The 57,671-nt window shown below is 74.1% G+C and carries 48 protein-coding genes (2 of these 48 only partly in view); 29 read left to right on the forward strand and 19 right to left on the reverse strand.

All coding sequences use genetic code 11. The annotated features are described in order from the left end of the window. Nucleotides 1-691 carry the 3' end of a hypothetical protein gene (locus tag CFP65_RS07145; RefSeq protein WP_104815288.1) on the forward strand. The gene continues 992 nt to the left of window position 1, outside the view, so the window shows 691 of its 1,683 coding nt (coding positions 993-1,683); its start codon lies off the left edge, out of view; it ends in the stop codon at nucleotides 689-691. A gap of 30 nt (nucleotides 692-721) precedes the next feature. Next, nucleotides 722-1,753 (forward strand): macro domain-containing protein, encoded by a 1,032-nt coding sequence (locus tag CFP65_RS07150; RefSeq protein ID WP_158702072.1) that lies wholly within the window; start codon nucleotides 722-724, stop codon nucleotides 1,751-1,753. 38 nt (nucleotides 1,754-1,791) lie between these two features. Here CFP65_RS07150 and CFP65_RS07155 read toward each other — a convergent pair whose 3' ends face one another. Beyond that, on the reverse strand, nucleotides 1,792-3,384 hold the full coding sequence (locus CFP65_RS07155) for a M4 family metallopeptidase (RefSeq protein ID WP_104815289.1): 1,593 nt from the start codon (nucleotides 3,382-3,384) through the stop codon (nucleotides 1,792-1,794). Between the two features lie 196 nt (nucleotides 3,385-3,580). On the opposite strand from CFP65_RS07155, the gene CFP65_RS07160 reads away from it, so the two are divergent. Further along, entirely contained in the window at nucleotides 3,581-3,898 is a 318-nt protein-coding gene (locus CFP65_RS07160; RefSeq protein ID WP_104815290.1) for a hypothetical protein, read from the forward strand. A gap of 53 nt (nucleotides 3,899-3,951) precedes the next feature. Here CFP65_RS07160 and CFP65_RS07165 read toward each other — a convergent pair whose 3' ends face one another. After that, a complete protein-coding gene (locus CFP65_RS07165; RefSeq protein WP_104815291.1) occupies nucleotides 3,952-5,199 on the reverse strand; it encodes a serine hydrolase in 1,248 nt (415 codons plus the stop codon). A gap of 258 nt (nucleotides 5,200-5,457) precedes the next feature. Here CFP65_RS07165 and CFP65_RS07170 point away from each other — a divergent pair, with 258 nt between their 5' ends. Continuing rightward, nucleotides 5,458-8,016, forward strand: coding sequence for a helix-turn-helix transcriptional regulator (locus tag CFP65_RS07170; RefSeq protein ID WP_104815292.1), 2,559 nt, complete (start codon nucleotides 5,458-5,460; stop codon nucleotides 8,014-8,016). A 124-nt stretch (nucleotides 8,017-8,140) separates the two neighbouring features. After that, nucleotides 8,141-9,274: a serine hydrolase gene (locus tag CFP65_RS07175; RefSeq protein WP_104815293.1), complete on the forward strand. Its 1,134-nt coding sequence runs from the start codon at nucleotides 8,141-8,143 to the stop codon at nucleotides 9,272-9,274. A 75-nt stretch (nucleotides 9,275-9,349) separates the two neighbouring features. Here the strand turns inward: CFP65_RS07175 and pgeF are convergent, their stop codons facing one another. Beyond that, on the reverse strand, nucleotides 9,350-10,075 hold the full coding sequence (pgeF, locus tag CFP65_RS07180) for a peptidoglycan editing factor PgeF (protein ID WP_104815294.1): 726 nt from the start codon (nucleotides 10,073-10,075) through the stop codon (nucleotides 9,350-9,352). Between the two features lie 93 nt (nucleotides 10,076-10,168). Then, a complete protein-coding gene (locus CFP65_RS38750) occupies nucleotides 10,169-10,633 on the reverse strand; it encodes a hypothetical protein (protein ID WP_158702073.1) in 465 nt (154 codons plus the stop codon). A 127-nt stretch (nucleotides 10,634-10,760) separates the two neighbouring features. Here CFP65_RS38750 and CFP65_RS07190 point away from each other — a divergent pair, with 127 nt between their 5' ends. The 8 genes from CFP65_RS07190 (at nucleotide 10,761) to CFP65_RS07220 (ending at nucleotide 16,740) form a co-directional block, all read left to right on the forward strand. Further along, a complete protein-coding gene (locus CFP65_RS07190) occupies nucleotides 10,761-11,276 on the forward strand; it encodes a DUF664 domain-containing protein (protein ID WP_104820707.1) in 516 nt (171 codons plus the stop codon). A 159-nt stretch (nucleotides 11,277-11,435) separates the two neighbouring features. After that, nucleotides 11,436-11,825, forward strand: coding sequence for an SHOCT domain-containing protein (locus tag CFP65_RS07195; protein WP_104815295.1), 390 nt, complete (start codon nucleotides 11,436-11,438; stop codon nucleotides 11,823-11,825). A gap of 70 nt (nucleotides 11,826-11,895) precedes the next feature. After that, a complete protein-coding gene (locus CFP65_RS39640) occupies nucleotides 11,896-12,063 on the forward strand; it encodes a hypothetical protein (RefSeq protein WP_168219576.1) in 168 nt (55 codons plus the stop codon). Nucleotides 12,064-12,213: 150 nt separating this feature from the next. Then, on the forward strand, nucleotides 12,214-12,609 hold the full coding sequence (locus CFP65_RS07200; RefSeq protein ID WP_104815296.1) for a DUF302 domain-containing protein: 396 nt from the start codon (nucleotides 12,214-12,216) through the stop codon (nucleotides 12,607-12,609). Further along, nucleotides 12,606-14,999 (forward strand): MMPL family transporter, encoded by a 2,394-nt coding sequence (locus tag CFP65_RS07205; protein WP_104815297.1) that lies wholly within the window; start codon nucleotides 12,606-12,608, stop codon nucleotides 14,997-14,999. The genes CFP65_RS07200 and CFP65_RS07205 overlap by 4 nt, the downstream gene beginning before the upstream one ends. Further along, nucleotides 14,996-15,262 carry a metal-sensitive transcriptional regulator gene (locus CFP65_RS07210; protein ID WP_104815298.1) on the forward strand — a complete coding sequence of 89 codons (267 nt, stop codon included), beginning with the start codon at nucleotides 14,996-14,998 and terminating at the stop codon, nucleotides 15,260-15,262. Before CFP65_RS07205 ends, CFP65_RS07210 begins: the two co-directional genes overlap by 4 nt. Nucleotides 15,263-15,474: 212 nt before the next feature. Beyond that, nucleotides 15,475-16,302 (forward strand): maleylpyruvate isomerase family mycothiol-dependent enzyme, encoded by an 828-nt coding sequence (locus tag CFP65_RS07215; RefSeq protein ID WP_104815299.1) that lies wholly within the window; start codon nucleotides 15,475-15,477, stop codon nucleotides 16,300-16,302. 66 nt (nucleotides 16,303-16,368) lie between these two features. Then, the gene (locus CFP65_RS07220) at nucleotides 16,369-16,740 is read left to right on the forward strand and encodes a DUF488 domain-containing protein (RefSeq protein WP_104815300.1); all 372 of its coding nucleotides are present in this window, start codon (nucleotides 16,369-16,371) and stop codon (nucleotides 16,738-16,740) included. A 13-nt stretch (nucleotides 16,741-16,753) separates the two neighbouring features. Here CFP65_RS07220 and CFP65_RS07225 read toward each other — a convergent pair whose 3' ends face one another. Continuing rightward, nucleotides 16,754-17,104: a DoxX family protein gene (locus CFP65_RS07225; RefSeq protein WP_104815301.1), complete on the reverse strand. Its 351-nt coding sequence runs from the start codon at nucleotides 17,102-17,104 to the stop codon at nucleotides 16,754-16,756. A gap of 123 nt (nucleotides 17,105-17,227) precedes the next feature. Between CFP65_RS07225 and CFP65_RS07230 the strand changes: the two genes are divergently transcribed. Beyond that, on the forward strand, nucleotides 17,228-17,635 hold the full coding sequence (locus CFP65_RS07230) for a helix-turn-helix domain-containing protein (protein WP_254552271.1): 408 nt from the start codon (nucleotides 17,228-17,230) through the stop codon (nucleotides 17,633-17,635). Nucleotides 17,636-17,651: 16 nt separating this feature from the next. Here CFP65_RS07230 and CFP65_RS07235 read toward each other — a convergent pair whose 3' ends face one another. Continuing rightward, nucleotides 17,652-18,713 carry a LysR family transcriptional regulator gene (locus CFP65_RS07235; RefSeq protein WP_174805512.1) on the reverse strand — a complete coding sequence of 354 codons (1,062 nt, stop codon included), beginning with the start codon at nucleotides 18,711-18,713 and terminating at the stop codon, nucleotides 17,652-17,654. A gap of 114 nt (nucleotides 18,714-18,827) precedes the next feature. Here CFP65_RS07235 and CFP65_RS07240 point away from each other — a divergent pair, with 114 nt between their 5' ends. Both CFP65_RS07240 and CFP65_RS07245 read left to right on the forward strand, forming a co-directional pair. Further along, nucleotides 18,828-19,277, forward strand: a complete 450-nt coding sequence (locus CFP65_RS07240; RefSeq protein ID WP_104815304.1) for a nuclear transport factor 2 family protein — start codon at nucleotides 18,828-18,830, stop codon at nucleotides 19,275-19,277. A 132-nt stretch (nucleotides 19,278-19,409) separates the two neighbouring features. After that, nucleotides 19,410-20,186, forward strand: a complete 777-nt coding sequence (locus tag CFP65_RS07245; protein WP_104815305.1) for a VOC family protein — start codon at nucleotides 19,410-19,412, stop codon at nucleotides 20,184-20,186. A gap of 21 nt (nucleotides 20,187-20,207) precedes the next feature. Here the strand turns inward: CFP65_RS07245 and CFP65_RS07250 are convergent, their stop codons facing one another. Then, entirely contained in the window at nucleotides 20,208-23,294 is a 3,087-nt protein-coding gene (locus tag CFP65_RS07250; RefSeq protein WP_104815306.1) for a LuxR family transcriptional regulator, read from the reverse strand. 599 nt (nucleotides 23,295-23,893) lie between these two features. Here CFP65_RS07250 and CFP65_RS07255 point away from each other — a divergent pair. Beyond that, complete coding sequence (locus CFP65_RS07255) at nucleotides 23,894-24,790, forward strand: helix-turn-helix domain-containing protein (protein ID WP_254552272.1); 897 nt, start codon at nucleotides 23,894-23,896, stop codon at nucleotides 24,788-24,790. Between the two features lie 579 nt (nucleotides 24,791-25,369). Here the strand turns inward: CFP65_RS07255 and CFP65_RS07260 are convergent. Both CFP65_RS07260 and CFP65_RS42035 read right to left on the reverse strand, forming a co-directional pair. After that, a complete protein-coding gene (locus CFP65_RS07260) occupies nucleotides 25,370-25,708 on the reverse strand; it encodes a hypothetical protein (protein ID WP_104815308.1) in 339 nt (112 codons plus the stop codon). A 27-nt stretch (nucleotides 25,709-25,735) separates the two neighbouring features. Beyond that, entirely contained in the window at nucleotides 25,736-29,392 is a 3,657-nt protein-coding gene (locus CFP65_RS42035) for a type 2 lanthipeptide synthetase LanM family protein (RefSeq protein WP_158702074.1), read from the reverse strand. A gap of 552 nt (nucleotides 29,393-29,944) precedes the next feature. Here CFP65_RS42035 and lanL point away from each other — a divergent pair. The 5 genes from lanL to CFP65_RS07290 all read left to right on the forward strand — a co-directional run bounded on the left by lanL (nucleotide 29,945) and on the right by CFP65_RS07290 (nucleotide 36,053). Beyond that, nucleotides 29,945-32,722 (forward strand): class IV lanthionine synthetase LanL, encoded by a 2,778-nt coding sequence (gene lanL, locus CFP65_RS07270; RefSeq protein WP_104815310.1) that lies wholly within the window; start codon nucleotides 29,945-29,947, stop codon nucleotides 32,720-32,722. Nucleotides 32,723-32,730: 8 nt separating this feature from the next. Further along, the gene (locus CFP65_RS07275) at nucleotides 32,731-32,967 is read left to right on the forward strand and encodes a hypothetical protein (protein ID WP_158702075.1); all 237 of its coding nucleotides are present in this window, start codon (nucleotides 32,731-32,733) and stop codon (nucleotides 32,965-32,967) included. 245 nt (nucleotides 32,968-33,212) lie between these two features. Next, nucleotides 33,213-33,995 (forward strand): putative protein N(5)-glutamine methyltransferase, encoded by a 783-nt coding sequence (locus tag CFP65_RS07280; RefSeq protein WP_104815312.1) that lies wholly within the window; start codon nucleotides 33,213-33,215, stop codon nucleotides 33,993-33,995. Between the two features lie 107 nt (nucleotides 33,996-34,102). Beyond that, nucleotides 34,103-34,696, forward strand: a complete 594-nt coding sequence (locus CFP65_RS07285; RefSeq protein ID WP_254552273.1) for an AAA family ATPase — start codon at nucleotides 34,103-34,105, stop codon at nucleotides 34,694-34,696. 244 nt (nucleotides 34,697-34,940) lie between these two features. Beyond that, nucleotides 34,941-36,053, forward strand: coding sequence for a glycosyltransferase (locus CFP65_RS07290; RefSeq protein WP_104815313.1), 1,113 nt, complete (start codon nucleotides 34,941-34,943; stop codon nucleotides 36,051-36,053). 136 nt (nucleotides 36,054-36,189) lie between these two features. Here the strand turns inward: CFP65_RS07290 and CFP65_RS07295 are convergent, their stop codons facing one another. Further along, nucleotides 36,190-37,485, reverse strand: a complete 1,296-nt coding sequence (locus tag CFP65_RS07295; RefSeq protein WP_104815314.1) for an aspartate aminotransferase family protein — start codon at nucleotides 37,483-37,485, stop codon at nucleotides 36,190-36,192. A 284-nt stretch (nucleotides 37,486-37,769) separates the two neighbouring features. Continuing rightward, nucleotides 37,770-38,684, reverse strand: coding sequence for a hypothetical protein (locus tag CFP65_RS07305; protein WP_104815316.1), 915 nt, complete (start codon nucleotides 38,682-38,684; stop codon nucleotides 37,770-37,772). Between the two features lie 97 nt (nucleotides 38,685-38,781). On the opposite strand from CFP65_RS07305, the gene CFP65_RS07310 reads away from it, so the two are divergent. The 3 genes from CFP65_RS07310 (at nucleotide 38,782) to CFP65_RS07320 (ending at nucleotide 42,670) form a co-directional block, all read left to right on the forward strand. Then, on the forward strand, nucleotides 38,782-39,288 hold the full coding sequence (locus tag CFP65_RS07310; RefSeq protein ID WP_104815317.1) for an NUDIX hydrolase: 507 nt from the start codon (nucleotides 38,782-38,784) through the stop codon (nucleotides 39,286-39,288). Between the two features lie 196 nt (nucleotides 39,289-39,484). Continuing rightward, the gene (locus CFP65_RS07315; protein ID WP_217368146.1) at nucleotides 39,485-40,738 is read left to right on the forward strand and encodes a glycosyltransferase; all 1,254 of its coding nucleotides are present in this window, start codon (nucleotides 39,485-39,487) and stop codon (nucleotides 40,736-40,738) included. Nucleotides 40,739-40,831: 93 nt separating this feature from the next. Continuing rightward, nucleotides 40,832-42,670 (forward strand): DUF4082 domain-containing protein, encoded by a 1,839-nt coding sequence (locus tag CFP65_RS07320; protein WP_104815318.1) that lies wholly within the window; start codon nucleotides 40,832-40,834, stop codon nucleotides 42,668-42,670. 61 nt (nucleotides 42,671-42,731) lie between these two features. Here the strand turns inward: CFP65_RS07320 and CFP65_RS07325 are convergent, their stop codons facing one another. Next, complete coding sequence (locus CFP65_RS07325; protein ID WP_158702076.1) at nucleotides 42,732-43,655, reverse strand: WecB/TagA/CpsF family glycosyltransferase; 924 nt, start codon at nucleotides 43,653-43,655, stop codon at nucleotides 42,732-42,734. Continuing rightward, nucleotides 43,652-44,335 (reverse strand): hypothetical protein, encoded by a 684-nt coding sequence (locus CFP65_RS07330; protein ID WP_158702077.1) that lies wholly within the window; start codon nucleotides 44,333-44,335, stop codon nucleotides 43,652-43,654. The genes CFP65_RS07325 and CFP65_RS07330 overlap by 4 nt, the downstream gene beginning before the upstream one ends. Nucleotides 44,336-44,573: 238 nt before the next feature. On the opposite strand from CFP65_RS07330, the gene CFP65_RS07335 reads away from it, so the two are divergent. From CFP65_RS07335 to CFP65_RS07350, 4 genes are read left to right on the forward strand one after another with little or no spacing between them, the layout of a single operon-like run. Then, nucleotides 44,574-45,254: a chain length determinant protein gene (locus CFP65_RS07335; protein ID WP_104815321.1), complete on the forward strand. Its 681-nt coding sequence runs from the start codon at nucleotides 44,574-44,576 to the stop codon at nucleotides 45,252-45,254. A gap of 6 nt (nucleotides 45,255-45,260) precedes the next feature. Then, nucleotides 45,261-46,667 carry an O-antigen ligase gene (locus CFP65_RS07340; protein ID WP_104815322.1) on the forward strand — a complete coding sequence of 469 codons (1,407 nt, stop codon included), beginning with the start codon at nucleotides 45,261-45,263 and terminating at the stop codon, nucleotides 46,665-46,667. Then, nucleotides 46,664-48,133: an oligosaccharide flippase family protein gene (locus CFP65_RS07345; RefSeq protein WP_254552274.1), complete on the forward strand. Its 1,470-nt coding sequence runs from the start codon at nucleotides 46,664-46,666 to the stop codon at nucleotides 48,131-48,133. Before CFP65_RS07340 ends, CFP65_RS07345 begins: the two co-directional genes overlap by 4 nt. Then, nucleotides 48,130-48,915 carry a glycosyltransferase family A protein gene (locus tag CFP65_RS07350; protein ID WP_254552275.1) on the forward strand — a complete coding sequence of 262 codons (786 nt, stop codon included), beginning with the start codon at nucleotides 48,130-48,132 and terminating at the stop codon, nucleotides 48,913-48,915. Before CFP65_RS07345 ends, CFP65_RS07350 begins: the two co-directional genes overlap by 4 nt. Nucleotides 48,916-48,922: 7 nt before the next feature. Here CFP65_RS07350 and CFP65_RS07355 read toward each other — a convergent pair whose 3' ends face one another. From CFP65_RS07355 to CFP65_RS07380, 6 genes are all read right to left on the reverse strand, one after another. Next, complete coding sequence (locus CFP65_RS07355) at nucleotides 48,923-49,897, reverse strand: cyclopropane-fatty-acyl-phospholipid synthase family protein (protein ID WP_158702078.1); 975 nt, start codon at nucleotides 49,895-49,897, stop codon at nucleotides 48,923-48,925. A 35-nt stretch (nucleotides 49,898-49,932) separates the two neighbouring features. Then, nucleotides 49,933-50,979, reverse strand: coding sequence for a glycosyltransferase family 2 protein (locus CFP65_RS07360; RefSeq protein WP_104815325.1), 1,047 nt, complete (start codon nucleotides 50,977-50,979; stop codon nucleotides 49,933-49,935). 105 nt (nucleotides 50,980-51,084) lie between these two features. Further along, nucleotides 51,085-54,510 (reverse strand): DUF4082 domain-containing protein, encoded by a 3,426-nt coding sequence (locus CFP65_RS07365; RefSeq protein ID WP_104815326.1) that lies wholly within the window; start codon nucleotides 54,508-54,510, stop codon nucleotides 51,085-51,087. A gap of 27 nt (nucleotides 54,511-54,537) precedes the next feature. Then, on the reverse strand, nucleotides 54,538-55,236 hold the full coding sequence (locus tag CFP65_RS07370; protein ID WP_254552276.1) for an acetyltransferase: 699 nt from the start codon (nucleotides 55,234-55,236) through the stop codon (nucleotides 54,538-54,540). Then, nucleotides 55,230-56,279 (reverse strand): Gfo/Idh/MocA family protein, encoded by a 1,050-nt coding sequence (locus CFP65_RS07375; RefSeq protein WP_254552277.1) that lies wholly within the window; start codon nucleotides 56,277-56,279, stop codon nucleotides 55,230-55,232. The genes CFP65_RS07370 and CFP65_RS07375 overlap by 7 nt, the downstream gene beginning before the upstream one ends. A 38-nt stretch (nucleotides 56,280-56,317) precedes the next feature. Further along, nucleotides 56,318-57,671 carry the 3' portion of a sugar transferase gene (locus tag CFP65_RS07380; RefSeq protein ID WP_158702079.1) on the reverse strand. The gene runs 77 nt beyond the window's last position, so only the last 1,354 of its 1,431 coding nucleotides appear in the window; the start codon falls outside the window, past its right edge; it ends in the stop codon at nucleotides 56,318-56,320.

Below are 57,671 nucleotides of genomic sequence, written 5' to 3' on the forward strand. Positions count from 1 at the left end.
GCGCGAGATCCGCCGGGCCCACTCCGTCCTACTCGACCACGACAGCCCGCCGCGCCTGCTGCACCTGTTCGACACCGCCGGCGAGCGGTTCGGCAACCGGGCGGACACCGACGTGCTGCGCTACGCCCGGGCGGCCCGCACCTTCCTCTTCGTGCTCGACCCGCTCGCGGTGTCCACCTTCACCGCCGGCCTGCACCCCTCCCAGCGCGCGCAGTTGGACCTCGGGCTGGCCTCCGACATGCCGCCCCAGCAGGTCTTCGACCAGGCGGTGGAGGCGATCCGGGCGATGGCGGTGCCGCTGCGCCGCTGCCGGCTCGCGGTGGCGATCAGCAAGACCGACCTGCTGGCCCCGGCGCTCGGCTGGCGCACCGACTGGGCCCGGCAGCAGGACAGCGCGGTGGCGGCGGCCTGGCTGGAGCAGGAGCTGGGGCAGGGCAACCTGGTGCGGGCCATGCGGCTGACCTTCGGCGAGGTGCGGTTCTTCTTCACCGCCGCCCGGCTGGCCGAGGGCGGGCGGGCCGAGGACGCCGGGGTGCACGAGAGCGTGGCTCCGCTGGTCGACTGGTGCCTGGCCGGCCGCCAGCGCCGCCGGCTGCGGGCCCCGGCCCGGCGCGCGAGCGGGCCGGGCACCGGCCCGAAGGTCGCCTTCCCGGGCGCCCAACCACTCGAGGAGGAGCCGATGAGCTTGTGAACGACCTTTCCTGGTGCGATCGTTGGGCACATGCTTGGGGGACCTGACCGTGAGACCGTGCTGGACGAGCTGCGCACCGTGCGGCGGGCCGGTCCGCTGCGGCTGCACGAGCTCGACCTGCCGGGCCTGGCCGCGCTGGCCGGCCGGGCCGGCGGCATCGAGGCGCTGCTGCGCCGCGCGGTGAGCCGGCTGGAGGAGGGCAAACTGCGGGAGGCGGCAGCGCACTCGCTCGGGCTCTCCCCGGGCACCAGCGACGCGCCGCCCGCCGACCGGCGCAAGCGCGCGGCCGAGGTCTACTCGGTGAGCGTGGAGCGCTTCCGGCGCCACCAGGAGCTGCTGCTGCTCGGCCGGCTCGCCGACCAACTGACCGATCCGGCCGAGCCGTTCACGCCCTTCGAGGAGGAGTCGCCGTCCTCGCACCGGCTGCTGCAGGTGCCGCACCAGCGCGGCCCGGTCCAGGTGCAGGTGCACGCCCACCCGGTCGACCTGCTCCGGGACGTGGACGTGGTGGTCTCCCCCAGCAACGTCTACCTGGCGCTGGCCGAGCCGTACAAGGCCTCCGTCTCGGCCGCGCTGCGCCGTTCGGGGGCGCTGCGCGGGCCCACCGGGGACGTGATCGAGGACCGGCTCGCGGTGGAGCTCCGGCGCTGGCTGGACGAGCACGGGGCGGCCGGCCGGGCCGTGCCGCCCGGCACCGTGGCCCCCACCTCGGCCGGGGCGCTGGTGGAGCAGGGGGTGCGCCGGGTCTACCACGCGGCGCTGGCCGTGCCCCGGGCCGGCACCAACGACTACGACGTGCACCCGGCCGACGTCACCCGCTGCGCCGCCCGGGCCCTGGCCCTGCTGGCCGAGGAGCACGCGGCGCACCGACCGCCGCTGCGCTCGGTCTGCTTCCCGCTGCTCGGCGCCGGCCGAGGCGGGCTCCAGCCCGAGCTGAGCCTGCGGGCGCTCTGGGCCGCCGTGGAGGCCGAGCTCTCCCGCGGCGCCCCCTGGGAGCTGCACCTGCTGGTCCGGCACCCGCACCAACTGCGGCTGGTCGGCGCGGTGTTGGGGGCACGCTGAGGGTGGTGCGGCCCGGGGCCGGGCCGCACCACGGAGTGTCAGGAGACGCTGACCGCGCTCCAGGCGGCGGCCACCGCGTTGTACTCGGCGCTGCCCGCGCCGTACAGGTCGGTGGCGGCGCTCAGCGAGGCGGTGCGGGCCCCCTTGTAGGTGGTGGTGGAGGTCATGTAGACGGTGAGGGCGCGGTACCAGATCTTGGCCACCTTCTGGTTCCCGATCCCGCTGACGGTCGAGCCGTTGCAGGTCGGGCTGTTGTAGGCGTAGCCGTTGATGGTCTTGCTGCCGCTGCCCTCGCTGGCCAGGTAGAACCAGTGGTTGCCCACGCCCGAGGAGTTGTGCACGTCGAGCCGGCCGACGGTCTTGCTCCAGCAGTCGGCCGAGGCGCCGTCCAGCGAGGGCTTGTCGAAGCGCCGCAGCCACGGCGGGGTCGACTGGTCGCTGAACAGGTAGTCGGGGGTGTCCACCGCGTTGTTGGCGTACCACTCGACCATGGTGCCGAAGATGTCGCTGGTCGACTCGTTGAGGCCGCCGGATTCACCGCTGTACCGGAGGTTGGCGGTGGCGCTGGTGACGCCGTGGGTCATCTCGTGGCCCATGGTGTCGAGGTCGACCTGCTCGGGGTCGGTGGTGCCGTTGCCGTCGCCGGTCATCATGCAGAAGCAGGCGTCCGACCACTGGGCGTTGTCCCAGTTGGTGCCCACGTGCACGAAGACGGTGGCGCCCTTGCCGTCGTTCTTGATGCCGTTCCGGCCGAAGGTGTTCTTGTAGTAGTCGTACGTCCAGGCCGTGTTGGCGTGGGCGTCCACGGCCGCGGTGGTGCGGTCGGTGGAGAACTTCCGGCCGTCGCCCCAGACGTTGTCGGCGTCGGTGACCAGGGTGCCCGAGGTGGCCTTGACCGAGCTGGAGGAGAGGTTGTGCGCGTCCCGGGTGCGGTGGCCGCGCACCGGGTCGATCAGCGCGTAACTGCCGTCGGCCTGCTGGGTGGTGGCGATCGATATGTCGCCGGTGTACTCGGAGTGGCCGGTGCCGGTGGCCTGCTCGTCGGCCGAGTAGGACTCGATCTGCGCACCGGTGGCGGCGTCGGTGACCACCACCTGGCCGGCGGGCTGGCCGTGCGGACCGGTGCCGGTCACCGTGGTGCGCCAGGCCAGGCGCGGGGTGCCGTCGGCGGCCCAGACCACCAGCTCGGGGGTGCTGGTGGCGGCGCTGATCTGGGGGGCGGCCTGGAGCGCGTGGCCCGCACTCTGCTGGGCGGCCACCACGGGGACGGTGCTCTTGACGGCCGGGTCGTGGGCGGCGGCCTTCGAGGAGGTCTTGAAACGGCCCTTGGCGTCCTGGTGCACCACCAGGTCGCCGCCGACCACGGGCAGGCCGCGGAAGGTGCGGTCGAAGCGGACGTGCTGGCTGCCGTCGGCGTCGATGATGACGTCCTTGACCACCAGGCCCTGGTCGGCGCCGAAGCCGAAGTCGGCGGCGTGGCGGGCCACGTTGGCCTGGGCCCTGGCTATCGCGGCGTCGCGGGTGCTGACGGCGGAGGCCGTCCCGGCGGGCACGGTGACGGTGACGAGGGCGGCGGCGACCAGCGCGGCACCGGCCGCGAGTTGACGACGCCGAGAGGAGGAGGGGCTCACTCTGACTCCAGTGGGGTGGCTCAAGCGAACAAGTGGTCAGAGCTTGTCGGCGCACAGCCAACCCCGCCATCCCCCGGGCAAAATCTTCACCAACTCGTAGCCAATTCCGATCATCGGACTGACCCCGGTATGGTCGACGCATTACCTGCCATTGGGACCAACCACCCGATACCGCTCGACCGGAGGACGGATCACCATGGGGCCACGGGCCTGGTCGGCCACCGTGGCCGTGAACCTGCTGCTCGGCGTGCCGGCGGTGGTGCCGCTCTGGCTGCTCTGGTACTTCGCCGCGAACTGGCCGCTGGCCGAGCTCGGTTGGACCCAGCGCGAGCCCACCGAGAACGACGGCCCGCTCCCCTGGCTGGTGCTCGGCCTGCCGATCGTGCTCGGCTCCGCCCTCCTCTGGTGGCTGGCCAACCGCCCCCTGCGCCGCCGCCACCCCACCCGCGCCCACTGGCCGGTGGCCGCGCTGGCCACCCTCACCCCGACCCTCGCGCTGGCCCTGCACACCTGAGCCCCTCAGGCGTGCAGGGCCACCTACCCCCTGCATCGACTACCGGAATCCCCCTACTTCTCGGCCGGCAGCTGGTAGACGTGATCGGGCGTGAGGATCGAGGTGACCGCCTCGGCGAAGACGGTGCTGGGCTCGTTGCCCTGGTACGTGATGTCGGAGTTGATCAGGATCACCATGGTGGCGTCCTGCTCCGGCAGGTACATCGTCACGCTCTCGTACCCGGGCAGCGAGCCGTTGTGGCCCACCCAGCCGTGGGTGCGGAACAGCCCGAGGCCGTAACCCGCGTCGGTGAAGCCGGGCACCGGGACGAACTGCTCCCGCTGCCGCTGGGTCTCCGGCGAGAGCAGCTCCCCGGTGGCCACCACCTTGGCCCAGCGGCGCAGGTCGTGCAGGTCGGAGACCTCCGCCCCGGCCGTCCAGGCCCAACTCGGGTTCCAGTGCGTGGTGTCGGCCTCCGCACCGCTGAGCGTCTGCTCGGTGTAGCCGTGCGCGTGCGGGTCGGGGAAGGCCGCGTCGGTGGCCAGGAAGGTGTGGTGCAGGTGCGCCGGGCCGGTGACCCGCTCGCGCAGGAACACGTCGGCCGGCTTCTGCCCGAGCTTCTCCACCAGCAGCCCGAGCAGCACGTAGTTGGTGTTCGAGTACTGGAACTGCGTGCCCGGGGCGAACACGTTGCAGTGCTTGAACGCGTAGGCCAGCAGCTGCTCCGGGGTGAACGGCCGGTTCGGGTCGCCCAGGAAGTCCTGCACGAAGTCCGGGTCGAAGGTGTACGAGTACAGGCCGCTGCGCATCTCCAGGATCTGACGCACCGTGATGTGCTCGCCGTCCGGCACGCCGTCCAGGTAGGTGGCGATCGGCGCGTCCAGCTCCACCAGCCCGTCGTCGACCAGTTCGAGCACGGCGGTGGCGGTGAAGGTCTTGGTCTCGCTGCCGATCCGCATGTTGAGGTCCGGCCTCATCGGCGCCCCGGTCGCCTTGTCGGCCACCCCGGTCGACTTCACGTACGCGCCCCGGCCCGGGAACCAGAGCCCGACCGTGACGCCCGGCGTGCCGGTCTCCTGCCGGACCCGCTCGATCGCCTGGTCGAGCTGCGCGGTGACAGCGGGGTCGAAGCCGGGCTCGCCGTGCTCGGGGTGGCCGGGCTCGGGGTGATCGGGCTCGGGGTGCCCGGCCGCGACGGCCGTCGGGCGGTGCTGGGCGCCGGGCGGCGCGGCCTGGGCGGCGGGGGCGGCGAGGGCCACGGGGAGGAGGGTGCCGAGAGCCACCAGGGCGGTGGCGAGTCGGCGGCCGGAGACACGGCGCACGGCGGGTACTTCCCTTCCGGGGGACGGGGCTGCTTGTCAGGCCAAGGTCACCCCGCACCCCGGTCACGCCCGCGCGCCCGCCGGGCCACCCCGGCGAGTCCACCCGTACGGACCCGTACCGGCCCTTACCGGCCCTTACCCACCCGTACGACCACGGACGGCCCGCCGCCCGCCGCAGCCCGGACGCCCTCCCCGGGGGGGCTCCTGATCACGGTAGGCTCGCCGCCGAATGGTACTGGCGAGTAGGGAGGCTCCCCGGTGACAGATCAGCTCGGCACGCTGCTCCGGCAGTTGCGCCGTCGGGCGGGGCTGACCCAGGAACAGGTGGCGGAACGTTCGGGCGTCAGCGTCCGCACCATCCGCCGTCTGGAGACCGGCAAGTCCGCCGACCACCGCCTCGGCACGGTGCACCTGCTCGCCGACGCCCTCCAGGTGACCCCCGAGGACCGCCAACGCCTCGCCGCCACCCTGGCCAGCACCCGCGCCGCCGCAGCCGACCAGTCGGCCACGGCCGAGGAAGCGGCACCGGCAGCGGCACCGGAGGCGCAGCCGCTGGCGGTGGAGCCGCAGTCGGTGGCCACGGAAGCGGTAGACGCCGCACCCGGCCCCCCGGACGAGCAGCCACCGCCGGCGGCCCCGGCGCCGCCCGAGGCGCCGGCTCCCTACGCCGTGCCCGAGCCGTTCCTGGCGCCCGGGCCCGTGGCCGGGGAGCTGGGGGAGGCGGCGCGGGTGCTGGCCTCGGAGATCCGGCGGCGGTGGCGGCGGGAGGAGGAGCAGCGGCAGGTGCACGATCCGTACCCGCTGCCAGTGCGGTGGGAGCCGGCGCCGGCCGGGCTGACGGACCGTCCGGAGAACGTGCAGCGGCTGGGGCCGGGGGCCTCGGCGGCGGAGCTGGACCTGAGCGGTGACCTGCGCGGGGTGGCCGAGGTGTACCGGCGGATCTCCTCCGGGCGGCTGGTGGTGCTCGGCCGGGCCGGCTCGGGCAAGTCGATCCTGACCATCCGCTTCGTGCTGGACCTGCTGGAGAGCACCCCGGTCGGGCCGGGCGGCACCGCCCGGGTCCCGGTGATCTTCAGTCTGGGCGCCTGGGACCCGACCACCACCGCGCTGAGCGACTGGCTGACCGAGCGGTTGCTGCGCGACCACCCGCACCTGGCCCGCCGCGGCCCCGGCGGCACCACCCTGGCCGCCGCGCTGATCGACGCCGACCTGGTGCTCCCGGTGCTGGACGGCTTCGACGAGCTCGCCGAGGGCCTGCGCCGGGACGCCCTGGCGGCGCTCAACGCGACCTCGATGCCGCTGGTGTTGACCAGCCGTCGGCCGGAGTACGCGGCGGCCGTCCGCGCCGCCCACTCCCCGCTAGTCTGGGCGGCCGGCATCGAGCTGACCGACCTCACCCTGGACACCCTGGCCGGCTACCTGCCCCGCACCGCCCGCGCGGTGGCCCCTGAGCCGGGGGCCACCGGCCGCACCTCGGTCTGGGACGGCGTGCTGGCCGAGCTCCGGGCCGGCGGCACGCCGGCCCGCGCGCACCTGGCCGCCGTGCTGACCACCCCGCTGATGGTGATCCTGGCCCGCACCCTGTACAGCGACGCCCCCGACCGCGATCCGGCCGAGCTGCTCGACCTCGACCGCTTCCCCACCGCCCGGGCGGTGGAGGAGCACCTGCTGGCCGGTTTCGTGCCGACCGTCTACCGGCCGCGCCCGGCCGGTCCGCCGGCGGGCGGCGGCGCGGCCCGCAGCTGGGCGCCGGACCGGGCCCAGCACTGGCTGGGCCACCTCGCCGACCACCTGGTGCGGCTGGACCGCGAGCGGCAGGACCTGGCCTGGTGGCAGATCGGCGACTCGCTGCGGCTCTCCACCCGGGTGCTGGCGGTGGTGCTGGGCACCGCGCTCTGCGTGGCGGTGGCCGACTGGCTGATCGCCCCGGTGCTCTACCGGGTCGGGGCGGGCGAGGTCTTCCTGCAGGGCGCCATGATGGGCCCGGTGGCCGGGCTGGCCTTCGGCGCGGTGTACGCGGTGCTGTCGGCCTACGGTGGCCGGACGCTCTTCGAACCGGCCCGGGTGCAGCTCCGCCTGCCACGCACCCTGCCGGGGGAGAACGGCGGCGGCTTCGGCCGCCACATCGGGCGCGTCTTCCTGCGACGGTTCGTCAGCGGGCTGCTCGGCGGCGCGGTGATGGGCACGGGCTGCGCCTGCGCGCTGCTGCTGGAGCGGTGGGTCTACCTGGGGGTGCCGATCACCAACCCGGCGGTGCTCAAGGGCACCGCGATCAACATGGTCTGCTTCGGGCTGGTCTTCGGCCTCTCCGCCGGTCTGATCTTCGGTCTGGTCGCCGCCCTGGAGACCCCGGTGGACACCGCCTCCGCCGCGACCCCGACCAGCCTGCTGGCGGCCAACCGCGCGACCGTCGGCCGCCAGCTCCTGGTGATGGCCCCACTGTTCACCCTGACCATCGCCTTCGGCGGCCGGCTGCTGATCGACCTGCTGCAGGGCCCGCTCGGGCCGCTCTTCTGGACCGTCCCGGACGGGCTCTTCATCGGCGTGGTGGCCGGTCTGGGCGGCGGGGCCGCGTACGTGCTGACCTTCACCGCCTGGGGCCAGTGGCTGCTGTTCGGCCGGTTCTGGCTGCCGTTGACCGGTCGACTGCCGTGGGCCGCGGTGGCCTTCCTGGACGACGCCTACCGGCGCGGGGTGCTGCGGCGCACCGGCGCGGTCTACCAGTTCCGCCACATCCGGCTCCAGCACCACCTCGGCCAGCACTACCGCACCCGCCGCCGCAACTACCGCCCGGCCACCTTCGACCCCGGTCACTGATGACCGGTCGGATGTCCTGTCCCCGGACGGCTCCCCGCACCAGCATCGGAAGGGCCGAGCTCCGGCACCCCGGCTGTCATGACCGTGACCAGCGGCCGTGACCACCCCCTCAGGAGACCCCCGCATGAAGACCCTGCGCACCACCGTCGCCGCCGCGACCCTGGCCCTGACCGCCCTGGTCACCGCCGCCCCAGCCCAGGCCGACGTGCCGGGCGCCCAGGCCCTGCTCCAGGCGGGCGCCGCCAAGGGCGTCGCCGACGGCTACCCCGCCGTGATCGGCCTGGTCCGCAGCGGCGACACCACCCGGTACGCGGTGGCCGGGGTCAAGGACGTCACCACCCGCACCCCCGCCGACCCGAAGGCCAAGTTCCGGATCGGCAGCAACACCAAGGCCTTCACCTCCACCGTGCTGCTCCAGCTGGAGGCCGAGGGCCGGCTCTCGCTGGACGACACCGTGGCCAAGTGGCTGCCCGGCTCCGTCAACGCCAACGGCTACGACGGCACCAGGATCACCGTCCGCGAGCTGCTCAACCAGACCTCCGGCCTACCCGAGTACGCCGTCGGCAACTTCACCACCCAGTACGCACTCAACACCCAGCCCAACCAGCCCTGGGCCCCGCAGACCCTGGTCAACCTCGCACTCGCCAGCCGCGCGCCCGTCTCGGCCCCGGGCCAGACCTGGGCCTACGCCAACACCAACTACGTGCTGGCGGGCATGGTGATCACCGCCGTCACCGGCCGCACCCCTGCCGCCGAGATCACCGACCGGATCATCACCCCGCTCGGGCTGACCGACACCAGCTTCCCGACCAGCGACCCCAACATCTACGGCAACTTCCTGCACGGCTACCAGTACCCGATCGGCACCCCGTTCCTGATCCTCGACGAGACCGTCTCGGACGTGCAGACCTACGGCGCCGCCGGGGCGATGATCTCCACCCTGGACGACCTGGCCACCTTCCAGCGGGCCCTGCTCGGCGGCACGCTGCTGCCGGCCGCCCAGGAGACCGAGCTCAAGACCACCGCCCCGATCAGCGCCACCGCCGGCTACGGCCTCGGCATCTTCCACACCCAGCTGGCCTGCGGCTGGGCCTGGACCCACGCCGGCGCCGTGCTCGGCTACTTCAGCAACTGGTACAGCAACGAGGACGGCAGCAAGCAGAGCGTCATCGCCGACTCCGAGTTCCACATGGCCACCCCTACCCGGGGGCAGACCGACACCTCGAACGCCCAGGTCAACGCCTTCTGCGCGCTCTGATCCAGCCGCCGCACGCGGTGCCGCCGACACACGGGGGTCGGCGGCACCGCCATGCCCGGTCAAGACCGACCGGTCTCAGTCGGTCAGCCAGACGTAGGCGGCGAAGCGGCCGGTGGTGCGGTCGCGGCGGTAGGAGAAGAAGTCCCGGTCCTCGATCGTGCAGCGCTCGTCCTGGCGGACCTCGCCGACCCCGGCCCGGGCGAGCTGGGCGGTGATGCCGGCCCGGACGTCCAGCGAGGGGGTGCCCTGCCGGGTGGTGGCGTACAGCTCGGGGAGGGCGGCCGCGCCCTCGGCCCGCAGCTCCTCGGAGACCTCGTAGCAGAGCCCGCAGGCCAGCGGGCCGACCAGCGCGACCATCCGGGCCGGTTCGGCCCCGCGTGCGGCCATCGCCTCGACCAGCGCGGGCACCACGCCCGAGACGGTGCCGACCCGCCCGGAGTGGGCGGCGCCGACCAGCCGGGCCACCGGGTCGGCCAGCAGCACCGGGGCGCAGTCGGCCGAGAGCGCGGCCAGCCCCAGCCCGGGCCGGTCGGTGAACACCGCGTCCAGCGGCGGAGCCTCGGCCCCGAACGGCTCGGTCACGTAGGTCACGTCCCGGCTGTGCACCTGCCGCATCAGCACCACCCGGTCGGGCGCCAGCCCGAGCTCCCGGGCCGTCAGCTCCCGGTTGCGCCGCACCGTCTCGGGGTCGTCGCCCACCGCGCCGCTGAGGTTGCGGCTGTCGTACGGGGCCGTGCCGACCCCGCCGTGCCGGGTCGCGACGGCGTAGCGGATGCCGGGGCCGAGCTCCTGGGTGTCCATACCGTGCTCCACTGCCTCTCGCGGCGGGCCGCCCCCGGCGGGCCCTGGTGACCGGGGTCAGCCTATGCGCTCCGCCGCGGCCCCGGCCGCCGGTCACTCCTCGGGTATGTCCAGCGGAATTCCGAGCGCCTCCAGCAGCTCGAAGAACAGCTCCTCCACCCCCTCGTCGGCGGCCGCCCCCAGCACCTCCGCCAGGTGCTCCCCGTCCGGCGCGAGCCCGAGCCCGCCCGCCCAGGCGGCGGCCTTGGCGGCCACCGCCGCGGGCTCCTGGAGCCGCTCCTCGGGGAAGCCGTAGTCGAGCGCCAGGTCCTGGTCGAGCACGCAGCTCCAGGCCCCGGCCACCGGGCCGAGCACCTCGACCACGGCCACGTCACCGTCGATCACGTGCACCAGCAGCGCCGGACCGTCCGTCACCCCGGCGCCCTCGAACTCGCCTTGGGCCAACTGCCAGCCGCCCTCCCCCTCCCAGACCCGCTCGACCCGGCCGCCGGACGCGGCCGAGTGCTCCACCAGCGCCCGCTCGGAGCGCACCACCAGGAAGTCACCGGAGAAACCCATGGCCCGGAGACTAGGACAGCCGACTGACACCGTCTCAGCCCGCTGTGTCGCTGCCCGGAGGGCCCGGGCGGGCGCGGGAGAATCCGGTGGTCCGCCGACCGGCGGCGGACCTGGGATGGGAGCCGCCGTGAAGTGTGCCGCGCTGCTGACCGATGCGTTCGGACGCGTCCGGGAGACCGTCCACGACGTCCTGGAGGGGCTGACCGCGGAGGAGCTCGCGGCCCGGCTCGACCCGGCGGCGAACTCGATCGCCTGGCTGGTCTGGCACCTGACCCGGGTGCAGGACGACCACCTGGCCGACGCGGCGGGCACCGAGCAGGTCTGGACCACCGACGGCTGGTACGAGCGCTTCGCCCTCCCCTTCCCGGCCCGGGCCACCGGCTACGGCCACCGCTCGGCCGAGGTGGCGGCCGTCCGCCCGGACGGCCCGCAGCTGCTGGCCGGCTACCACGACGCCGTCCACGAGCGCACCCTCGCCTTCGTCCAGGGCCTCACCGGCAGCTCGCTCGACCGGGTGGTGGACGAGAGCTGGACCCCCTCCGTCACCCTCGGCGTCCGCCTGGTCAGCGTGGTCTCCGAGGGCCTCCAGCACGTCGGCCAGGCCGCCTTCCTCCGCGGCGTGCTCCGCCGCCAGGCCGGCTGACCCCGCCCACCCGGGCACCGTCGACCGACCCCGCTCACCCACCCGGCGGTGCCCACCCGGCGGGGCGCCCGGAGCGCTGGTAGGACTCGGACCAGTACGACCAGTACCAGCGGCACGACGGGCGCGAGGTCCGCGCCGATCGCGACGGGAGCCACCGCCATGGACAACTACCCCCTGCTCAACCTGTTCTGGACGATGCTGGAGTTCTTCCTCTGGATCCTCTGGTTCTTCCTGCTCTTCAAGGTGATCAGCGACATCTTCCGCAGCCACGACATGAGTGGTTGGGGCAAGGCCGGCTGGATGGTGCTGGTCATCCTGCTGCCGCTGCTCGGCGTGCTGGTCTACGTGATCGTCCGGGGCAAGTCGATGGGCGAACGCGACCTGGCGCAGGCCCGGCGGAGCGAGGAGGCCTTCCAGAGCTACGTCCGGCAGGCGGCGGGCACCGGGCCGAGCCACGCGGACGAGCTGGCCAAGCTCGGCGAGCTGCGCAGCAAGGGCGTGCTGAGCGAGGAGGAGTTCCAGAAGGCCAAGGAGAAGCTGCTCGCCTGAGCGGATTCTCCGTCTCGATACCCCCGGGGGTACCATCGGACGGACCGTCCCCCACCCCGAGGAGCCCCCGATGTGCCGACGCGTGACCTGCCGCACCTGTGGCAAGGCCGGCTACGCCGGCTGCGGCCAGCACGTGGACCAGGTGCTGGCCGGCGTGCCCAAGGCCGACCGGTGCAGCTGCGAGCGCGGCGCCGGCGGCGGCCGGCTGAGCCTGCGCCGCCTGCTCGGCCTGGGCTGACCGAGCGGCGACCGAGCCCGTCCGCACCCCGCTGCGGACGGGCCTTTCACTGCCCCGAGAAACACCCCCGGGGGTATTTGGCGAGCGAGCCGGCCCGTTGCTACGCTCGCCGACATACCTAGGGGGGTATCCGAGAACTGGAGAACCACCGTGGACTACGCCCTCACCACCCGGCTCGACCTGCCCTTCGCCGAGGCCGTCGAACGCGTCCGGGCCGCCCTGGCCGAGCAGGGCTTCGGCGTGCTGACCGAGATCGACGTCAGGCAGACCCTGCACACCAAGATCGGCGCCGAGGTCGAGGACTACCTGATCCTGGGCGCCTGCAACCCGCCGCTGGCCCACCGCGCGCTGAACGCCGACCGGCACATCGGGCTGCTGCTGCCCTGCAACGTGGTGGTCCGCGCGGTCGAGGGCGCCACCCTGGTGGAGGCGATCGACCCGCAGGTCATGGTGCGGCTCAGCCCCTCCGCCGAGCTGGCCGCCGTGGCCGACGAGGCCACCGGCCGGCTGCGCGCCGCCCTGGCCGCCCTGGGCGGTGCGCAGTGACCACCGCCGCTCCCCCGATAGCCCGCCGGGCCGCGCCGGGCGGAGCCCCCGGTCCGCTCGGACGGCTCGGCGACTGGTCCGTCCGCCACCTGCGGGTGGTGCTGGTCGGCTGGCTGGTGGTGGTCGCCGGGCTCGGCGCCTTCGCCCCGCAGGTCACCTCGGCGCTCTCCGGCGCCGGGTGGCAGGCCAACGGCTCGGATTCGGTGCGGGTCCGCGAGCTGGCCGAGGCGCACTTCGGCGGCAACGCCTCCTCCGCCGTCCAGATCGTGATCGCCGCCGACCGGCCGGTGACCGACCCCGCCGTCGGCCGGGTGGTCGAACGGGCCACCGCGCTGGCCGCCGCCGACCCCCGGATCGCCGGCGTCCTCCCGCCCAGGCCCGGCGCCACCCTCAGCCCGGACGGCCGCACCGCCGTGCTGCTCGCCGGGGCCAAGGCCTCCCCGGACGACATGGTCCGCGCCGCCGACGAGCTCAAGGGCCCGCTGGCCGCCCTCTCCGGCGACGGCGTCCGGGTCAGCGCCACCGGCGCCTCGGTGCTGTGGAGCGACTTCAACGCCGCCAACCACGACGCGATGATGAAGTCCGAGCTGCTCTCCTGGCCGGTCACCCTGGCCATCCTGGTGCTCGCCTTCGGCTCCCTGGTCGCGGCCGGGCTGCCGCTGCTGCTCACCATGGCGGGGCTGGCCGCCTCGGCCGGCTCGCTGGTGCTGATCAGCCACCTCTTCCCGATCTCGGTCTGGGCGATGAACTTCGCCATGATGTTCGCCCTCGCCCTCGGCATCGACTACGCGCTCTTCGTGGTGGTCCGCCACCGGGCCGCCCTGGCCCGGCACGGCGACCGCCGCCGGGCCGTGGCCGAGACCATGGACACCGCCGGCAAGGCCGTGCTGCTCTCCGGCGCCACCGTGCTGGTCAGCCTCTCGGCCGTCATGCTGGTGCCCTCCCCGGCCTTCCGCTCGATGGCGGGCGGCATCATGCTGGCCGTCCTCTTCGTGCTCGCCGCCACCCTGACCCTGCTGCCCGCCGTCCTCGGCCGCCTCGGCCACCGGATCGACGCGCTCGCCCTCCCCTCGGCCCGCCGCAACCCGGCCGCCGCCGGGCGTTCAGCCGCCGCCGGTGGTTCAGCCGCCGATGGTCCAGCTGCCGCCGATGGGTCTGCCGATACTGCGGGTTCGCCGCGCTTCGCCGCCTGGGGCGAGCGGCTCTGGCGGCATCCCGTCCGGTACGGCGCCGCCGCCCTGGTCGCGCTGCTCGCGCTCACCGCGCCGGTGCTCGGGCTGCGCACCGCGATGCCCTCGATCACCGTGCTGCCGGAGGAGGCCGGCGCGCGGACCGGCTACACCGCCGTCCAGCAGGCCTTCGGCCCCGGCGCGCCGGGCACGCTCCAACTGCTCGCCCCGAGCGGCCAGGCCGAGCAGGCCGCCGCGCGGGCGGCCGCCACGCCCGGCATCGGGGGCGTGCTGCCGGCCCAGGCCGCCGCCGACGGCTCCGGCTGGTCGCTGATCCAGGCCGTACCGACCGTCGACCCCTCCGACCCGGCGCTCGGCGACACCGTCCGCACGCTCCGGGCCGAGCTGCCCGCCGGCACCCTGGTCGGCGGCGCGGCGGTGGAGAACCTCGACCTCCAGCACCTGCTGACCGAGAAGACCCCGCTGGTCATCGGCGTGGTGCTGACGCTCGGCTTCCTCCTGCTGCTGCTCGCGCTGCGCGCCCCGCTGATCGCGGCGCTCGGCACCCTTGCCAGCCTGCTCTCCACCGGCGCCGCCTTCGGCACCGCCCGGCTGGTCTTCCAGGACGGCCACGGCGCCGGCCTGCTCGGCTTCAAGTCCCAGGGGTTCCTGGACGGTTGGGCACCGGTGTTCTTCTTCGCGATGATCTTCGCGATCGCGATGGACTACACCGTCTTCCTGCTCGCCTCCGCCAAGGAGCACTACGAGCGCACCGGCGACCCGCGCCGGGCGATGGTCGGCGCGCTGGCCCACTCCGGCCGGGTGGTCTTCGCGGCGGCAGCCGTGATGGTCGCGGTCTTCTTCACCTTCGCGCTCTCCGGGCCGCTGCCGCCCAAGGAGATGGGCATCGTGCTCGGGGTGGCCGTGCTGCTGGACGCCGCACTGGTGCGGCTGGTGCTGCTCCCGGTGCTGCTCCGGCTGACCGGCCGGGCCGCCTGGCACACGCCCCGCCGGCTGGACCGGGTGCTCCCCCGGATCTCGTTCTCGCACGACTGGCCACGGCGGGGGCCGTCGCCCGGGTCCGCCGGGGTCCACGCTGCCCGCTTGCATACCCCTGGGGGTACTATGGCCTCGGCCGGGCTTCCACCCGGGCCGGGGCCCGCACACCAGCCGGGGCCCGTGAATCCGGCTGGGCCCGCGAAAGGAGAGACCGCACCATGAAGGTGGACGACGAGGCGGTCGGCGCCGTGCTCAACCGGCTCCGCCGGGCCCAGGGCCAGTTGGCCGGGGTGATCGCGATGATCGAGGCCGGCCGCGACTGCAAGGACGTGGTCACCCAGCTCGCCGCCGTCAGCCGCGCCCTCGACCGGGCCGGCTTCAAGATTGTGGCCAGCGGCATGCGGCAGTGCATGGCGGCGGCCGACGAGGACACCCCGCCGATGACCGAGGCCGAGCTGGAGAAGCTCTTCCTCGCCCTCGCCTGACGCCGGGTCCCTACTGACTCCGGGTCTTCGCTGACGCCAGGTACTTCGTGACGCCGGGTTCTTACCGACTCCGGGTCTTCGCTGACGCCGGGTCTTCGCTGACGCCGGCTCCTTCCTGACGCCGGGTCTCTACTGCCGCCAGGTCATTGCCACTGGGTCTTACCGCCGCCGGGTCTTTACAGGCGCGCGGAGGTGGTCCAGGCTACGGCCCCATGACCGCACCCCCTGCCCCCGCCGAGCCCGCCGAGCCCGTGGCCGCCCGGCTGCTCGAGGCCAACCTCGAGACCGCCGAGGCGATCGCCGCGCTGCTGCGGGAGCGGCCCGGGGCGGCGGCCACCCCGATCCCCGGGGCCACCTGGACGGTCGGCGAAGCCGCCGCCCACCTGGTGCTCGCCAACCGCCTGATGGCCGAACTCGCCGACGGGCTCGACCGCCCGTACGGCGACGGCACCCCCGGCTCGCTCGCCGCCGCCAACGAGGAGAGCCTGGCCGCGTACCCCGAACGCGACCCGCTCGTCCTGGGCGCCGAACTCGTCCGCCACGCCCGGGCCTTCGCCGACGCCTGCGCGGGCCGCCCGGCCGACCAGCCGGCGCGCACCCCGCTCGGCCCGATGGACCTGGGCACCCTCGCCTCGTACCTGCTGACCCACCAGCTCGGCCACGGCTGGGACCTGGCCCGGGCACTGCGCCGCCCGCACATGGTGAGCCGCGAGCGGGTCGAGCTCTCGCTCCCGTTCCTGCTGCTCGCCATGCCGCGGGTGGTCGACCCGGCCCGGGCGGCCGGCCTCCGGGCCACCTTCGCGGTCGGCCTGCGCGGCGGGCCCCGCTACGGCGTGAGCTTCGACGGCGGCGCCGTCGCCGTCAGCCACCGCGCACCGGAGCGGCCCGACTGCACCATCGTCTGCGAGCACCTGACCTTCTTCCTGCTCGCCCTCGGCCGCCGCACCCCCGCCCAGGCCCTCGCCCGGGCCGGCACCTTCGCCTGGGGCCGCCGCCCGTGGCTCGCCCCGCGCTTCCCCACCTACTTCGCCGCCCCCTGAGCCCGGTCTACGCTGATCGGCCCCACCCGGGCCGCCGGGCCCGCGGTGCCCGGCCCAAGATGGGGCATGCCCACCGCGCAGCACCACGTCCCCCGCCTCCGGCGGGTCTACGAACCGCCAGAGCCGGCCGACGGCACCCGGATCCTGGTCGACCGCCTCTGGCCGCGCGGCCTGGCCAAGGCCGTGGCCGGGGTGGACGAGTGGCCCAGGGAGCTCACCCCCTCCAACGAGCTGCGCCGCTGGTACCACGGCCCGGAGGGCGAGTGGTCGGAGTTCCGCCGCCGGTACGAGGCCGAGCTGGCCGCCCCGGCCGCCGCCGAGGCGCTGGACCGGCTCCGCGGACTGACCGCCGCCGGGCCGGTCACCCTGCTCACAGCCGTCAAGGAACCCGAGCGGAGCCACGCCTCGATCCTGCGCGACCAGCTCGGATCGGGCTGAGGGCGGGCCGACCTCAGAGGGTCGCGATCCCGAGCACCAGCGGCGCCACCGCGACCAGCAGCAGCACGCCCGCCGGCGGGGCGCCCTTGGCATCGCCCGCGCGCAGGTGGGCGATCACGGCGCCGAGGAAGTACAGGATCACCCCGACCGCCGCCGCCACCCCGAGCGGCCGCACCGCTATCCCGACCAGCAGGCCGACCGCCCCGGCGAACTCCAGCGCCGCCAGCCGGGGCAGCCAGGCGCCGGGCACGCCGATCGCGGTCATCCCGGCGACGATCTTCTCGTCCTTCACCAGCTTGGCCCGGCCGGAGGCCCCGAGCACCAAGGCCAGCAGAACGGCGAGCACGACATAGGCGACGGACATGAGTACCTCTTCGCGAGTTGGTTACCAAAGGAGGGCTGGTTACTTCTTGTGCCCTGGGTGATTGTGGGCGATCCTGCCGGGGTGAGAGAAGACCGCACTTCAACCATCCCTACGCACACCGGTGTGACCACCCCCGCCCCCGAGGCCCCGCTGGCGGTGATCCCCGGCGGGCACCGGCCCGAATCCTGCCACCTGCGCGAGGTGCTCGACCGGGTCGGCGACAAGTGGAGCGTGCTGGTGATGGCCATGCTCGGCAGCGGGCCGCTCCGCTACTCCGAGCTGCGCCGCGCGATCGAGGGCATCTCGCCCCGCATGCTCACCCTCACCCTGCGCAGCCTGGAGCGCGACGGCCTGGTCACCCGGACGGTCACCCCCACCACCCCGCCCCGGGTCGACTACGCCCTGACCCCGGTCGGCCAGACCCTCTCGGTCGAGGTGCGCGGCCTGATCGACTGGGCCGAGGCGCACCGCGCCTACATCGCCGACTCCCGCACCGCCTTCGACCAGGCCGCCACCCCGGACCCCGCCTGACCGGCGTCCACCGGCCTCAGGAGTCGAGCAGCTCGGCCAGGTCCGCCGCCGGCAGCCAGTCCCGGTCCGGCCGGTACTCCAGCCAGCGGCGCTCACGCCCGGCGGCAGCGAACCCGGCCACCAGCGCCGCCGTCTCCCGCTGCCCGGTCGGCCCCCGTAGCCCCGCCGGCCCGGAGCCGGCCGGCTCCGCCGTACGCCAGATCAACGACCAGGCGTACAGCGGGGTCGGCTCCACCAGCGGCCGGACCACCACCGTTGGGCGGCCGGCCCTCGCCTCGGCCCGGTACGGCAGTTCGGCCGGCAGCAGGGTGAAGCCGCCCGGCGTGGCCCGGACCCGCTCGACCAGGTGCTCCAGGCCCAGGTTGGCCTCGCCCGGCACCGGCACGGCCCCGAACCGCTCGGCGAACTCCCGTAGGAAGTCCAGCCGTTCGGCCGCCGCCGGGAAGAGCAGCGGCAGCCCGGCCAGCTCGTCCGGCCGCACCGCGTCCCGCCCGGCCAACGGGTGGTCGGCCCCGAACAGCACGTCCACCGGCTCCAGCCGCACCAACCGGTGCGCGATCGCCGTGCCCGCCGTCCCCGGCATGGTCGCCGTGCCCGCCGCGGTCATGCCTCCGGCCGGAGCGCGGTAGCGGCCGAAGCCGGCCTCCGCCTCTCCACGCACCAGGGCCGCCGCCACCCCGTCGAGGTCCCGCCCGGAACCGACCTCCACCTGCACCCCGGCGGTGGCCGCGAGCGCCACCCGCACCGTGCGCAGCGGTTCGAAGAGGTGCCCCCAGACGTCCAGCCGCACCGGGCCGGCTCCCGCCCGCGCCGCCGCGACGGCTGCCACGGCCCGCTCTCCGGCGGCCAGCGCGGCCCGGGCGGGTTCGAGGAACGCCCCTCCGGCCTCGGTGAGTTCGACCCCGCCGGGCTCCCGGTCGAACAGTCGCGCCCCCAACTCCCCCTCCAGCCGGGCGATCCGCTTGGAGAGGCCCTGCTGGGTGAGCGCCAACCCCTCGGCGGCGCGCCGGAAGTGCCGCCACTCGGCCACCGCGACGAAGGCCCTCACCTGGGCGAGATCGAGATCCACACCCGCCATCCTGGCCGACAACCATCGGCTGTCAACCCCGCCCTCCGGTTGTTGGACCGCCCCCGCCCCACGGCGGTTGGCTGTCCTCACCGACCTCCCACCAGCACCGCCGAGGAGCCCCCGATGACCACCGAGACCGTCACCCAGGCCGCCGCGTCCACCACCCCCGTCACCCCTGGCGCCGTCGTCCGCCGCTACATCGAGGCGATCATCGCGGGCGACGGCGCGACCGTCGCCGACAGCTTCACCGAGGACGCGGTCTGGAGCTACCCGGGCGACCTGCCGCTGAGCCGCGACTGGCGCGGCCGGGACACCATCGTGAACGAGTTCCTGGGCGGGGTGCGCACGCTCTTCGCCCCCGACGGGATGCCGGTGGTCACCCTCACCAACCTGCTCGCCGACGGCGACACCGTGGTCGCGGAGTGGACGGCTGTCGGGACGGCGGTCACCGGCCTGCGCTACGAGAACCACTGCCTGGGCCTGTTCACCGTCCGGGACGGGCGGATCGCGGCGGTGCGGGAGTACCTGGACACCGCGCACGTGGGGCGGGTGCTGTTCGGCACCCAGGGCTGACCCGCCGGAGGGCCCGGGCTGCGGCCGATTGTCAGTGCCCTGTGCCAGCCTGATGGTGTGTGAGGAGCACCCGTGCGGGCGCCGGCGGAGCGGCGGCCGGCAGCACGGGTCCGACCGAGGAGACCGAGGACCATGACCACCATCGAGTACCGCGCCGGTCAGCCCAGCTGGATCGACCTGGGCTGTCCGGACGTGCCGGCCGGCACCGCCTTCTACCGGGCCGTCTTCGGCTGGGACTTCCTGTCGGCCGGGCCGGAGGCCGGCGGGTACGGGATGTTCCAGCAGGACGGCAGGACAGTCGCCGCGATCGGCGGCCTGGAGGAGGGCGCCACCTCCGCCTGGACGGTCTACTTCCAGACGCCGGACGCGGACGCCGTGGCCAAGGCCGTCGAGCAGGCCGGCGGCACCGTCCGCCTCGCGCCCTTCGACGTCATGGACGCGGGCCGGATGGGCCAGTTCACCGACCCGACCGGCGGCGAGTTCGCCATCTGGCAGCCGGGCCGCACCGTCGGCCTGGACCAGACCGGAGCCCCGGGCAGCCTCTGCTGGGCCGAGCTGCACACGGCCGACCCGGCCGCCGCCCTCGCCTTCTACCGGGCCGTGTTCGGCTGGCGCTCGGCCGACTCCGGGGTGCCCGGGGTCGAGTACACCGTGCTCTCCACCGCCACCGGCGAGCAGCCCGAGGCGGGGTTCGGCGGGCTCGCCGGCCTGCACGAGGCCCTCCGCCCCGGCTGGCTCGTCCACTTCACCGTCACGGACGTGGACGCCACCGCCGCCGCGACCACCACGGCCGGCGGCTCGATCGTGATGCCCCCGGCCGACGTCCCGACCGTGGGCCGGATCGCCGTCTTCGCCGACCCGTTCGGCGCCCAGTACGCCGTGATCAGCCCGCTCCCGCGCGAGGCGTGAGCGCCTGCCTGCCGCTGTGTCTCACCCGCCCGGCGAGAGCGTGGTCGCCAGGCGGGTGAGCGCCGTCCGGTCCTGGTGGCCGGTCTTCCGCAGCAGGCTGGCCATGTGCTTCTCCACCGTGCGGGGGGAGATGGAGAGCCGGCGGGCGATCTCCTGGTTGGCCGGGCGCTCGATCAGCAGGGCCAGCACCTCGTACTCGCGGGAAGTCACCCCGAGCGCCCGCAGCTGGGCCGGGATCTGGTCGTGCCCGGTCCGCCGCTGCGCGACCGAGGCGCCGGCCTGCCGGAGCAAGGCCCGGCAGGCCCCGGCCACGGCGGGCACCTCCAGCGCGTGGAAGTACTCCTCCGCCTCGCGCAGCCACTCCACCGGTTCGCCCCACCCGTCGGCCAACGCGGCCTCGGCCACCAGCCGCAGGCCCAGGTGGTGCGCCATCGGGAACAGCTGCCCGCCGGCCCGGTGCACCTCGACGGCCCGGGTCGCGGCCGCGCCGTCCCCCTCCTTCCCGAGCTGGACGGCCTCGGCCAGGGCCAGGAACTGCCGGTTCCAGACCAGCCCGGCCGCCGGCGCGGCGGCCACCGCCGTGAGTTCGGGCCGGCCGGACCGGCCGGTGAGCACGTCGAGCAGCGGGCGCAGCCCGTACCGCCCGGCCAGGAAGAAGACGTTCGGGTGGGCGTCCTCCCAGGCGGCAGTGGCGGCGAGTTCGGCCAGCGCGAGCGGGCGGTCCTCCTCCAGCAGGGCGCAGAAGGTGCGGCAGAGGCCGAGCATGACCGGGGTGAGCAGCGAATCCGTGCCGCCCGCCTCCTGCTCGAAGCTGAGCAGCGCCCGCTCCATCTCCCGCCGCCGGCCCCGGTGGGCGGCCTGGGTGGCCGAGGTCACCAGCAGGTAGCGATGGGTGGCGTGGTTGCGCATCCGCGCGGCGGCCTCCAGGTGCCGCGCCACCAGCGTGGCGGCCGTGTCGTGTTCACCGCGCAGCACGGCGTTCATCGCGAGCAGCGCCTCGGTGCGCTGCATCGCGAGCTGCGAACCGAGCCCGGCGGCGGCCTCCCGGGCCTGCTCCAGGCGGCGGGGGTCGCCGGTCCGCATGAAGGTGTTGGCGCCGATCCGGACCAGCGCCTCGAACCGCCAGCCAGGCAGCCCGTGCGATTCGGCGATGGCCAACATCCGTTCCAGGCAGCGGTCGGCGTCGTCGAAGCCCCGCTCCCGGGCCAGCATCGCCAGCAGCTGCCAGGCCTGACAGGCCACCACCGGCAGCTGCGAACGCTCGGCCACCTCGGCCGCCTCCCGCGCCCGCCGCTCGGCGATCGACCGCGGGCTCAGCGCCACCTCCTCGCCTTGGTCCCGCTCCTTCTTCCGCCCTCGACCCTCCTCGGCGCCGTCCACCGGCTCCGGAGTGACCGGCACCTCCTCGGCCGCCGGGGGCTGCCGGCCCGGGAACAGCGCGAGGTGACCCTCGATCACCGCCAGCGCGGCGGTCTGGGCCGGGTCCGCGAAATCGCCGAGCAGGGTGCGGGCGGCCGCGATCTGGGCCCGGGTGTCGGCGGCCCGTTCGGCGACCACGGCGGCCCAGGCCAGGCGGGTGTGCAGGGCGATCCGGCGGTCGAGGGCGAGGGCGGCGGCGCCGACCGTGGGGAGCTCCTCGACCAGGGCGAGCGCGCGGTCGAGGTGGCCGGCCTCGGCGAGGGCACCGAGCAGGGACTCGGCGATGGCCGAACGGTCCTCCTCGGCCGCGTGCCGGTGACCGCGCTCCAGCATCAGCACGGCGGTCGCGGCGGCCCCGGCCGCCAAGGCCCGCCGGCCCGCCTCGGCGTAGTTGCGGGCGGCGCCCGCCCGGTCGCCGGCGGTCAGCAGCAGCTCGGCCACCAGCTGGCAACGGTCCTCGCCCAGGGCGGGATCAGCCTCCCGCAGGGCGGCGGCGGCCTGACGGGCGAGGGCGGCGCGCTCGGGCAGCGGGGTGCCGGTGAGCAGGGCTTCGACGGTGAGGGCGTGCCGGAACGCGTACTGGTCCGGCTCCGCCGGGTCGGGCACCAGGAACTCGGCCTCGATCACCGTCCGCAGGTGGGCGAAGAGGGTGCGGCTGTCGTGGCCGGTGATCGACTGGAGCGCGCCGACCGAGAACCGGGTGCCCAGCAGCGCGGCGAACAGCAGCAGCTCGCGCAGCTGCGGGTCGGTCCGGCCGAGCTGGTCGAGGCGGTGGGTGTAGTGCCGCACCACCGTCGCGGGCACGCTGGCGGTCAGGTCCCCGGCCACCTCCCAGGCCATTCCGCCGGCGGCCGTGCGGCCCGCCGCGTCGGGGCGCAGCGCGCCGGAGGCGATCAGCTCGGCGAGCAACTCCTCCACCAGGTACGGGTTGCCGCCACCGCCGTCCACCAACCGCTCGACCACGGCGGGCGGGACCTCGGCCGGGGCGGTCTCCAGACAGGCCGCGGCCACGGCCCGGACCTCCGGCGCGGCCAGCGGGCCCAGCGTCCGGACGGTGGCCACCCGGCGACGCTCGGCCGCCCGGACCAGGGCCAGCGCCTCACCCGGCTCGGGGCGCAGGGTGGCCACCAGCAGCACGGGCAGGCTCGCCAGGTTGTCCACCAGGTACTCGACCACGGCGATGGTCTCGGAGTCGGCGTCGTGGAAGTCGTCCAGCAGCAGGACGCAGCCGGCCGGCCGGTCCAACACCGGGTGACCCACGGCCGGATCGGGCGCGGCCACCACGGCGAGCAGCCGGAGCAACGCCTCGGCCAGCTCCACCACCGTCTCCGGCCGCCCGCCGGGCTCGGCGGCCCGCCACTCCGGCACCAACCGTCCGAGCGCCCGCCGGTACGGCGCCAGCTCCGGCACCTCGGGCGGCCCGCCCGTCCGGAATCGCGAGCAGACCGCCTCGATCAACGGCCGGTACGGCGTGCCCACACCGGTGGCACTGCCCCGCCCGCGCAGTACGGCCAGCCCGGCCGCGGCCGCCCTCGTCGCACACTCCCCGGCCAGCCGGGACTTCCCGATCCCGGCCTCCCCCACCAGGAAGACCGCCCGCCCCACCGACTGCTGAGCTCCCGTCAGCGCATCGGCCAGCAAGGCGACTTCGATCTCCCGGCCGACGGTGGTCGGCGAAGTGGCACGCATGGCCGCAGGCTAGTGGAGGGTGCGGTGGATCCGGTAGGGGTGCGCCCGTCCTCTCCTGCTCCCCCGCTGCGCCCCTGGTCGTACACGGTGCGGCCCAGGTGGCGCCCTGGTCACGCCCTGATCGCGCTGGGGCGCCCCACTTGGCGCGGATTCTCCCAGACGTCGATGATGTTGGCCGGAAGGCCCTGCCTAGTCGGCGGGGAGCGGTAGGGGAAGGGACAGCCTTGATGGCAGGAGCAGCAGCGGCGACGACGACGGCGATAGGCACAGCGGAGACGGCGACAGTAGCGGCAGTGGCGGCAGTGGCGGGCCCGATCGAGGGCGGTGGCCGGTCGGGGGTTCCCGGTCGGGGTCGCTCGGCTGAGGCTCCGTCGGGGTGGGCACTGGGGCGGGCGTCGGGGCGGGCGTCCGAGGGAGCGGCGGACGGGGTGCCGGACGGGCCGCCGGTCGGGCCACCCCCGGGGCCGTCCGTTGGAGCCTCAGGGGAGGAACGGTTCGAACACTGGCGGGACCTGGTCGGCCTGACCCGGGTCTGCCAGGCGACCAGCGACCATGTGCAGACCTTCGACTCTCAGGTGCGGCGGACGGAGCTCGGGCCGGTGATCCTGCTCGGGACCTCGTTCACCTCGGCACGGCTCCGGCGGACCGAGCGGATGATCCGTCAGGGCGACGAGGAGCTCTACCACCTCTCCCTGCTGACGGCGGGCGCCGCCCACGTCGAGGGGCACGAGCGGGACGGAGCCGGGGTGCTCGGCGCCGGCGACTTCCACCTGGTGGGCAGCGCCCGCCCGTACGCCTCGCACTTCTTCGGCACCACCGGGGCAGGCCCGGAAGGCCCCGGGCCGGCAGGGGCCGGGCAGTCGGCGCGGCCCCGGGCCGAGGGGGTGGGCATCGACCTGCCCGCATCGCTGCTGCCGGTACCGGTGCAGCGGCTGCAAGGCATGCTCGGCCGCCGCCTGGTGGTGCAGCGCGGCACCGGCACGCTGCTGGCCGAGTTCCTGCTCGGCCTGGACCGTCAGGCCGCCATGCTGCAACCGGCCGAGGCCACGCGCCTCGGGTCGGTGGTGGCCGACCTGGTGTCGGCCTGGATCGCCCAGGAACTCGACGCCGAACACGCCCTGGACCCGGAGACCCGGCAGCAGACCCTGGTGGAGAGCATCCGCTCCTTCATCCGGCACAACCTCCACGACCCCGAACTGACCCCGCCGGCCATAGCCGCGGCCCACCACATCTCCGTCAGCCACCTGCACCGCCTGTTCACCACGCACTCGCAGGGCGAGACGGTCGCCGCGTTCATCCGCAACCGGCGCATGAAGCTGGCCTACCGCGAACTCGCCGACCCAACCCTGCTCACCGTGCCGATCCACGCCATCGCCGCCCGCTGCGGCCTCCCCCGACCCTCCGAGTTCGGCCGCGCCTTCAAGGCGGCCCACGGGGTCTCGCCCCGCGAACACCGCCAACGGGCACTCGCCGGCCTCAGGCCCGCCGACCGGTAGGGGTGGCGGTGGCAGCACTCACCGCGTCCACCGAAGCCACCGGTTACCGGGCTACCGGCTTACCGGATTACCGAGAAGAGACTGTCGGGGTTCTCCACATGAACCCCGACAGCCTCCAGGCCCTGGCGACTGAAGGTCGTCGCCTTCCCCCGAATTCGGGCCGCTCGGGACAGGCAGTACTACCTGTCACACACCGCTCGCGCCGCAGTAGGGCGCGGTGCCAACGGTGCAGCGCAGCGAGAACCATGAGTCCCGGCCAGCACCGGCGTACTGGTCGGGACTCCCCCGTGATTCCCCGCTTCAAGCGAAGCCCGCTGCCTTCGTGCATGAGGTTAGGACAGCCGTCCGCCGATCGACAGCGATCCGCCCGGCCGTCAGACGCAGTGCAGAGAAGCTGCGACGCTGTGCAGAGTTTTGCGCCTCTCCACCGGTGGTGACAGGCGCGGGCGGGGCTCGGTGCGGCTGCGGCCGACCGACATCGCACCCAGTTGCTGCTGACACTCTCCGGACGCCGCCGATAGGTACAGGGGATGCACGTACCGACGGCGGGGAGGCGGCGGAAAGGTGGTCTCGCGCCGATCAGTGCAGGTCCTCCATTGGGGTGAACGGGACGGTCATGGTCTCCGGCCCACCCAGGGTGGTGACCGTCCAGTCCGGCCCACCGAGGAGGTCGGCGCGGCGGGCCGGGCTGCCGCCCAGCTGGAGGTCGATCCCGCCGAGCGGGTCGGCGAAGAGCAGCGCCGTGCCGTGCTCCCCGTCGAGGGTCGTCCGGTCGGTGCTGTCGAGCGCTATGCCGAGCGGGGTGGGCCGGGACGGGACGGCTGGGCGGTCGTTGGTCCTGGGGATGCCACGGACGGTCCGGTGGCTCTTGCTGCGGTTGCTCTTGCTGCGGAGTCGGTGGAGCTCGGTGGTGGTCATGGTGCTCGGGTTCCTCTCCTCGGGGGGTTACGGCGTCGGGGGCGACGGCCGAGTCTGGATCGGCGGCTGCAGGAGCAGCACCGAGGCGGTCCGCTCTGCGGAGGCAAGCCTCAGCAGGCCGTGGCCGATGCCGGCCAGGCCGTGGAGCAGACCCGGGGTGGTCACTCCGCCGGGGGTGCCGCAGTACGGGCCGCGCCGATCGAGGGTGGCGAGGAGGCGGGCCGTGGTGCGGGCGCGGAGTGTGCGAAGCGTCGCGGGTATGAGGGGTGGGGCGGGGGCGGCTGGAGCCAGTGCGAGGAACTCCAGTGAGCCGAGTAGCCCGTGGCGGAGGCTCAGATCCGGCGCGGTGGGCGGGCGCGACCGGTCGAGTGAGGTCAAGGCCTCGGCGAGCAGGGCGGCACGGAGGCCGTCCGGGCTGTCGGGCTGGTCGATGGGGGTCGGGCCGCCGGGCCCGGTGGCATTCGGAAGGCCGAGCTCGGGGTTGGCATCCGACGGCCTGGCGGCCCTTGGGGCGAGGGGCGCCCGGCCGAGTGGCACCGAGCCGTTGGGGACTGGGCTGTTGGGGACTGGGCTGTTGGGGACTGGGCTGGCGAGGATGGCCAGGGCGATGCCGGGGAGACCGTGGCACCAGGAGGCGTCGAGGGTGGAGTGCCAGGGTGGGGTGGTGGCGACGTTGAGGGCCGCATGGAGTGCCGCCTGGCCGGGCTGCAGGTACCGCTGGTCGCCGGTGCTGGTGGCGTAGCGGAGCAGGACCCAGCCGATGCCTGCTGTGCCGTTGGCGAACCCCGTAGTGGTGGGAAGAGGGCGGCCGGCGAGCAGTGCGGCGCAGGTGACGGCGGCGTTGCGGGCGGTGGTGTGGACGGTGGCCGTCGCGCGTGGAGGTGTGAGGTGAGGTGGCGTCACCTGTGGCCGGCTCGGGACGGTGGGGTGGGGGATCCGGGAACTCGACCAGGTCGTGGTGGTCGAGGCGGGTGGGGCAGTGAACTCGGTGACGGCGAGGAGGGCGGCCAGACCACCGGCTGTGCCGTCGGCCAGGGCGGATGAGGGCTCGGACTCGGCGGCTGCGAGGGTGAGGCCGATCGCGGGCTCGAGGCAGTCGAACAGCTCTCGCGACTGTAGGGCGGGGGCGAGGTGGCTCAGGGCGTAGGTGATGCCGCCGAGGCCGGTGAACGCGCCGGAGCCGATGACGGCGAGGTCATGGGGGCGCGCGGCCAGGCGGTCGAGCAGGCTCGGGAGGGGGCGGAGCGCCATCGCTGCGGCCTCGGCGAAGCGAGGTTCGCCGGTGAGGGTGGTGAGTTGGGTGAGGAACAGGGCGATGCCGAGGTAGCCACCGGCCAGGTCGGCACCGGCGGGACGGGGTTGCCAGTACCGGTCGGCGATGAGGTCGAGACCGAGCCAGTTGGTCTGCGCGGGGGTGCGGTGGGCCTGTTGGAGGAGGGTGTCGCCGATGGAGGTGGCCGCCGCGAGCAGTTGGGCGGGGGTCGGCGAGGGTACGGGGGCACCGGAGCGGGCGGGCTCGAACCTGGCGGAGCGGATCCGGGCTGCGGCGAGACCAGGGGCGTCAGGGTGGGCCGGGGCCACGGCGCCGTCCGGAGTGGCTGGGAGCCCGGGAGTGGTGCTGCGGGCATGGAGGGCCCTGGGCTCGGAAGCGGCCGGGTCGATGCGGACCGCCTCGCCTTCGGCGAGGCGGGGGCAGGGTGCTTCCGGTTCGGTGGTGGCGAGGGTGGCGCGGATGGTCCATTCCTGGGTGGCCAGGGTGGTGGAGCCGGCCATGGTGTGGAGGTGGGCGATGGCCTCGGCGAGACCAGGGCGAGCGAGGGTGGCAGGAGCGGGGTGGGTGGGGGTGCCCTGGAGCCGAGTGGTGGGGGTGGTGGTGAAGAGGGGGATGTCACCGTCGCGGAGGGCGGCGACCTCGGCTTCGGTGAGGTGGGGGTAGGCCGGTGCACCGAAGGTGTCGGTGTCGAGCAGGCGGAGCAGGGCGTCGCGGTCGGTGGTGCGGCGCAGGACGTCGGGGTGGGTGGATTCGTCGAGCAGGGTGGCGTACGTCTGGGTGGGTCGGGCCACGACGCGCACCTCGGCGGTGGCGAAGCCGGACAACAGCCCGTCGGGGCGGACGAGCTCCTGACGGCCGGAGACGGCGGCGGACCAGGTCGCGCGGAACCCGTCGAGCAGGGCCTCCGTATAGTCGACCGGGTTGATCTCGGCAGGGTCGGTGGAGGCCGGGGCAGGCGGGGCCGAGGCGGAAGCGGGAGCGGAGGCGGCCGAGCCGGCCGAAACGGGAGCTGAAGCGGTGTCACCGGTTTCCATCGACTGAAGGTCAGACGACGGAACGGCTTCACCGATGCCGACCGGCCGGGCTCCCGGGGGTGGAGTGGCGCCGTGCAGGGGGGTCGGCTCGGGGGTGGCCAGGTGGGGGCGGTTCGTGGTGATCGGGGGACGGCCGGGGCGGCGGGTGAGGTGCATGGTGTCGGTGCCGGCGGCGGCCCAGGCCACGCTGGGCAAGGGGGCTTGGGCCGCGCGGCCGCCGGCCAGGCCGGAGGTGTCGAGGGCGCCGCCTTCGCCGAGGAGGAGGTGGGGCAGCAGGCCGGTGCGGTGGACGGAGGTGGCGAGGGCGAGGGCCGCCGGGTCGGTCAGGCCGGGCGGCTGGGGGTGGAAGAGGGTCTCGACGTCGATCAGGAGGGGGGCGTCGGCCCTCGCGATGACGTTCTCCAAGTGGGCGTCGGTGGCGCGGAGGAGGTGGAGCACGGCGAGCAGGGCACCTTGCCGCCGGTGGAAGAGCTCGACCTGCGCGGGGCTGGTGCAGGGTGCCGGCTCGACGTACTCGGCCCAGCCGTACCCGGGGCGCGGGAGCAGCTCGAGGGTGGGCAGCTCGGGCACGCCGGGCCGGGTGGCGAACCAGGCGAGCAGCTGGTTGAACCGCTCGTGGGCTTCGACGGAGCGGGGCTTGTGGACCAGCCGGGTGCCGTCGGCGAAGCGGAGCACGGCCACTGCCCGGCCGCGCCGGTGGGTGTCACCGGCGGTGCGGCCGATCGAGACCAGGGGGCCCGGGTCGGCGCCGCGCAGCAGCGTGCGGAGCAGCGCGGGCCGGTCGGTGCGGAGGTGGTGGAGGAGCTCGGTGTGGCCCTCGGCCGCGTGCAGGCTGGTGACGGCGAGCAGGCGGGCGAGGACCGGGTAGTCGGTGAGGAGCGTGGTGAGGCCGGGACGGCCACCGACCTGCCGGAGGAAGGAACGGAACCGCCCCGACGGGCCGTCAGCACCGGCGTCGGCGGGGTCGCCGGAGCCACCGACACCCGCAGCGCGAACGCCCCCGCCAAGGCGGCCTGCGGCGCGGGCCGCGTGGAGCTCGCGGACCAGGGTGCGGGCGGCGCGGCGGGCCAGCAGCATGGCCAACCGGTCCGTGAACTCCGCCCGGACGGCCGGGAGATCGACCTCGCGGGCGGGGAGATGGGCCGGGAGGCGGGAGGCGGCGCGGGCGGCTAGTGGGGTGAGGACGGCGGCGAAACCGGTGAGGCCCGGCAACTCGCCCGACGGAAGGACAGCCTCCGCCGGGGCGGCTGCCAGCGCCGCGGCGAGGAACCGCGCCCACTGCGGCGGCCTCGCGCGGCGGAGCTCGGCGCCGGTGGCTCCTGCCCGCCACCACGCCTTCTCGCGAACCTGACTTACCGTCAGTGCCGTGCTGATCACGGAACGAAGCGTGTCAGCCGCCCCGCGCCGCCCACAAGGGGGCAGGCACGTACGTGGTAGCACGTACATGCCACGGCATACGTAGGGATGGCCGGAAGATACGTACGCTCCCCCCATGCCCACCCGGGCGCAGCTGGGCAGGATCGTCTAGGCGGACGGCGCAGGGGTGCGACTTCCGGTCATATGCCCGACCGGCGTGGTGGGTCGCCGGCCGGCTACCGGTCTGGGGGCCGGTAGGGGGCTGCGAGGGGGCCGCAGTTGGGGGGTTGGGGAGGGTGGCGGACGGCGGACTGACGCGTTGGGGTACCGGCCGTCCCCCGTCCGTCACCCTCCAGGGGGCAGTTCGCGCAACCGTCGCCCCGCAGTCGGCCCGGGCCCGTTCCGGGGCCCTGCGCCCTTGCCCGCCGAAGGCACTGCCCGCCGAACACCCCGAACCCCCGCACGCCTTAGACCCCGCGCGCCGAGGACCCAGAGCGTGGCGGGCCCGGCCGCGCGGGAGGCCCCCGCACCAGGCCGAGCAGCCGACGAGCCCGTGACCGGAGGAACGGCAAGATGGCGGACCAGCACCACCTCGAGGACCCGTGTGCCGCGCTCTACCCCGACCTGGTCGAGGCGATCCTGTACCGACTGGGCGGGCACGACTGGCACGTCACCCCGGGCGAGTTCTGGTGCCGGGTGGCACCGGCGGGCACGCTCCTGCGCGGACAGGGGTGGAAGCTGCACATCTCCGCGACGCCGCTCTCCGCGCCGATGGTGCTCGCCCGGGTGGTGAAGGTGCTGGTGGTGGAGCGGACGGCGTTCAAGTTCGCCGGCACGCCCGCGCGACTGACCGAGCTGGTGTCGGCGCGGCACGACCGGGCCGGGGGCGGCAAGTTCATCACGGTCTACCCGGAGGACGACGAGCAGTTCCGCCGGCTCGCCGAGGCGCTGGACCACGCGACCGGGCAGCTGCCCGGGCCCGGCATCCTCTCCGCCCGGCCGTACCGGCCCGGCAGCCTGGTGCACTACCGGTACGGCGCCTTCGGCGGCACGCCCCGGCTGACCAACGACGGGGTGCGCGAGGTGCTGCTGCGCGCCCCCGACGGCGCGTACGTGCGCGACCCCCGGACACCCGGGTTCGCGCCGCCGGCCTGGGCGGAGCTCCCGTTCGGGCTGCCGGGCCCCGCCGCGCCGGCCCCGGGGGCGAGCGTGCTGCTGAACGAGCGGTACGTGGTGCGGTCGGCGCTGCGGCACGCGTACCGGGGCGGGGTGTACCTCGGTGAGGACCAGCTGAGCGGGTACCAGGTGGTGATCAAGGAGGCGAGACACCACGTCGGCGCCGGGCTGGACGGCACGGACACCGTGGACCTGCTGCGCCACGAGGCCGAACTGCTCACCCTGCTGGCCGTCCCGGGTCTGGCCCCGGCACCACTGGACCTGTTCGAGCAGGGCGGCAACCACTACCTGGTGCGCGAGCGGGTGCCCGGCCGGACACTGCGCGCCTGGACGGCAGAGCGGCTGCGCCCGCCGGTGGCCGAGGTGGCCGCGTTGGCCAGGCAGTTGACCGAGCTGGTGCGCCAGGTGCACACCCGCGGGCTGGTGCTCCGCAATCTCACGCCGGACGGTCTGATGGTCACACCGGAGCACACCCTGCGGCTGGTCGACGTGGAGGCGGCGGCCCGGCCCGGCGCCCGGGTCCGGCCGGTCCGCACCCCCGGCTACACCGCGCCCGAGGCCGTGGGCGCCACCGAGGCGCCGGCCCAGGAGTCCGACCTGTACGGGCTCGGCGCCGTCCTCTTCCACCTGCTCACCGGCGCCGACCCGGTCTTCGCCCCCGACCTGGGCACCCGCCGCACCGACCACGAGCGGCTCGCCACCCTGCTGGACGGTGCCCTCGCCGAGCGGCCCGAGCTGATGCCCTTCGAACCGCTGGTGCTCGCGCTGACCGCCGACCGGCCCGCCGACCGCTGGTCGCTGACCGAGGTGAGCGCCCGGCTGCTCGGACGCGGCTCCCCGGCCCGCCCGGCCGCCGGCGCCTCCCCCGAACAGCGCGACCGGCTGCTCGCCGATGGCCTCACCCACCTGCTCGACACCATGACCCCCGAACTCGGCGACCGCCTCTGGCCGGCCACCGGGGCCGCCGCCCGGACCGATCCGCTGAACGTGCAGCACGGCGCCGCCGGCGTGCTCGCCACCCTCACCGCGGCCGCCGCGCACCGCCCCGGCCCCCGGTTGCGGGCCGGTCTCGCCCGGGCGGCGGGCTGGCTGGCCGACCGGGCCGACGGCTGCGACCAGTACCTGCCCGGCCTCTACTTCGGCCGCTCGGGCACCGCCTGGGCGCTGCTCGACGCGGCCCGGCTGTTGGAGGACGAGGCGCTCGCCGCCCGGGCCGGGCGGCTGGCCCGCCGGGTGCCGGTCAGCTGGCCGAGCCCGGACGTCAGCCACGGCGTGGCGGGCGCCGGCCTCACCCAGCTGCACTTCTGGCAGGTCACCGGGGCGCGCGAGTACCTGGACCGCGCCGTGGCCGCCGCCGAGCGCCTGCTGGCCACCGCCGTGCCCGGCCGCTCCGGGGTGCTCTGGCCGGTGCCGGCCGACTTCGACTCCGCGCTGGCCGGGGCGCACCACCTCGGGTACGGCCACGGCGCGGCCGGGGTCGGCGACTTCCTGCTGCTCACCGGCCGGCTGACCGGCCGTCCGGACTTCCTGGCCGCCGCCGCGCGCGCCGGGGAGACCCTGCTCGCCACCGCCCGGCTGCGGGACGGCGGGGCCGGCTGGCCGGTGGACGACCGCGACCCGGCCGCCCCCGTGCACGCCCCGCACTGGTGCAGCGGCTCGGCCGGGATCGGCGGCTTCCTGCTCCGCCTCTGGCAGTCCACCGGCGACGAACGCCTGCGCACCGCCGCCGAACAGGCCGCCCTGGAGGTCTACCGCTGGCGCTGGCGCAGCTCCCCCGCCGCCTGCCACGGCCTGGCCGGGCACGCGGACTTCCTGCTCGACCTGGCCGAGGCGCTGGCCGAACCCCGGTACCGGGCCTGGGCCGAGGAGTTGCTCGGCTGCGCACACGCCCGGCACGTGCTGCGCGGCGGGCTGATGCTGCTGCCGGACGACACCCTGACCGGCGTCGGCCCGGGCCAGCGGACCGGTCTGGCCGGCCCGCTGGCCCTGCTGGTCCGGCTCTGCCACGGCGGCCCGGCACTCTGGCGCCCCACCGACCCGACCACCGCCGTCCCGAACGCTCAGGTTCCGGACACTCAGGTCCCGGCGGCCCGCACGGCCGCGCCGGGCAGCGCGGGCACCACGGGTACCTCGAGTACCTCGGACGCCCGGTTAGAGCTCGCCGAAAGGAGGTGACCGCCGCGATGACCACCGATGTCGGCGCACTGCAGCTCCTGGACGGTGTGGAGGACGCGTACCCGGCGGGCGGGTGCGGGTTCGCGCCCCGGGGGTACCACCCTCGGGCCGACTCCCGGACCGACCACTGGGCGGAGCCCCCGGCGGACTCCTGGCCGGACTCCCAGCCGGGCTCCCGGCCGGGCTCCCGGCCGGGCTCCTGGACGGGCTCCTGGACGGGCTCCTGTCAGGACGCGCGCGTCTAAGCCGTACCGGTGACCCACCGCAGGGAGCTGTCGCGTTCCCGTCATCCGACCGGACCGGTTGCGGTAGGGTGACGGCGTTCCGGCACGGACGGCAGACGTCCGGGCACGTCCGGTCCGGCCGAGGGCCGGGCCCGATCGAGGAGGTGAGACCCATCGCCGCTGCTGTTGGCCGGGTGCTCCCCCGCGTGCCGTCACCGCTGTCCGCGTGACCACGGGAGCCCCGCGAGGCTCTTCGAGAGGTACCCGTGACAGTCTTCCCCTCCGCCCGTCTCCGCACCACCCTGGTCGGCCGCCTGCGCGCCGCAGGCTGCGTGTTCGCCGAGGACGAGGCGGCGTTGCTGCTCTCCACCGCCGGCTCCCCCGCCGAGCTGGCCGCCATGGTCGACCGCCGCGCGGCCGGCCTCCCACTGGAACTCGTGCTCGGCTGGGCCGAGTTCTGCGGGCTGCGGATCGCCGTCGAGCCCGGGGTCTTCGTGCCCCGGCGGCGCACCGAGTTCCTGGCCGAACAGGCCGTCGCCCTCGGCCGCCCGGGCGCGGTGGTGCTCGACCTGTGCTGCGGCGCGGGCGCACTCGGCGCGGCCGTGGCCACCGCCCTGGGCCGGGTCGAACTCCACGCCGCAGACCTCCAGTCGGCGGCCTGCGGGTGCGCCCGCCGCAATCTGGGCCCGCTCGGCGGCGAGGTGCACCAGGGCGACCTGTACGAGGCGCTCCCCGCGCACCTGCGCGGCCGGATCGACCTCCTGGTGGCCAACGCGCCGTACGTGCCGACCGACCGGATCCGGCTGCTCCCACCCGAGGCCCGCGAGCACGAACCCGTGCTCACCCTGGACGGCGGCGCCGACGGGCTCGCCGTGCAGCGCCGGGTGATCGCGGGCGCCCGCGACTGGCTGGCCCCCGGCGGCCACCTGCTGATCGAGACCGGCGCCCACCAAGCCGCCGACACCGCTGCCGCGTTCACCGCGCACGGACTGACCCCACGGATCGTCAACTGCCCGGACCGTGAGGCCACGGTGGTGATCGGGAGCTGACCTCGGCCCGCCGCGGCGCCGACCGCACCCGGCCCCGGGCTGGTCCACAGGCGACCGGGCCGCCCCGCGCGCGAGGCCGGGGCGGCTCGTCCGTACACTGAGCCACCGTGATCACGGTGATGGTGAACGGGCTCCCCGGAGCCGGCAAGACCACGCTGGCCACGGCGCTGGCCCGGGAGTTGGGGCTGCCGCTGCTGAGCAAGGACGCGGTGAAGGAGACCCTGGCCGACGCCCTCGGCCCCGGCCCGGGCGGAGCCGGCTGGGACCGGCCCTGGAGCACCGCGCTCGGCCGGGCGGCGGGCGAGACGCTCTGGACCCTGCTCGGCGGAGCGCCGGCGGGGGCGGTACTGGAGACGCCCTGGCTCGGCGCGGAGGTCCGGGGGCACGTCCGGGCCGGGCTGCTGCGGGCCGGGGTCGAGCCGGGCCGGACCCAGGAGGTCTGGTGCGAGCTGCCGTTGGCCCTCGCGCGGCAGCGCTACGACCAGCGGGCGGCGCAGCGCCACCCGGTCCACCTCGACACGGGGGCCGGTCAGGACGAGCGCTGGTCGGCCTGGGCGGCGGTCGCCGCTCCACTCGCCCTCGGCACCGTGCACCGGGTCGACACCAGCCGCCCGGTGGACGTGCCGGGGCTGGCCGACCGGATCCGGACCGGCGCGGCCGAGGGCACCTCACCCTGGCGCGACACGCCCACGAACGGGTGATTCGGAAAAGCGATTCAGTGGCGTGCCGAGGCTTGATTCCGGGGATTTCGGCCCGAACTGACGGGACACGCCGGGAACTTCCGGAAACTGATGGAAGGCCACGAACGTTCGACGCACTGTCAGCTCGTGAATCCTGATCCATCGACATCCTGATCCATCGGTACCCGGATCCACTGGTACCCGGATCCATCGGCAGCCGGATCCGTCCGGCCGGATGGATCCACCCGCAGAGGAGATGAGACTCGTGCGCATCCTGTTCACCGGCCCGGGTTCGGCCGGGCACTCGTTCCCGCTGGTGCCCACTGCCCAGGCGCTGCGCGCGGCCGGGCACGAGGTGTTGCTCGCCGGCCAGGCCCCGCTCGACCTGCTGCGGCAGACCGGCCTCCCCACGGTGGAGATCGGCGACGGTTCGACGCTCTCCGACTCCTTCCGCCGGATCGCCCCCGATCCGGGGTACGTCAACCCCGACCGCAGCCAGGAGGAGACCATACGGCTCGCCGCCCTGGGCTTCGCCGACCACGGCCGGGCCGCCCTGCCGGGGCTGCTCGCGGTGGCCACCGCCTGGCGGCCGGACGTGCTCGTGCACGCCGCCTTCCAGGCGGCCGCCCCGCTGGTCGCGGCCAAGCTCGGCATCCCGGCAGTGGTGCACAACTTCGGGGTGATGTCCGGGCAGGAGATGGTCGGCCGCTTCGCGTCCCTGCTCGAGCCGGAGTACCGCGAGCACGGGGTCGAGGGGCCGGCCACCCACACCGTGATCGACGTGGTGCCCGCCTCCCTCGGCGGTGACGGCACGGGGTGGCGGGTGCGGTACGTGCCGTACAACGGCGGCGGCACGGTGCCGTCCGAGCTGCTCGGCCGGGGCGAGCGGCCGAGGATCGCGGTCACCCTAGGCACCGTGCTGACCGAGTGGGCGGGCGCCAATCCGATCACCCGCCTGGTGGCCGAGGCGGCGCAGGTGGACGCCGACTTCCTGCTCGCCGTCGGCGACACCGACCTCACCCCGCTCGGCCCGCTCCCGGCGAACGTGCGGGCCCTGCCCTGGGTGCCGCTGGCCCAACTCCTCGACGCGGCCGACGCCGTGGTCCACCACGGCGGTTCCGGCACCATGCTCACCGCCGCAGCACACGGCATACCCCAGCTGATCCTCCCGCAGGGCGCCGACCACTTCCTCAACGTGGCGGCCGCCCAGGCCGCCGGCTTCGCGCTCCGCTCCACCGACACCGAGGTGGATGCCGCCCTGCTGGATCGCCTGCTCACCGAGGAGGGCCTGCGCAAGTCCGCCGAGTCCTTCCGCGCGGAGATGTCAGCCTTGCCCTCCCCGGCCGACCTGGTGCCCCGGTTCGAGGCCCTGCGCTGAGGCCGGCCGAGGGCCGCTCCCGGTAGACAGCCGGCGGTAGGCGACGGCGGGCGGCCGGCCGTGGGCGGTGGACAGCCGGTCGTCGTCGGCGGGCGACCCGCGGTCCGCCGTGGGCGGTGGGCGCGGCGGTGGGCGGCTAGCGGTAGGTCGCGGTGAGGGCGTCGATCAGCAGGCCGACGCCCTCCCGGGCCTCCTCCTCGGCGAGCGTCATCGGCGGCGCCATCCGGAGCGTGTGCCCGTACAGGCCGCCCTTGCCGACCAGCAGGCCGCGCGCGCGGGCCTCCTCCAGGGCCCGGGCGGCGAGCGCCGGGGCGGGTGCACCGGTCTCCGGGTCGAGCAGGTCCACGGCGAACATCAGCCCCTTGCCGCGGACTTCGCCGACTCCGGGCAGCTGGCTGGTGGCCTTGGTGAGCTGGTCGATCATCAGGCTGCCGAGCCGCTTGGCGTTCTGCTGGAGGTCGTGGGCCAGCAGGTACTCCAGGGTGGCCTTGGCCGCCGTGGTGGCCAGCGGGTTGCCGCCGAAGGTGGAGATCCCGGCCGCCGGCAGCGCGTCCATCAGCTCGGCCCGGGCCACCACGCCACCGATCGCGAAGCCGTTGCCCAGGCCCTTGGCGAAGGTGAGCACGTCCGGGGTCACCCCGTGCGCCTGGTACCCCCAGAAGTGGTCGCCGGTGCGTCCCCAGCCGGTCTGCACCTCGTCGGAGACGAAGAGCACGCCGTGCTCCGCCAGGATGTCCCGGTAGGTGCCGAGCAGCCCGTCCGGCGCGGCGGTGAACCCGCCGACGCCCTGCACCGGTTCGGCGATCAAGCAGGCCACGTCCTTGGCGGTGGCGGTGGCCAGCACCTGCCGCAGGTCCGCCGCGCAGAAGTCCAGGTACTCGCGGTCGGTGAGCTGCGGGAACTGCGCCCGGTCGGTGCCGTGCAGGTAGTGCACGTTGACCGGAGAGAGCGAGGAGTTCTTCCAGCTCCGATTGCCGGTCACCGCCGTGGCCGCGTACGAGCGGCCGTGGTAGCTGTTGCGCAGAGCCAGCACCTGGTCGGAGCGGCGGGCGTTGGTGGCCAGCAGCAGGGCCGTCTCGTTGGCCTCGGTGCCGGAGTTGGTGAAGAATACCTTGGCGTCCTCGATGCCCGACAGCTCGGCGATCCGCTCGGCGAGTTCGATCTGCGAGCGGATCAGGTAGAGCGTGGAGGTGTGCACCACCCCGCTGCGCAGCTGCCGCTCCACGGCCTCCCGTACCTCGGGCACGTCGTAGCCGAGCATGTTGGTGAGGATGCCCGCGAAGAAGTCCAGGTAGCTGCGCCCCTCGGCGTCGGTGACCCGGCACCCCCATCCGCTGACGATCTCGATCGGCTGCTCGTAGTAGAGCGAGACCCAGGCGGGCAGGACGGCACGGTGACGGCTCAGCAGATCGGAGGTCGGCAGATCGGACATCGGCGGCTCTCGCTTCCTTGCGTTCGGGCCAGACGGGCCAGGCGGGCCAACCGCCGGAGCACGGCACCGCAGACCGACCCGCGCACCGGTCGTGCGCGAGCCGTCACGTACCGTGCCCGACGGCGGGTCCAGGAAAGGTACCGCACCACCCCGGCGACGGGTGCCCCGAACGCACCGCCACACCTCCCCCCGTCCCACCCCACGCCGTCGCCCCCCACACCGCCGTGCCCCACGACGCCACTTCGTGCCGGGCCAGACCAGACCAGACGAAGCCCAGAGCGGCGTCAGTGGATGCCGGTCAGCACCGGCTCGGCCTCGACGGGCTCGGCCACCGGCCGCCGCCGTCGGCGCAGCCCGCGCCAGAGCGCGCCGCCCACCCCCGCCAGGGCGCCGCCCGAGCAGAGCCCGAGGCCCGGCGCGGTCTCCACCAGCCAGTGGACCGCGCTCTTCGCGGTGTAGGACCAGGTCCGGCGGATCTCGATGTCCAGGTCCACCGGCTCGGCGCCGACCAGCACCTGGTCGCTGTCGCCCCGGTAGACCTCGGCGATGATGTGCAGGTGAGCCTGCCCGGGTTCGCCGGCGGTCAGCCCGAAGGTCCAGGTGCCCGCCGCACCCTTACCCACCACCGGCTTGCGTTCGGCGTCGTAACCGGTGCAGGAGATGTGTTCGCAGACCAGCGAGACACCCAGGTCGCCGCCGGTCGGCACGTTGTCCGGCGCGGCGACCACGCCGGCCGGCAGGGCGGGAGCGGCCGGGGGCGGCCCGTCCGTGGTCTTGCCCAGATCGAAGATCTTGATGCTGAACTCGGCCTCGTCGCCGACGTCCAGCCCGCCCACCGCCGTGTGCACCAACAGGCCGCGATCCAGCGCCTGTTGGTCCTGCCGCACCCGCAGCACGTAGTCCAGCTGTCCCCCCGAGCCGCCCGCCGGGAGACCGACCGGCGCGTTGCCCGAGGGCAGCAGCGGCGCCCCCGTGCTCGGTCCGGCCCGGTCGAGCCGGGCCATCCAGACCGTCACCACCACCAGCAGCAACCCCATCAGCAGGGCCGCCACCGAGAGCGGCAGCATCCGTCCGCCCTCCCGCCCCACCGACTCCCCAGCCCCGGCACCGGCACCGGCACCGGCCCCAGCTCCGGCACCGGCGCCCGGCAGCTCCGGCATCCGGAGCCCGCCCGCACCCGCCCGTCCGTCCTCGTCCATCGCCCCGCCCCACACCTCGCAGCCCGCCCCCGTGCCTCCGACACCCTAAGGCCACTGATGACGCCACGTCAGTTTTCGCGCCGGATAGCATGACCGGATGCCCGAAGCCACCGAACAGGTCCGCGTCTCCGCCCGAGCACTGGTGCGGGACGCCGAGGGCCGCCTGCTGCTGATCAATGCCCACAACGACCCCGAGGACCCGTCGGCCGGCGGGTTCTGGATGACCCCGGGCGGCGGGGTCGAGCCCGGCGAGTCACTCCCGGAGGCGGCGGCCCGCGAGCTGGCCGAGGAGATCGGCCTGCGCGTCACGCCCGAACAGCTCGGCACGCCGGTCGCGTTCACCACCGGATACGCCGAACTGGGATGGGCAAACGGGGTGTTCACCGACCACTTCTTCCTCCACCGGGTGGCCACCCACGAGATCGATCTGAGCGGCCAGACCGACTACGAGCAGCGCGAGTACCGCGGCCACCGCTGGTGGCCGGTGGCCGAGCTCGCCACCACCGAGGAGACCGTGTTCCCTTGGGGCCTCGCCGAGCTGCTCACCGGCCTCGACCGGCACGGCCGCCCCGCCGAGCCGGTGCAACTCCCCTGGCACCACTGACCGGAGACCGACCGGAGATGGGCCCGAGCGCAGCCCGAGCGCGGCCGAGACCGGCCGAGACCGGCCGGACGGCCTCCGAGCGGACTCCGCGGCGAACGCCGGGCGGCCGAATGCGGAAGAATCCACCGAACCGCCCCGAACCCTCCACTCCGGCCGCTAGCCTGTGCCCGGGATCGAACCGGAGGGAGACCGGATCGTGGGGGGCACGAACGCGCGGCCCGGGGCAGGCAGTGGCCGGCCCGGGCAGCGCCGACAGGGCTACGTCTGCTTCGCCGCACAGGACTGGTGGTACCACAACCGCGCGCACTCTGACGTGCAGTTGATGCTCAACCTGGCCCGGCACCGGCCGGTGCTCTTCGTCAACAGCATCGCGATGCGGATGCCGCTGCCCGGCCGGAGCAGCCAGCCGCTGCGCCGGATCATCCGCAAGGCGCGCAGCATGGCCCGCAAGGTGCAGCGCCCGGTGCCGGGCCTGCCCGGCTTCGCGGTGATGACCCCGGTACTGCTGCCGTTCTACGGCAGCGCGCGGGCCCGGGCTCTGAACGCCAAGTTGATCTCGCTCCAGGTCCGTTGGGCCGCCCGCAGCTTGGGGATGAGCACGGACGTCTGCGTGGCCACCATCCCGACCGCCGCCGACGTGGTCGGCCACCTGCGGGTGCGCACCCTGGTCTACAACCGCTCGGACCGGCACTCCGCCTTCCCCGAGGCCGACACCGCCTCGGTCGAGCGGCTGGAGCGCGCACTGATGCGGGACGCCGACCACGTGCTGTACGTGAGCAGCGAGTTGATGGCGGCCGAGCGCGAACTGACCGGTGAGCGGGCGGTGTTCCTCGACCACGGCGTCGACCTGGAGCACTTCGGTGCGACGGACAGCCGCGAGCCCGCCGAGCCCGCCGAGCTGGCCGCGATCCCGCATCCGAGGATCGGCTTCTTCGGCGCGCTGGACGACTTCGTGGTCGACTTCGACCTGCTGGGGCGGGTCGCCAAGGAGTACCCGGACGCACAGCTGGTGCTGATCGGCGACACCACCGCCGATCTGGGCGCGCTCACCGCGCTGCCGAACGTCCACCACCTGGGCTTCCGCCCGTACGCCGAGATCCCCGCCTACGGGCGCGGCTTCGACGTGGCGCTGATGCCCTGGCTGGACAATGACTGGGTGCGCCACTGCAACCCGATCAAGCTCAAGGAGTACCTGGCCCTCGGCCTGCCGGTGGTCAGCACCGACTTCCCCGAGGTCCGGCGCTACGCCGAGCAGATCAGCGTGGCGGACACCACCGAGGGCTTCCTCGCCGCGATCGGCGAGGCCCTGGCCGCCGCAGCCGGTCCGGATGCCGACGGCGCGGCGCAGCGCCGCCGGGCCGCCGTGGCGGGAGACTCCTGGCAGGACCGGGCCACCGACCTGCTCACCCTCATCGAGGGCGAACCGACCGGGACGGTCCGGTCCAGCTGAGCCGGGACGCTCCAGCCCGGCTGAGCAGGGACGGTCCGGTCCGGCTGAGCCGGGCCGACGCAGTCGGCCACAAGCACCACCGAAAGGGTCCGCGTGCGCGCTCGTACCTCGGCCGCACTGGCCACCGCTCTGCTGGGCCTGGTGGCCACCGCCTGCACCTCCGTCGGGCCCGTCCCGCACCCGCCGCCGCCCGGCGAGGGTGCGGGCGGCGCCCCGACCACGATGTACGGGGCGGCCGAGCCGCTCACCGCGGCCTTCCCCGACCCGGCGGCGACCACCCTCGGGGTCCGGTTCACCAGCACGCTGCCGGGGGTGGTCTCGGCCGTCCGGTTCTTCAAGGGCACGGGCAACACCGGCACCCACCTCGGCGCGCTCTGGGACACCGAGGGCCACCAACTGGCCCGGGCCACCTTCAAGGACGAGACGGCGGCCGGCTGGCAGCAGGCGGAGCTCGACCACCCGGTGAAGATCCAGCCCGGGGTCACCTACCTCGCCTCCTACCTCGCGCCGGCCGGCCACTACGCGGCCACCCAGAACGCCTTCGACGGCGGCCCGGTGGTCTACGGCTCGGGGCCGCTCACCGCCGTCGGCGGCGGGTTCGCCACCGGGGCGACCCAAGCCTTCCCGGGCGGACGGCAGGGCAACAGCGAGTACTTCGTGGACGTGGTCTTCACCGCCGACCGCGCCACCGGCCACCTACCGTCGCCCGCCGCACCGCAGTACTGGGCCAAGTGGCCCACCACCAAAGCCTGGAGCGACCAGGACCGGCTCCCGATCGGGGTCTGGATGCAGGACCCCACCACCCCGGCTCCCAACTCTCAACAGGGCCCCGACGAGGCGCACGCCTTCCGCGCGCTGGGCGTCAACACCCTGGTGGGGCTCTGGGATTGGCCCATCGACGACCACGCCCAGGTCAAGGCGGCCGAGGCCGCCGGGCTCGCGGTGGTGGCCGGCGGGAAGGCCTGCGATCCGGCGCCGACCGGGGGTTGGCCCTGCACCACCGCCGATCTGCCGCTGGCCGCGCAGGCGGCCCGGGTCGGCGCGGGCGGGCTGGCGGGGTACCTGCTGGCGGACGAACCGGATCTGAACGCGCCCAACGGATCCGCGCAGGGCGCCGGTTGCCTGCCGCCGGAGAAGTTGACCGCCTTCGCGGACAGCCTGCACCGGCAGGATCCGGGCCGGCCGGTGCTCGTCAACTTCGGCTCCGGGGTGGGCGGTGGCTTCAAGGGGCCCGGCTGCCCGGCGGACTTCTCGCAGTACACGGCCCCAGTGGACATCGTCTCGGTGGACTTCTACGGCATCACCGACCCGTACTCCCCCGGCCCGAGCAAGGGCGTGCGCAGCTACGGCCGGGTGGCGGCCCGGACCAGGATGGTGGCGCCGGGCAAGCCGGTCTGGGTGTTCCTGGAGACGCCGGTGCAGATGCTGGCCGCCTCCCGCACCGCCGCCGGCACCCCGGCCGCCTCGCCCGCCCAGGTGCGGGCGGCGGCCTGGGCTGCGCTGGTGAACGGGGCCACCGGGCTCGAATGGTTCTGCCACTCCTTCGCGGCCGGCGGCGCCCCGGTGGTGGACGCCTGCCTCAAGGACCCGGCCTCGGCCGGCGCGATCACGTCGGTGGACGAGGAGGCCCAGCGCTACGCCGCGTACTGGAACGCCCCGCCGGTCGCGGTCGGCGTCACCACCGAGGGCGCCCCGGTCACCGCCACCCTGCGCACCGCGCACGGCAGGACGGCCCTGCTCGCCGTGGCCACCGATGCCGCCGCCCTGCCCACCGGCGGTCCGGCCAAGGCCACCTTCACCCTGCCGGGCGGCTACACCGGCACCCTGCGCACCGAGGACGGCCGCGAACTCCGCGCGAAGAACGGCAAGTTCACCGACACGTTCACCGCGTACCAGCCGCACGTCTACACCCTCGACGCCCGACTCGGCTGACCATCACCAAGGCCCGAGGTCCGGAGCCCCGCAAGGCCCCGGACCTCCTGGACGGACCGGCTCAGCGAGCCGAGTGCCGGACCAGCCGCCACACCGCCCGCGGACCCTGCAGCAGGTAGCGCCGGGCGAGCCGGCGCGGCTCCTGGATCAGTCGGTAGCACCACTCCAACCCGTGGTCGCGCCACCAGTCCGGGGCCCGGTCCACGATGCCGGCCAGGAAGTCGGCCGCCGCGCCGACGGCCAGGCCGACCCGGATGCCGCTCGCACCCGCGTACTCGGCCAGCCAGGCCTCCTGCCGCGGCTTGCCGAGACCGACCACCAGCAGGTCGACGCCGGCGGCCCGGACCTTCTCGGCGAGGGCCGAGGCCCCGGCCGGGGAGGAGAGTTCGGCGCGGTCGGGGGCCCAGTAGGCGACCACGGAGAGGGTGGGCCAGCGGCGCTCGATCTCGGGCGCGAGCAGGCGGTGGGTGCTCTCCAGGCCGCCGAGGAAGGCCACCCTGGCCCCGGTCTCGGCCGCCACCGTGAGCAGGTCGGGCAGCAGGTCGGCGCCGGTGAGGCGCTCCCACTCCCGCCCGGTGAGCCCGTTGGCCCGCACCACCAGCGGCATGCCGTCGAGCAGCAGCAGCCAGTCCGCGTCCCGCTCGGCCCGCTCGATCACCCCGGCGTGGGCCCCGCCCCGCCCGAAGTGGTGCAGGTGGTCGACGTTGGTCGAGGCCACCACCAACGGCCGCGCACCCCCGGGCCCCGGCCCCGAACCGGCCGCCCCGACCTCACCCCCGGGCCCCGGCCCTTCACCGACCGCCCCGACCTCACTCCCGGGCCCCGGCCCTTCACCGACCGCCCCGCCCCCGGTCAGCGCCGGCGGCTCGTCGCCGGCCAGGCGGCTGCGGACCAGCCCGGTCACCCCCGCCAGGTCCCAGCAGTCCGCCGGGGTGCCGCCCAGGGTGAGCCGCTGCGGTCCCTCGGTCACCTCTGCTGCCCTCATGTCACCACTCCTCGCGCCGCGCCGATGCCCGGCGGCGCCGTCTCGGGCCCAGCCTCCGGCCGGATCCGGCGGCGGCGGGCGTACTCCTCCACCCAGAGCGCGGCGGCGACGCCGACGACGGTGGCGAGCGCCGCCACGCCGAACAGGCCCCGGCTCTTGACCCCTTGGACCGGCAGCGCCGTCGCGGGGACCAGCTCGTCGCTGGTGATGTACCTGTCCTTGGGCACCGGCACCGCGAGTCCGTCCTGAAGGGCCTTCAGGTGCTGGTCGAAGTGCTCGATGACGATGCCGACCTCGCGGTCGGTCTCCTTGGGGTCGGTGCCCCGCACGCTCACCTCGACGGTGGGCACCACGTACGCCTCCGTCTTGGTGGTGCCGGTGTTGCGCGGCGCCAGGTCGTAGGCCCCGCTCACCCCGGCCCGGCGAAGTTCGGCCAAGCCGGACTGGCTCTTGAGCATGGTGACCACGGCCGCGCCGATGATCGCCAGGGAGGGCCGGAAGTCGGTCAGGCCGTTCGGATCCTGCTTCGTCTCCGGGGGTTTGATCCGGATCACGGCCGTCGACCTGTAGACCACCCCCGGCTTGACCACCACCAGGGCTCCGGCGAGCGCCAGCACGGCGACCACCACCAACACCAACCAGCGCCGGATCAGCGCGCGCACCACGTCACGGAAAGACACCGTCACCCCCACCCGGCGGCCATGCTCTCACCCCGGCCGACGGGCCGAGGGCGTTTCGGACCAGTTGGCCCCGACCTCGCTGCGCGGGTACCGATCGGTGACAGTTCGGAGTTTGTTCTCCACCACTGCTCCGTTCCAACTACTCTCTTGCTGGGGTCGCTTGGCTCGGAGGGTCAGTCCTGGTGGGGGCTGCTGTGGCATGGGGTCGGGGGCGGCTCCAGGGGGAGATGCGTTGGACATGCGGGAACTCCTGCGGGTGATCCGCAGGCGTTGGTACGTCACGGTGCCGATCGTGGTGATCACGGTCTGCCTGTCGGCGGTGGCCAACGCGGTACTGCCGACGAGTTACCAGTCGGAGTGTTCGATCTCACTGCTCAACGCGCCGAGCGTGTCGGCACTGCCGCCGAACAACGGGAATCCGTTCCTGAGTTTCAGTCAGGCGCTTACCGTGGCCGCCGACTTCCTCGGACGGCGGCTGGCCTCGGACGAATCGGCGGAGGCGCTCAAGAAGCGCGGCCTGACCGGGACCTACGCGGTCAAGCTGGCCGACAACGCGATGGGCCCGTTCCTCACGCTCACCGTGACGGGGAACGACCCGGCGCAGGTCAAGAAGTCGATCGACCTGCTGAACACCTTCACCGCCGAGCAGTTGAAGGCGATGCAGGCCGAGCAGCAGGCCCCGGCGGGCTCGCAGATCGCCTCCACGGTGATCATCCCGCCGCAGGCGCCGCAGGCGCAGACCAAGAGCAAGCTGCAGTACGTGGCGATGATCGGCATCGCCGGGCTCGCCGTGGCCTTCCTGGCGGCCTTCGTCACCGAGAACGTCTTCGGTCGCCGCCGGGCCAAGCTCGGGCGTCGCGGCCAGGCCGCGGCGGAGGAGGAGCAGTTGCCGCAGCCCCCCGTCCCCGCGAGCCGGTAGCCGGGGATGGCCGCGCACGCCACCACCACCCGCGCCGGCGCACCAGCAGCCGCCCCCGACGGCTCCGCCGATCCGGCGAGCCGGTCGGGCGGCGGCCGGAGGGGGAGCCAAGTCGCCAAGAAGAAGGCCAAGTTCGACGCCGTCACGGTGCTGACCTGCTACGTCTTCTTCGCGATGTTCATCCCGTCCAACCTCACCCTGCCCGGCATGGGCGGGGTCGGCACGCCGGCGAACGTGGTCGCCCTGCTCGGCCTGATGTGGTTCCTGGCGGCCTGGCTCGCCGAGAAGCTCGTGCCGGCCCCGGGCACCCGGGCACCCCGGATCGCCATGGTGATCTTCGCGACCTCGGTGCTGCTCGGCTACATCGCCTGCGCCGGCCGCCCCGCCATCACCAAGGAGATGCAGGGCGCCGACCGGGGGTTGATCGCCTTACTCGCCTGGACCAGCCTGGTGGCCGTCTCCTCGGCGGGCATCCCCAGCCGCGAGCGCCTGTACGCGCTGCTGCGCCGCACCGTGGTGATGGCGAGCATCGTCGCGGCGCTCGGCTGGTACGACTTCCTGACCCACAGCAACATCGCCAACTCGCTGCACATCCCCGGCCTCCAGTCGGCCAGCGCCGGCATCGACGCGATGACCAGGGGGGCCTTCACCCGGCCGCGCGGCACCACCGCGCACCCGCTGGAGTTCAGCGGGATGCTGTCGATGATGCTGCCCTTCGCCGTCCAACAGGCCTTCGACCCGGCCCGGTTCGACCGCGGCAGGCTGCGCCGCTGGCTGCCGGTGCTACTGATCGGCGGCGCGCTGCCGCTCTCCGTCTCGCGGACCGGCATCATCGGCGTGGTGGTCGCGCTCGGCACCATGCTGCCAGCCTGGCAGCCCAGGCGGCGCGGCTACGTGCTCGGGGCGGTCGGCTTCGGCGTGGTGGGCCTGGGCGCGGCGGTGCCGGGCCTGCTCTCCACGCTGACCGGGCTGTTCAGCTCCTTCTTCGCCAACTCCGACAGCTCGACCCAGGCCAGGGCCGGCGACTACGCCAAGATCTGGGAGTACATGCAGAGTTCACCGTGGTTCGGCCACGGGATGGGCACCTTCCTGCCCGAGCTCTACTTCTTCACCGACAACATGTACCTGAACGTCGCCGCCGAGTTGGGCGTGTACGGCGTCCTCGTGCTGGTGCTGATCTTCGTGGCCGGCATCCACAACGGCGGCGCCGCCCGGCGGCTCGCGCCGGACCAGCCGACCCGCGAGCTCGCGCAGTGCTTCGTCGCGGCGGCCACCGTCGCGCTGATCACCAGCGCCACCTTCGACTCCCTGGGGTTCCCGATGTTCGCCGGTATCTACTTCCTCCTGCTCGGGTGCGGGGGCAGCCTGCTCGGCTTCCTGCGGAGCAACTCACCTGCGGGGGCGGGCCGGTGAGCCTCGGCGCCAAGGTCCGCTCCGGCGCCCGGTTGAGCCTGCTCAACACCGTGGTGATCCGGATCGGCAACTTCGCCGCGGGCGTGGTGCTCGCCCGCACCCTGCTCGGCCCGCGCGAGTGGGGCCTGTACGCCACCGGCATGGTGGCCCTGGGCGTGCTGCTCTCGGCCAACGAGATGGGCGTCAGCCTGGCGATCGTCCGCTGGGACCGGGACGTGCGCGAGTTCGCGCCCACGGTGATGACCCTCTCGGTGCTCTCCAGCAGCATCCTCTACGCCGCGCTCTACGCGGCGGCCCCGACCACCGCCCGCCTGCTCGGCTCGCCGGACGCCACCGGGATGCTCCGGGTGCTCTGCGTCTCGGTGGTGATCGACGGCCTGGCCTGCGTGCCGAACCAGATCATCGCCAGGGAGTTCCGCCAAGGCGCCCGGATGGTGCTCGACCTGCTCAACTTCCTGGTCACCACCGGCACCACGCTCGCCCTGGCCTACTCGGGCGCGGGCGCGATGAGCTTCGCCTGGGGCGCCCTGGTCGGCAACCTGTGCGCACTGGCCGGCTGTGCCGTGGTGGTGCCGGGCGCGCTGCGCCCGGGCTGGTCGACCGCGGAGGCCAAGGCGCTGGTCACGTTCGGCCTGCCGCTGGCCGGGGCCAGCCTGCTGGTGCTGGCCATGCTCAACGTGGACTCGGTGGTCACCGGCGCCCTGCTCGGCCCGATCGCGCTCGGCTTCTACCAGCTGGCCTTCAACGTCTCCAGCTGGCCGGTCCGTTCGATCTCCGAGGCGGCCCGCCGGATCTCCTTCGCCGGCTTCTCCCGGGTGGCCGGCTCCCCCGCCGCGCTGGCCGACGCCTTCGGCCGGGGCCTGGGCCTGCTGATGGCCGCGGCGGTACCGCCCTGCGTGCTGCTCGCCACCCTGGCCGCGCCCGCCCTGGACACCATCTACGGCCCGCGCTGGGCCGCCGCCGCCGGGGTGCTGCGCTTCCTCGCGCTGCTGGGACTGCTGCGGATCGCCTACGAGTTGGCCTACGACTGCCTGGCCGCGGCGGGCCGCCGCAGCTCGCTGATCGGAGTGCAGGGCGTCTGGCTGATCGCACTCGTCCCGGTGCTGCTCTACGGCGCCCACCTGCGCGGCATCGCGGGGGTCGGGGCCGGCCACGTGCTGGTCGCGGCCCTGGTCGCCGGGCCGGCCTTCCTCTGGGGTCTGCGCCGCGAGGGCATCGGCCCGGCGGTGGTGGCCCGGGCCTGCCTGCGGCCGTTCATCGGGGGGCTGGTGATGGCCGCGCTGTCGATCGCGGTCTACCGCTGGACCGGCGAGACCCGCTGGGGCATGTTCGTGGCGGGCGCCGTGGCGCTGGCCGGCTACCTGCCGATCGTGCTGCCGATGCGGCGGCTGCTGCGGGCCGAGACGCCCGCCGAACCCGAACTGACCATCCAGCAACCGGCGATGGCCGGGGACGGAGAGCGGTGAACGCGCTGCGGCACGGCAAGCGGCTCCTGCGGGAGACCGTCGGCTTCCTGCGCCTGATGGAGGCGCGCAACAAGGTGGTGCTCGGCCGCACCGCGCTCGCCCTGCGCAGGCAGGAGGACGCGGAGGTGGCCCGCCTCAAGGCCGAACTGGGCGCCCTGCCCCAGGTGTTGGTCACCACCGTGATCCCGACCTACCGCCGGCCGGAGGGCCTGCGCCGGGCGGTGGCCTCGGCGCTGGCGCAGACGGTCAAGGACCAGCTGGTGATCGTGGTGGACGACGGCGCGGGCCTGCCCGAACTCCCGTTGGACCACCGCCTGGTGGCCGTCAGCCTGAGCCGCAACTGCGCGGTGGCCGGGGTGGTGCGCAACGTCGGCATCCGGCTGACCGACTCGCGGTACGTGGCCTTCCTGGACGACGACAACGAGTGGGAGCCCGACCACCTGGAGCAGGCGCTGGCCGCGCTGCAGGCCCCCGGCGGGCCGGACGCGGTCTACACCGCACTGCGCCGCACCCACCCCGACGGCACCGAACTCGACGTGCTCTCGGTACCCTTCGACCGGCACCACGCGGCCGAGGAGGGTTTCCTGGACACCAACGCGGTGGTCGCGCGGCGCACCAAGGCCCTGCACTTCAGCCGGCTGCGCCGCACTCCCGAGGTCGTCCCCCGTGAGGACTGGGAGCTGGTCTTCCGGTACAGCCGCCACCACCGGGTGGCGCACCTGCCCGTCCCGACCGTCCGCTACCTCGTCAACCCCGAGAGCTACTGGAGCAACTGGTCCTGAACCAGCGTCACTTCGGCTCGCAGACCATGAATACGAAGTCGTGGCCGAGCGAGTCGAGCACGGCGTCCTCGGCCGCGAAGCAGCGCTGCACCAGCGCCTCCGTCTCGGCCGAGCCGTCGCGGAAGTGCTGGGCGATGCCGGAGAGCGCCACGTGCAGCACGGTGCCGCCGTACGGGCGCTCCTCGAGCACGGTGTAGCGCTCGCGCAGCGCGGGCAGCAGCCGGCCGGCGTCCACCGCCTCCGAGGGGTCGTCCAGCCGCATCGAGAGCAGGCTGGGCCGCACGGCCCGCCGCTTGATCCGGCCGTCCACCAACCGGCGCCGTTCCTCGGGGAGTTGGGAGAGCAACGCGTCCACGGCGCGCAGCTGCCCGTCGGTCCACTGGAACTTGGTGGGGCCGACGAACTCGTCCACCAGCAGCAGCCCGCCCGGCTTCAGCAGCCCGGCGATCCTCCCCATGGTCTCGTCCAGCCGGTCGAAGTGGTGCAGCGACTGGAGGCCGAGCACCACGTCGTAGGTCTCCCCCGCCTCCAGCAGCTCGGCCACGTCGGCGGTGCGGAACTCCAGCACCCCGTCCAGGCCGAGCTCGCGGGCCTGGCCGGTGGCGTAGTCGATCCGGTCCGGGGAGATGTCGATGCCGGTGATCCGCTCGAAGGCGCCGGTGCGGGCCCAGATCACCTCGTTGCCGCCGGTGCCGCAGCCGAGCGAGAGGGCACGCAACCTGCCGCGCCCGGCCAGCCACTTGTCGGCCACGTGCTGCGGGAAGCCCACCGCCGGGTCACCACTGGCGAAGGTGTTCCAGCGGCGCACCACCTGCGGCACGGCCCACCACTCCTGGAGCGAGGGATCGACGGCGGACCAGTGCTCGACCACGCGCTCGGTGCCGCGCACCCGCACCTTGGAGACCAGCTTGTCCAGCTGTCCGCGCCGCAGCTTGCGGCCGACCCGGGCGGCGTCGTGCCGGTTGACCAGATTGTTGAACACACCAAACTCCCTTGCAGCCAACGCCCTTGAGATGATCAGATACCGCGCAGCCGCCAGGACCGCCACCAGAGCCGCTCGCGCACCTTGGAGACCACGGCGGTGAGCACCAGCGGCTGCAGGTACGGCATCGCCTTGGCGCCGATCGCGCGGCGCAGCAGCAGGCCCTTGTACTCGGGCAGGGCGCGGTAGTTCGGCCAGCACTCGGCGGCGAAGGCGATCAGGTCGGCCTCCGGCACCACGTCGGTGCGGCCGCGGTCGTAGGCGCGCACGGCGCGGCGCAGCGCGATCCGGGCCAGCTTGCGGTTGACGGTGTCGGCCAGCTTGGCCCGGTTCTGCAGGTGCTCGGCGCAGCCGCTGAGCACGGCGTCGTAGGCCACCTTGTTCTGCCGCAGGTCGTCCATCTGGCCGCCGAACTCGGTGGCCGACATGTTGTTGCCGTGCTTGCGGTAGTACGCCTGGTCGACGCCCCGGAGGTAGCCCACGTCGGCCCGGGAGGCCAGCCGCATCCACATCTCCACGTCGCCGGCGTGCGGGAGTTCCGGGTCGTAGCCGCCGACCTCGCGCTGGAGCGCGGTGCGCACCACCACCTCGGGGGAGGTGATGCAGCCGTGCGCCTCCTTGAACCGCCGGGCCAGCCACCACTGGCCGGGGAAGACGGTGGTGCCGCGCAGCTCGGTGCGGGCGGGCGGCAGCGGGCTGCCGTGCTGGAAGTGGATCGGGTGGCCGTAGGCGAAGCCGACCTCGGGGTGCGCGTCGAGCAGGGCCACGGCCCGGGTGAGCGCGCCGGGGGTGAGCCGGTCGTCGGCCGAGAGCAGCACGGTGTAGTCGCCGTCGGCCCACTCCAGCAGGCCCTCGTTGTAGGTGGCGATGTGCCCCTTGTTGACGGCGTGCACCCGCACCTCGATCCGCGGGTCCTTGGCGGCCAGCGCCAGGGCGGCCTCGGCGGAGTCGTCGGGTGAGCAGTCGTCGATGATCAACACCCTGACGTCCAGACCCGGTTGCTCGTCGAGCACGCTGCTGACGCAGTCGGCGAGATAGTGGCCGTACTTGTAGCACGGGATCACCACGCTGACGGAGCTCACGTTCGAAGGTCCTCTCTCAAAGGGGAGTTGTGGTGCGGCGGGCCCGGGAGCGCGGTGGCTCCCGGGCCCGGTCGGGTCAGCTGATCGGTCCGCTGCCCGGTCGGGTCAGCTGGTCGGTTCGCTGCCCGGTGTCGCGGTGGTCGGGCCGTTGGCCACGCCCAGCAGGCCCCCCAGCAGCTTCTCGAGCGGAGTCAAGAGGCTGTCCAGGAGCGGGAGCTGTAACGAGGTCACGGGCGCGCCCGCCGGGCGGACGTTGGTGAAGACCGGGTCCACCCAGTAGTTGGTCGAGTTGAAGGTGCTGGTCGGGAAGCCGGTGGCACCGTACTTGTAGATGCCGTTGGCGCTGCCCGTGGCGTCCGGGGTGGCCCGCAGCGGGTAGTTGGAGTAGCCGTTGGCGAAGTACCCGTTGCTGCCGGAGTAGTGGCCCTTGGGTGCGAAGTACGAGACCACGTAGTTCGTGCCGGCCGTGACGGCGACCGGGGTGGTGAAGGTCAACTGCTGCCAGCCGGAGGCCGTCTCGCCGGAGAACGAGCCGGTGGCGAGCTGGGTGCCGGTGTTGGACCAGAGCGTACCGGTGTGGGTGCCGGTGTTGGCCACCGACTTGTAGAACCGGACGCCGGTGATCCAGCCGTTGATCGACGGGGTGAAGCGGGTGCCGAGCTCGACGGCGGTGGCGTCACCGGAGTCGAGCGAGGCGGGTGCGGTGGCGGAGTTCCACAGCGTGCAGGGGCAGGTGACGGTGGGCGGGGTGGGGCTGGTGGTGAAGCTCCAGGTCTTCGGCGCCGCCATGGTGTTGCCCCACGGGTCGTTGGCGCTGACCGTGGCGGTGTAGGTGGTGCCGAGCGCCAGCTGCCCGTTGGGGCGCAGCGTGGCGGTGGCGGTGGCGGTGTCGTAGCTCACGGCGGCGGAGACCGCGCCGCCGCCACCGGTGAGGGTGAAGTTGAGCGTCTTGGAGTCGATGGTGTGGTTGAAGGTGGCCGTCGGGCTGGCCGTGATGGCCACCCCGGTGCTGCCGGCCACCGGGGTGACGGCGGTGACGGCCGGCGGGATGGTGGTGTTGGCCGAGGTGTCGAGCACCGCGTCCACCCAGTAGTTGGAGCTGTGGTAGCTGCTGTTGGGGAAGCCGCCGCCGGTGTTGTACCGGTAGAGGGCGTTGTCCCCGTCGGCCCCCGCCATCAACGCCTTGATCGGGTCGATCCCGGCGCCCTGCCCGGTGAAGTAGCCGTCGTCGTACGAGTAGTGGCCGTTCGGGGCGTAGTAGGAGGCGATGTAGGTGGTGTTGGCCTTGACCGGCACGGGCTGGGCGAAGGTGAGCTGCTGCCAGCCGGAGGCGGTCTCCCCGGTGAAGGTGCCGGTGCCGAGCAGGGTGCCGTCACTGGCCCAGAGGCTGCCGGTGTGGGTGCCGGTGTTCAGCGCCGACTTGTAGAACCGCACGCCGGTGACCGAACCGTTCACCGTGGTACGGAACTTGACCCCGAGCTCGATCGCGCCGGCGTCGCCGGAGTCGGCGTGGGCGGGCACCGCGGAGCTCGGCCAGACGGTGCAGGGGCACTGCTGCGGGCCGACGGTCAGCGGCACGGTCACGGTGGTGCCGTTGCGCACCGAGTCGTTGACCCCGCGCACCAGGATCTGGGTCGGGCCCTGGGTCAGCGGGGTCCAGGTGTAGCTCCAGGTGGTGGTGCCGGTGGCGCCCTTCCAGGTGGTGCCGCCGTCCACCGAGACCTCGACCCGGGCCACCACGCCGGGCACGCCCGGGGCGGAGAAGCCGAGGTCGGCAGCGGTGCCGGAGACGGTGACCGGCTTCTGCACCGGCACCGTGGCGCCGGAGGCGGGGGCGGAGACCAGCACGGTCGGGCCGCCGGTCTCGGTGCTCGCCGCGGCCGCGGTCAGCCCGCTCTGCAGCGTGGTGGGCTGGGCGCCCATGTCGGCCAGCAGGTTCACCGTGGCCTGCTGCATCCGCGGGTCCTCGGTGGTGGTGTTGCCCACGTGCAGGGTGTCCAGGCCCCAGGACCACTGCACCGTGCCGGCCCCGAAGACCAGCGCGCCCGAGCTCGGGTCACGGTAGAGGGTGGGGCTGTGGGTGGCCACGCCGTTGGCGTAGGTGTTGCCGTTGTCCTGCAGCATGTTGCCGTCGTTGATGGCCACCGTGGTGGAGGACAGGTCGATCGCGCCCGGCGGCCGGAAGCCGTTGTCCACGTCCGAGTCCCACTCGTAGCCGAGCGTCCCGGTCGGGAAGGTGGCCACCTGCCCGGCGGGCAGGGTGGTGATCGAGGTGTTCCGCCAGAACCGCAGCTTGCCGAAGGCGGCCGGCACCGTCATGGCGTCGTTGCGGTACCCGTTGACCTGGAACAGCTGCCCGGTGAGCGCGTTCTGCGGCTTGCCGCCGCCGCGTCCGGCCCCGACCGGGTCCATCCAGGTGCCGGTCCACTGACCGCTCGGGTCGGGCACTCCGTCCACGCCGGGGATCTGCAGCTTGGTCTCCTTGTAGCAGACCAGGGTGCGGTACGAAGTCCCGGACGCGTCGATGGAGTTCTCGAACCGGGTGCGCCAGAACATCTCGTTGGCCGAGAAGAAGGCCAGGTTGACCCCGGCCGCCCGGGCCGCGGTCACGTTGTCGCGCTGGGCCTGGTTCCAGTACTCGTCATGGCCGTTGGACAGGAAGACCTTGTGGTTCTGGAGCAGCACGCCCTTGGTCGACACGTCGATGCCGCTCAGGTAGCTGACGTCGTAGCCGTTGCGCTCCAGCCAGCCGATCATCGAGTACTCGGAGCCGTAGATGCCGTTGTCGGCGCCAATGTCCAGCGGACGGTTGTAACTCACCTTGTACGCGCGGCCGTCGGGCGCGGGCCCGGAGCCGTTGTACAGGTTCTGGCCGCCCCACTGGTTGTACGCCTGCCAGGTCTGGTCCGAGGTCTGCACCACGACGTCGGAGTGGCTGGACTCGTCCCGGATGATGATCGGGTACGGCATCAGGCCACTGCCGTCGGCCTGCTGGATGTTGGCCAGGTAGAGCCCGGAGACGGCGTCGGCGGGCACCTGCCAGGTCACGGTGGTGGTCCAGTTGCCGCAGTCCACCAGGCCGGTGGAGGCGTCCGAGAGGCAGTTGGGCTGGGTCTTGGCCGGGTAGGTGGCGGTGGGCGAACTGGGCATCTTGCGGGCCCGGTTGCCCTGGTACCAGCCGAGCCGGTAGATCTCGATCTGGTACGCGGTGGGCGAGTTCACCTTGAACTCGACGGTGTCACCCGGCTTGTAGCTCTCGTGGGCGGTGAAGCCCTGGATGGCCCCCCAGGCGTTCGGGGAGTACCAGTCCGACACCGGATCGCCCGGCTTGCTGTTCTCGCAGGCCACCTTGTTCACCACCGGGGTGGCGCACGGGTCCCCGGCGGCGTGCGCGGGAAGCGCCGTCAGGGTGGTGGCTCCGAGCAGCAGGACTCCGGCGAGCAGCGCCCGGGGGAAGCGGCCGATCGCGCGGATTCGGTGAGCTACGGATGTTCTCCACGGCGGTCGGCCCGCCGTGCTGCCGATCTTCATGTGTTGTTCTCCCCTAGTTGTGCAGGCTTAGGGCAGCGCGGGCGCGGCCCGCCCGGGTGCCCCGACTGCCGCCCGCAGGTACCGGGCCGGCGCGCCGGCCCAGACCTCGTGCGGCGGTACGTCGTGCAGGACGACGGATCCCATGCCGACCAGCGACCAGCGGCCGACGGTCGTGTACTCACGCAGCAGCGCACCCGCGCCCAGGTAGCAGCCGCGCTCCAGGCGGCAGCCGCCGCCCAGCCTCACCCCGCTGGCCAGGGTGGCCAGCTCGGCCACCTCGACGTCGTGGGTGAGCACGGTCTGCGGCATCACGGCCACGTGTGCGCCGACGCTCGCCCGGGCGGTGACCACCGTCTGGGCGAGCAGCACGGTGCCCGGGCCGAGCTCGGCCCGGGCGGCGACGCCGGCACTGGGGTGCACCAGGGTCGCGTAGCGGCGCTCGGGCAGCGCGAGGCGCTCGGCGAGGTCGAGCCGGCTGGTGTAGACCCGGGGGTTGACGGTGCAGAGCAGCACCTTGGCCCGGGGCAGTTCGTGCACCAGCTCGGCCGGGCCCAGCACCGGCACGCCGTCGACGCGCTGTCCGTGCAGCGCCGGGTTGTCGTCCAGGAAGCCGCGCAGCCGCCAGCCGGCGGCATATGCGGCCTCGGCCGTCTCACGGCCGAAGCCGCCCGCCCCGACGATCACCAGCTCGGGACGGACGGCCCTCTTGGAGGGTTGCCTCAGCACGGCGCACCGGGCAGCGGCACCAGCGCGCCACCCTGGGCCAGGCTGCGACCGGCGGCCTCCAGGATCTCCAGCACCCGCAGGCCCGCGTGCCCGTCGGTGAGCGGGGCGCGACGCTCGCGGATCGCGGCGGCGTACTCCTCCACCACCCCGCGCAGCGCCTCCTTCTCGCCCAGCGCCGGGGCGATCATCTCGCCGGAGCGGTAGTTGACCATCAACTCCCGCCGCTCGCCCGGGTCCAGCTCGTCGGGCATGGCCAGGTCGACGCCCCGGTCGAACAGCGCCAAGCGCTGCTGCGGGTTGAGGTCGTCCCAGATCAGGGTGCGCTTGGAGCCGCCGACCATGGTGGTGCGCACCTTGGTCGGGGAGAGCCAGTTGACGTGCACGTGGGCGATCGCCCCGGAGGCGAGCTGCAGCGTCAGGTACGCGACGCAGGCCCGGCCGACCCCGATCGGGTCGGCGCCCTGGGCGGCCACCGCGACCGGGCGGTCGCTCTCGGGCAGCACGAAGTCCAGGATGGAGAGGTCGTGCGGGGCCAGGTCCCAGAGCACGTCCACGTCCCGCTGGACGAGCCCGAGGTTGATCCGCACCGAGTCCACGTACTGCACGTCGCCGATCTCGCCGGAGCGCACCAGCTCGCGGATCCGGCTGACCGCCGGGGTGTAGCAGTAGGTGTGGTCGCACATCAGCACCAGCCCGCGGCGCTCCGCCTCCTCGACCAGCTGCCGGCCCTCCTCGCCGGTGGCCGCCAGCGGCTTCTCCACCAGCACGTGCTTGCCGGCCCGCAGCGCGGCCATCGCGACCGCGAGGTGGGTGCCGGCCGGGGTGGCCACCGCGACGGCGGCCACCTCCGGGTCGGCCAGCACGGCCGCGTAGTCGTCGGTGGCGGTGACCGTGGAGTAGCCGCCCAGCACCCGCTCGGCCCGCGACCTGTCCAGGTCGCAGACCCAGCGCAGCCGGAACTCGGGCGAAGCCTGGAAGTTGCGGATCAGGTTCGGGCCCCAGTACCCGGCCCCGATCACGGCCAGCCCCAGCGTCTCTGTCACGGCGTCAGGCCCTTTCGACGGTGCGTCGGTTGCGGTCATCAGTAGGCCCCCTTGCCACGCGCCACCGCACTGGTGGTGCGCAGCAGGATGAGGGCGTCGAGCGAGTGCGACCAGTTGTCCACGTAGCTCAGGTCGAGCCGGACGGCCTCGTGCCAGGGCAGGTCGGAGCGTCCGCTGACCTGCCAGAGGCCGGTCAGTCCGGGCTTGACCAGCAGCCGGCGGCGGGTCACCTCGTCGTAGTCGAGGGTCTCCTCCGGCAGCGGCGGCCGCGGGCCGACCAGGGACATGTGCCCGGCCAACACGTTGAACAGCTGCGGTAGTTCGTCCAGCGAGTAGCGGCGCAGGAAGCGGCCCACGGTGGTGGTGCGCGGGTCCTGGCGCATCTTGAAGAGCGGGCCGTCGGTGTTCAGGTTGAGCTCGGCCAGCTCGCTGCGCAGCGACTCCGCGTTGTGCAGCATGGTGCGGAACTTCAGCATGGTGAACGGCTCGCCGTCCAGCCCGACCCGGCGCTGGCGGAAGAAGGCGGGGCCGGGGCTGCTGAGCCTGACCAGCAGCGCGAGCACCAGCAGCAGCGGGGTGAGCATCAGCAGCCCCACCGAGGCCAGCACCCGGTCCAGCACCTCCTTGGGCAGCCGGGCCGCGTGCCCCGAGCGGACGGGGGCCCGCACGTGCACCAGCGGCATCCCGCCGACGGCCTGGACGCTGAGCCGCTCGGCGGCCACGTCCGCGAGCATCGGGCTGACCAGCAGTTGGACGCCCTCGCCGTCCAGCGCCCAGCCCAGGCCGCGCAGCGCCTGGTGGTCCAACTCCCCGCCGGGCAGGGCGATCACCATCTCGCAGGCGGTGCGGCGCACCGCCGCCGGCACGTCCTCGGTGCGGCCGAGCACCGGCAGTCCGGGCTCGCCCGGCTCGGTGACACAGGCCCCCACCAGGTGCAGTCCGTGCGGCCCCTGCCGGGAGAGCGAGTCGGCGAAGGCCCGGACGGACTCCGGCTCGCCGATCACCAGCACCCGGCGCAGGTGGCGCCCGGCCGCCCAGTGGGCGAGCGTCCTGGAGCGCAGCACCGCGCGCAGCAGGAGGGTGAGCAGTGCGGCGGCGGCGAGGCCGGCCACCGCGTCGTGCAGCAGTCTCTCCTGGCCGCCCAGGACGAGTTCGGAGCCGATGACGGCGGCTCCGCACAGGCCCAGCGCGGCCTTGCCTATCCGGCCGTGGTCGGCCGCGGCCTGCGTTAACTGCCGGTGCCCGTAAGCCCGGACGGCGAGCAACGCCGCAGGCCAGAGCAGTGGCAGCAGGGTGTAGACCTCTGCCCGTCCGTGGTCGAGGTACACCACGAGCGAGGCGGCCGCAGCCGCCAGCAGGTCCACCGAGACGAGCTTGAGTAGGTGGTCGCGC

This window comes from Kitasatospora sp. MMS16-BH015 (assembly GCF_002943525.1).
Lineage (GTDB): Bacteria > Actinomycetota > Actinomycetes > Streptomycetales > Streptomycetaceae > Kitasatospora.

Coding starts and splice junctions, on each gene's coding strand:
- CFP65_RS07150 (WP_158702072.1), top strand. CDS start 722: ATGCTTGGGGGACCTGACCGTGAGACCGTGCTGGACGAGCTGCGCACC.
- CFP65_RS07160 (WP_104815290.1), top strand. CDS start 3,581: ATGGGGCCACGGGCCTGGTCGGCCACCGTGGCCGTGAACCTGCTGCTC.
- CFP65_RS07175 (WP_104815293.1), top strand. CDS start 8,141: ATGAAGACCCTGCGCACCACCGTCGCCGCCGCGACCCTGGCCCTGACC.
- pgeF (WP_104815294.1), bottom strand. CDS start 10,075: ATGGACACCCAGGAGCTCGGCCCCGGCATCCGCTACGCCGTCGCGACC.
- CFP65_RS38750 (WP_158702073.1), bottom strand. CDS start 10,633: ATGGGTTTCTCCGGTGACTTCCTGGTGGTGCGCTCCGAGCGGGCGCTG.
- CFP65_RS07195 (WP_104815295.1), top strand. CDS start 11,436: ATGGACAACTACCCCCTGCTCAACCTGTTCTGGACGATGCTGGAGTTC.
- CFP65_RS39640 (WP_168219576.1), top strand. CDS start 11,896: ATGTGCCGACGCGTGACCTGCCGCACCTGTGGCAAGGCCGGCTACGCC.
- CFP65_RS07210 (WP_104815298.1), top strand. CDS start 14,996: ATGAAGGTGGACGACGAGGCGGTCGGCGCCGTGCTCAACCGGCTCCGC.
- CFP65_RS07215 (WP_104815299.1), top strand. CDS start 15,475: ATGACCGCACCCCCTGCCCCCGCCGAGCCCGCCGAGCCCGTGGCCGCC.
- CFP65_RS07220 (WP_104815300.1), top strand. CDS start 16,369: ATGCCCACCGCGCAGCACCACGTCCCCCGCCTCCGGCGGGTCTACGAA.
- CFP65_RS07225 (WP_104815301.1), bottom strand. CDS start 17,104: ATGTCCGTCGCCTATGTCGTGCTCGCCGTTCTGCTGGCCTTGGTGCTC.
- CFP65_RS07235 (WP_174805512.1), bottom strand. CDS start 18,713: ATGGCGGGTGTGGATCTCGATCTCGCCCAGGTGAGGGCCTTCGTCGCG.
- CFP65_RS07240 (WP_104815304.1), top strand. CDS start 18,828: ATGACCACCGAGACCGTCACCCAGGCCGCCGCGTCCACCACCCCCGTC.
- CFP65_RS07245 (WP_104815305.1), top strand. CDS start 19,410: ATGACCACCATCGAGTACCGCGCCGGTCAGCCCAGCTGGATCGACCTG.
- CFP65_RS07250 (WP_104815306.1), bottom strand. CDS start 23,294: ATGCGTGCCACTTCGCCGACCACCGTCGGCCGGGAGATCGAAGTCGCC.
- CFP65_RS07260 (WP_104815308.1), bottom strand. CDS start 25,708: ATGACCACCACCGAGCTCCACCGACTCCGCAGCAAGAGCAACCGCAGC.
- lanL (WP_104815310.1), top strand. CDS start 29,945: ATGGCGGACCAGCACCACCTCGAGGACCCGTGTGCCGCGCTCTACCCC.
- CFP65_RS07275 (WP_158702075.1), top strand. CDS start 32,731: ATGACCACCGATGTCGGCGCACTGCAGCTCCTGGACGGTGTGGAGGAC.
- CFP65_RS07295 (WP_104815314.1), bottom strand. CDS start 37,485: ATGTCCGATCTGCCGACCTCCGATCTGCTGAGCCGTCACCGTGCCGTC.
- CFP65_RS07305 (WP_104815316.1), bottom strand. CDS start 38,684: ATGGACGAGGACGGACGGGCGGGTGCGGGCGGGCTCCGGATGCCGGAG.
- CFP65_RS07310 (WP_104815317.1), top strand. CDS start 38,782: ATGCCCGAAGCCACCGAACAGGTCCGCGTCTCCGCCCGAGCACTGGTG.
- CFP65_RS07325 (WP_158702076.1), bottom strand. CDS start 43,655: ATGAGGGCAGCAGAGGTGACCGAGGGACCGCAGCGGCTCACCCTGGGC.
- CFP65_RS07335 (WP_104815321.1), top strand. CDS start 44,574: ATGCGGGAACTCCTGCGGGTGATCCGCAGGCGTTGGTACGTCACGGTG.
- CFP65_RS07340 (WP_104815322.1), top strand. CDS start 45,261: ATGGCCGCGCACGCCACCACCACCCGCGCCGGCGCACCAGCAGCCGCC.
- CFP65_RS07365 (WP_104815326.1), bottom strand. CDS start 54,510: ATGAAGATCGGCAGCACGGCGGGCCGACCGCCGTGGAGAACATCCGTA.